The sequence below is a fragment of the Micromonospora sp. NPDC047134 genome (assembly GCF_040643455.1).
Lineage (GTDB): Bacteria > Actinomycetota > Actinomycetes > Mycobacteriales > Micromonosporaceae > Micromonospora.
Window position 1 is genome coordinate 197976 of sequence record NZ_JBEYUI010000005.1, and the last position, 56415, is coordinate 254390.

General features: G+C 71.3%; 55 protein-coding genes (2 of these 55 running past the window's edge). 23 read left to right on the plus strand and 32 right to left on the minus strand.

Annotation, left to right across the window (positions count from 1 at the left end; genetic code table 11):
• Together ABZ795_RS09800 and ABZ795_RS09805 are read right to left on the minus strand one after the other, a co-directional pair.
• Positions 1-178, minus strand: the beginning of a protein-coding gene (locus tag ABZ795_RS09800; protein WP_327024252.1) for a 1-acyl-sn-glycerol-3-phosphate acyltransferase. The gene continues 839 nt to the left of window position 1, outside the view; 178 of the gene's 1017 nt are visible here — the first part of the coding sequence; its start codon is at positions 176-178; the stop codon falls past the left edge of the window.
• Complete coding sequence (locus tag ABZ795_RS09805) at positions 178-1008, minus strand: patatin-like phospholipase family protein (protein WP_357529980.1); 831 nt, start codon at positions 1006-1008, stop codon at positions 178-180. The genes ABZ795_RS09800 and ABZ795_RS09805 overlap by 1 nt, the downstream gene beginning before the upstream one ends.
• Before the next feature lie 135 nt (positions 1009-1143).
• Between ABZ795_RS09805 and ABZ795_RS09810 the strand changes: the two genes are divergently transcribed.
• Positions 1144-2724 carry a serine/threonine-protein kinase gene (locus tag ABZ795_RS09810; RefSeq protein ID WP_357529981.1) on the plus strand — a complete coding sequence of 527 codons (1581 nt, stop codon included), beginning with the start codon at positions 1144-1146 and terminating at the stop codon, positions 2722-2724.
• A gap of 16 nt (positions 2725-2740) precedes the next feature.
• Here ABZ795_RS09810 and ABZ795_RS09815 read toward each other — a convergent pair whose 3' ends face one another.
• The 4 genes from ABZ795_RS09815 to ABZ795_RS09830 form a co-directional block, all read right to left on the minus strand.
• The gene (locus ABZ795_RS09815; RefSeq protein ID WP_327027443.1) at positions 2741-3802 is read right to left on the minus strand and encodes a glycosyltransferase family 4 protein; all 1062 of its coding nucleotides are present in this window, start codon (positions 3800-3802) and stop codon (positions 2741-2743) included.
• A gap of 358 nt (positions 3803-4160) precedes the next feature.
• The gene (locus tag ABZ795_RS09820) at positions 4161-5825 is read right to left on the minus strand and encodes a trypsin-like peptidase domain-containing protein (protein ID WP_357529982.1); all 1665 of its coding nucleotides are present in this window, start codon (positions 5823-5825) and stop codon (positions 4161-4163) included.
• 62 nt (positions 5826-5887) lie between these two features.
• Positions 5888-7441 carry a HAMP domain-containing sensor histidine kinase gene (locus ABZ795_RS09825; protein ID WP_327024248.1) on the minus strand — a complete coding sequence of 518 codons (1554 nt, stop codon included), beginning with the start codon at positions 7439-7441 and terminating at the stop codon, positions 5888-5890.
• Positions 7438-8139 (minus strand): response regulator transcription factor, encoded by a 702-nt coding sequence (locus tag ABZ795_RS09830; protein ID WP_327024246.1) that lies wholly within the window; start codon positions 8137-8139, stop codon positions 7438-7440. The genes ABZ795_RS09825 and ABZ795_RS09830 overlap by 4 nt, the downstream gene beginning before the upstream one ends.
• A 165-nt stretch (positions 8140-8304) precedes the next feature.
• Here ABZ795_RS09830 and ABZ795_RS09835 point away from each other — a divergent pair, with 165 nt between their 5' ends.
• The 7 genes from ABZ795_RS09835 to ABZ795_RS09865 all read left to right on the plus strand — a co-directional run bounded on the left by ABZ795_RS09835 (position 8305) and on the right by ABZ795_RS09865 (position 18464).
• Positions 8305-8952, plus strand: a complete 648-nt coding sequence (locus tag ABZ795_RS09835) for a hypothetical protein (protein WP_327024245.1) — start codon at positions 8305-8307, stop codon at positions 8950-8952.
• A 146-nt stretch (positions 8953-9098) separates the two neighbouring features.
• Complete coding sequence (locus tag ABZ795_RS09840) at positions 9099-10031, plus strand: ATP-binding cassette domain-containing protein (RefSeq protein ID WP_357529983.1); 933 nt, start codon at positions 9099-9101, stop codon at positions 10029-10031.
• Entirely contained in the window at positions 10028-10843 is an 816-nt protein-coding gene (locus ABZ795_RS09845; protein WP_357529984.1) for an ABC transporter permease, read from the plus strand. Before ABZ795_RS09840 ends, ABZ795_RS09845 begins: the two co-directional genes overlap by 4 nt.
• A 273-nt stretch (positions 10844-11116) precedes the next feature.
• Positions 11117-14866: a multifunctional oxoglutarate decarboxylase/oxoglutarate dehydrogenase thiamine pyrophosphate-binding subunit/dihydrolipoyllysine-residue succinyltransferase subunit gene (locus ABZ795_RS09850; protein ID WP_357529985.1), complete on the plus strand. Its 3750-nt coding sequence runs from the start codon at positions 11117-11119 to the stop codon at positions 14864-14866.
• A gap of 93 nt (positions 14867-14959) precedes the next feature.
• A complete protein-coding gene (locus ABZ795_RS09855) occupies positions 14960-15139 on the plus strand; it encodes a DUF6104 family protein (RefSeq protein ID WP_131303737.1) in 180 nt (59 codons plus the stop codon).
• Between the two features lie 122 nt (positions 15140-15261).
• Entirely contained in the window at positions 15262-17352 is a 2091-nt protein-coding gene (gene pta / locus ABZ795_RS09860) for a phosphate acetyltransferase (RefSeq protein WP_357529986.1), read from the plus strand.
• Positions 17349-18464 carry an acetate kinase gene (locus ABZ795_RS09865; RefSeq protein WP_357529987.1) on the plus strand — a complete coding sequence of 372 codons (1116 nt, stop codon included), beginning with the start codon at positions 17349-17351 and terminating at the stop codon, positions 18462-18464. Before pta ends, ABZ795_RS09865 begins: the two co-directional genes overlap by 4 nt.
• 62 nt (positions 18465-18526) lie before the next feature.
• Here the strand turns inward: ABZ795_RS09865 and ABZ795_RS09870 are convergent, their stop codons facing one another.
• The gene (locus ABZ795_RS09870; protein ID WP_327024239.1) at positions 18527-18697 is read right to left on the minus strand and encodes a hypothetical protein; all 171 of its coding nucleotides are present in this window, start codon (positions 18695-18697) and stop codon (positions 18527-18529) included.
• A gap of 119 nt (positions 18698-18816) precedes the next feature.
• On the opposite strand from ABZ795_RS09870, the gene ABZ795_RS09875 reads away from it, so the two are divergent.
• Positions 18817-19725, plus strand: coding sequence for an alpha/beta hydrolase (locus ABZ795_RS09875; protein WP_357529988.1), 909 nt, complete (start codon positions 18817-18819; stop codon positions 19723-19725).
• Between the two features lie 213 nt (positions 19726-19938).
• Complete coding sequence (locus ABZ795_RS09880) at positions 19939-20829, plus strand: chlorophyllase (protein ID WP_357529989.1); 891 nt, start codon at positions 19939-19941, stop codon at positions 20827-20829.
• 62 nt (positions 20830-20891) lie between these two features.
• Here the strand turns inward: ABZ795_RS09880 and ABZ795_RS09885 are convergent, their stop codons facing one another.
• The 3 genes from ABZ795_RS09885 to ABZ795_RS09895 form a co-directional block, all read right to left on the minus strand.
• Positions 20892-21854: a zinc-binding dehydrogenase gene (locus ABZ795_RS09885; RefSeq protein ID WP_357529990.1), complete on the minus strand. Its 963-nt coding sequence runs from the start codon at positions 21852-21854 to the stop codon at positions 20892-20894.
• 76 nt (positions 21855-21930) lie between these two features.
• The gene (locus ABZ795_RS09890; RefSeq protein WP_357529991.1) at positions 21931-23109 is read right to left on the minus strand and encodes an NADP-dependent malic enzyme; all 1179 of its coding nucleotides are present in this window, start codon (positions 23107-23109) and stop codon (positions 21931-21933) included.
• A gap of 139 nt (positions 23110-23248) precedes the next feature.
• On the minus strand, positions 23249-23581 hold the full coding sequence (locus tag ABZ795_RS09895) for a S24/S26 family peptidase (RefSeq protein WP_357529992.1): 333 nt from the start codon (positions 23579-23581) through the stop codon (positions 23249-23251).
• A gap of 85 nt (positions 23582-23666) precedes the next feature.
• Between ABZ795_RS09895 and sodN the strand changes: the two genes are divergently transcribed.
• Both sodN and ABZ795_RS09905 read left to right on the plus strand, forming a co-directional pair.
• Positions 23667-24071 (plus strand): superoxide dismutase, Ni, encoded by a 405-nt coding sequence (gene sodN / locus ABZ795_RS09900; protein ID WP_357529993.1) that lies wholly within the window; start codon positions 23667-23669, stop codon positions 24069-24071.
• Between the two features lie 208 nt (positions 24072-24279).
• Positions 24280-24687 carry an anti-sigma regulatory factor gene (locus ABZ795_RS09905; RefSeq protein WP_327024232.1) on the plus strand — a complete coding sequence of 136 codons (408 nt, stop codon included), beginning with the start codon at positions 24280-24282 and terminating at the stop codon, positions 24685-24687.
• A gap of 7 nt (positions 24688-24694) precedes the next feature.
• Here the strand turns inward: ABZ795_RS09905 and ABZ795_RS09910 are convergent, their stop codons facing one another.
• Positions 24695-25084, minus strand: a complete 390-nt coding sequence (locus ABZ795_RS09910; RefSeq protein WP_327024231.1) for a hypothetical protein — start codon at positions 25082-25084, stop codon at positions 24695-24697.
• 42 nt (positions 25085-25126) lie between these two features.
• Between ABZ795_RS09910 and ABZ795_RS09915 the strand changes: the two genes are divergently transcribed.
• Both ABZ795_RS09915 and ABZ795_RS09920 read left to right on the plus strand, forming a co-directional pair.
• Positions 25127-26071, plus strand: a complete 945-nt coding sequence (locus ABZ795_RS09915) for a diacylglycerol kinase family protein (protein ID WP_327024230.1) — start codon at positions 25127-25129, stop codon at positions 26069-26071.
• A gap of 442 nt (positions 26072-26513) precedes the next feature.
• Entirely contained in the window at positions 26514-26771 is a 258-nt protein-coding gene (locus ABZ795_RS09920) for a WhiB family transcriptional regulator (protein ID WP_007072794.1), read from the plus strand.
• A 162-nt stretch (positions 26772-26933) separates the two neighbouring features.
• Here ABZ795_RS09920 and ABZ795_RS09925 read toward each other — a convergent pair whose 3' ends face one another.
• The 4 genes from ABZ795_RS09925 to ABZ795_RS09940 form a co-directional block, all read right to left on the minus strand.
• Complete coding sequence (locus ABZ795_RS09925; protein WP_327027442.1) at positions 26934-27659, minus strand: CbiX/SirB N-terminal domain-containing protein; 726 nt, start codon at positions 27657-27659, stop codon at positions 26934-26936.
• A 65-nt stretch (positions 27660-27724) separates the two neighbouring features.
• The gene (locus ABZ795_RS09930; RefSeq protein ID WP_327024229.1) at positions 27725-28486 is read right to left on the minus strand and encodes a phosphoadenylyl-sulfate reductase; all 762 of its coding nucleotides are present in this window, start codon (positions 28484-28486) and stop codon (positions 27725-27727) included.
• The gene (locus tag ABZ795_RS09935) at positions 28483-28644 is read right to left on the minus strand and encodes a hypothetical protein (RefSeq protein ID WP_327024228.1); all 162 of its coding nucleotides are present in this window, start codon (positions 28642-28644) and stop codon (positions 28483-28485) included. The genes ABZ795_RS09930 and ABZ795_RS09935 overlap by 4 nt, the downstream gene beginning before the upstream one ends.
• Positions 28645-28657: 13 nt before the next feature.
• Entirely contained in the window at positions 28658-30370 is a 1713-nt protein-coding gene (locus ABZ795_RS09940; RefSeq protein WP_327024227.1) for a nitrite/sulfite reductase, read from the minus strand.
• Between the two features lie 443 nt (positions 30371-30813).
• Here ABZ795_RS09940 and ABZ795_RS09945 point away from each other — a divergent pair, with 443 nt between their 5' ends.
• The gene (locus tag ABZ795_RS09945; RefSeq protein ID WP_357530023.1) at positions 30814-32301 is read left to right on the plus strand and encodes a glycosyltransferase family 39 protein; all 1488 of its coding nucleotides are present in this window, start codon (positions 30814-30816) and stop codon (positions 32299-32301) included.
• Here the strand turns inward: ABZ795_RS09945 and ABZ795_RS09950 are convergent.
• The 5 genes from ABZ795_RS09950 to ABZ795_RS09970 all read right to left on the minus strand — a co-directional run bounded on the left by ABZ795_RS09950 (position 32285) and on the right by ABZ795_RS09970 (position 39368).
• Entirely contained in the window at positions 32285-33841 is a 1557-nt protein-coding gene (locus ABZ795_RS09950; protein ID WP_327024226.1) for a glycosyltransferase family 39 protein, read from the minus strand. The two genes, ABZ795_RS09945 and ABZ795_RS09950, sit on opposite strands and share 17 nt — an antisense overlap.
• Positions 33842-33845: 4 nt before the next feature.
• Positions 33846-34865: a glycosyl hydrolase gene (locus tag ABZ795_RS09955; RefSeq protein WP_357529994.1), complete on the minus strand. Its 1020-nt coding sequence runs from the start codon at positions 34863-34865 to the stop codon at positions 33846-33848.
• Positions 34862-36523, minus strand: coding sequence for a glycosyltransferase family 2 protein (locus ABZ795_RS09960; RefSeq protein ID WP_357529995.1), 1662 nt, complete (start codon positions 36521-36523; stop codon positions 34862-34864). Before ABZ795_RS09960 ends, ABZ795_RS09955 begins: the two co-directional genes overlap by 4 nt.
• Positions 36524-36760: 237 nt before the next feature.
• Entirely contained in the window at positions 36761-38311 is a 1551-nt protein-coding gene (locus ABZ795_RS09965) for a histidine kinase N-terminal domain-containing protein (protein ID WP_357529996.1), read from the minus strand.
• A gap of 25 nt (positions 38312-38336) precedes the next feature.
• Entirely contained in the window at positions 38337-39368 is a 1032-nt protein-coding gene (locus ABZ795_RS09970; protein ID WP_327027440.1) for an SIS domain-containing protein, read from the minus strand.
• A gap of 193 nt (positions 39369-39561) precedes the next feature.
• Between ABZ795_RS09970 and ABZ795_RS09975 the strand changes: the two genes are divergently transcribed.
• A complete protein-coding gene (locus ABZ795_RS09975) occupies positions 39562-41223 on the plus strand; it encodes a tetratricopeptide repeat protein (RefSeq protein ID WP_357529997.1) in 1662 nt (553 codons plus the stop codon).
• Here the strand turns inward: ABZ795_RS09975 and ABZ795_RS09980 are convergent.
• The 7 genes from ABZ795_RS09980 to ABZ795_RS10010 form a co-directional block, all read right to left on the minus strand.
• A complete protein-coding gene (locus ABZ795_RS09980; RefSeq protein WP_357529998.1) occupies positions 41220-41732 on the minus strand; it encodes a GNAT family N-acetyltransferase in 513 nt (170 codons plus the stop codon). The two genes, ABZ795_RS09975 and ABZ795_RS09980, sit on opposite strands and share 4 nt — an antisense overlap.
• Positions 41729-41944 carry a biotin/lipoyl-binding carrier protein gene (locus tag ABZ795_RS09985; RefSeq protein WP_091447276.1) on the minus strand — a complete coding sequence of 72 codons (216 nt, stop codon included), beginning with the start codon at positions 41942-41944 and terminating at the stop codon, positions 41729-41731. The genes ABZ795_RS09980 and ABZ795_RS09985 overlap by 4 nt, the downstream gene beginning before the upstream one ends.
• 352 nt (positions 41945-42296) lie before the next feature.
• A complete protein-coding gene (gene rsrA, locus ABZ795_RS09990) occupies positions 42297-42584 on the minus strand; it encodes a mycothiol system anti-sigma-R factor (RefSeq protein ID WP_327024220.1) in 288 nt (95 codons plus the stop codon).
• Between the two features lies 1 nt (position 42585).
• Positions 42586-43401, minus strand: a complete 816-nt coding sequence (locus ABZ795_RS09995; RefSeq protein ID WP_327027439.1) for a sigma-70 family RNA polymerase sigma factor — start codon at positions 43399-43401, stop codon at positions 42586-42588.
• A 263-nt stretch (positions 43402-43664) separates the two neighbouring features.
• A complete protein-coding gene (locus ABZ795_RS10000) occupies positions 43665-44279 on the minus strand; it encodes an alpha/beta family hydrolase (protein ID WP_357529999.1) in 615 nt (204 codons plus the stop codon).
• A gap of 65 nt (positions 44280-44344) precedes the next feature.
• Positions 44345-44737 carry a WhiB family transcriptional regulator gene (locus ABZ795_RS10005; protein ID WP_327024218.1) on the minus strand — a complete coding sequence of 131 codons (393 nt, stop codon included), beginning with the start codon at positions 44735-44737 and terminating at the stop codon, positions 44345-44347.
• A gap of 199 nt (positions 44738-44936) precedes the next feature.
• Positions 44937-45647, minus strand: a complete 711-nt coding sequence (locus ABZ795_RS10010) for an SOS response-associated peptidase (RefSeq protein WP_357530000.1) — start codon at positions 45645-45647, stop codon at positions 44937-44939.
• Between the two features lie 103 nt (positions 45648-45750).
• On the opposite strand from ABZ795_RS10010, the gene aroA reads away from it, so the two are divergent.
• The 4 genes from aroA to ABZ795_RS10030 are packed head-to-tail and all read left to right on the plus strand — an operon-like array spanning position 45751 to position 50030.
• Positions 45751-47052 carry a 3-phosphoshikimate 1-carboxyvinyltransferase gene (gene aroA, locus ABZ795_RS10015; RefSeq protein ID WP_327024216.1) on the plus strand — a complete coding sequence of 434 codons (1302 nt, stop codon included), beginning with the start codon at positions 45751-45753 and terminating at the stop codon, positions 47050-47052.
• Positions 47022-48170, plus strand: a complete 1149-nt coding sequence (gene rsgA / locus ABZ795_RS10020) for a ribosome small subunit-dependent GTPase A (RefSeq protein WP_357530001.1) — start codon at positions 47022-47024, stop codon at positions 48168-48170. The genes aroA and rsgA overlap by 31 nt, the downstream gene beginning before the upstream one ends.
• Before the next feature lie 55 nt (positions 48171-48225).
• Positions 48226-49029 carry a histidinol-phosphatase gene (gene hisN / locus ABZ795_RS10025; RefSeq protein WP_357530002.1) on the plus strand — a complete coding sequence of 268 codons (804 nt, stop codon included), beginning with the start codon at positions 48226-48228 and terminating at the stop codon, positions 49027-49029.
• Between the two features lie 59 nt (positions 49030-49088).
• Entirely contained in the window at positions 49089-50030 is a 942-nt protein-coding gene (locus ABZ795_RS10030) for a hypothetical protein (protein WP_357530024.1), read from the plus strand.
• On the opposite strand, the gene ABZ795_RS10035 is transcribed toward ABZ795_RS10030, so the two are convergent.
• A complete protein-coding gene (locus ABZ795_RS10035; RefSeq protein ID WP_327024213.1) occupies positions 49985-51187 on the minus strand; it encodes a glycosyltransferase in 1203 nt (400 codons plus the stop codon). The genes ABZ795_RS10030 and ABZ795_RS10035 overlap by 46 nt on opposite strands.
• A 136-nt stretch (positions 51188-51323) precedes the next feature.
• Between ABZ795_RS10035 and ABZ795_RS10040 the strand changes: the two genes are divergently transcribed.
• The gene (locus ABZ795_RS10040) at positions 51324-52322 is read left to right on the plus strand and encodes an SDR family oxidoreductase (RefSeq protein ID WP_357530003.1); all 999 of its coding nucleotides are present in this window, start codon (positions 51324-51326) and stop codon (positions 52320-52322) included.
• A 74-nt stretch (positions 52323-52396) separates the two neighbouring features.
• Complete coding sequence (locus ABZ795_RS10045) at positions 52397-52966, plus strand: DUF5709 domain-containing protein (protein WP_357530004.1); 570 nt, start codon at positions 52397-52399, stop codon at positions 52964-52966.
• 85 nt (positions 52967-53051) lie between these two features.
• Here ABZ795_RS10045 and ABZ795_RS10050 read toward each other — a convergent pair whose 3' ends face one another.
• A complete protein-coding gene (locus ABZ795_RS10050; RefSeq protein WP_357530025.1) occupies positions 53052-53693 on the minus strand; it encodes a response regulator transcription factor in 642 nt (213 codons plus the stop codon).
• A gap of 14 nt (positions 53694-53707) precedes the next feature.
• Positions 53708-54835, minus strand: coding sequence for a DUF5931 domain-containing protein (locus ABZ795_RS10055; RefSeq protein WP_327024210.1), 1128 nt, complete (start codon positions 54833-54835; stop codon positions 53708-53710).
• Positions 54836-54940: 105 nt separating this feature from the next.
• On the opposite strand from ABZ795_RS10055, the gene ABZ795_RS10060 reads away from it, so the two are divergent.
• The gene (locus ABZ795_RS10060; RefSeq protein ID WP_327024209.1) at positions 54941-55411 is read left to right on the plus strand and encodes an ATP-binding protein; all 471 of its coding nucleotides are present in this window, start codon (positions 54941-54943) and stop codon (positions 55409-55411) included.
• 1 nt (position 55412) lies between these two features.
• On the opposite strand, the gene ABZ795_RS10065 is transcribed toward ABZ795_RS10060, so the two are convergent.
• Positions 55413-56246 carry a phosphoribosylaminoimidazolesuccinocarboxamide synthase gene (locus tag ABZ795_RS10065; RefSeq protein ID WP_357530005.1) on the minus strand — a complete coding sequence of 278 codons (834 nt, stop codon included), beginning with the start codon at positions 56244-56246 and terminating at the stop codon, positions 55413-55415.
• Positions 56247-56331: 85 nt separating this feature from the next.
• Positions 56332-56415 carry the end of a hypothetical protein gene (locus ABZ795_RS10070; RefSeq protein ID WP_327024207.1) on the minus strand. Its footprint extends 153 nt past the window's final position, so 84 of the gene's 237 nt are visible here — the last part of the coding sequence; the start codon falls outside the window, past its right edge; its stop codon occupies positions 56332-56334.

Sequence of the window (56415 nt, forward strand, 5' to 3'; positions counted from 1 at the left end):
GCAGGTAGAGCAGGCCCAGCCAGAGCAGTCGCAGCGGACGCAACCGTCCGGGTACGAACGGCGAGGCGACCAGGGCCAGCAGGGCCCAGAGGGGCACCGTGACCACCAGCAGCACGGCCAGCAGCACCAGGCCGGGCGCCAGCACCAACCGACGCAGCCACCTGGGCGGAAGCGGCATCAGCGGTCCAGGTTCGCCAGGTAGTGCCGGGAGGCCGCGTAGGCGCGACTGATCCGCCGACCCACCGCTGCCATGTCCCGGTAGGCCCAGGGGGTGTCGTCGCGCGGCTCCAGGCCGCCGGTCGGCAGCACGTGCACCTCCACCCCCTCGGGCAGGGCGGCCATCTCCCGGGCGAACCGGTGTCGGCGGGCGATCTCGAACGCCACCTGGGCGATCTCCCAGGGTCGCCGGGGCGGGGTCAGGGCCCGCTCGATCCGACCCACCTGGAGTACGAAGATGCGGGTGGCGCCCGCCGCTACCGCCTCCCCGATCGGGATCGAGTTGACGATTCCACCGTCGACATAGTGCTGGTCGCCGATGCGGGCCGGCGGCAGCAGCCCCGGCACGGAGGCCGAGGCGAGCACGGCCGGCACCACCAGACCGCTGACGAACCAGTGCTCGGCGGCCCGCTCGATGTTCGCCGCGCAGCAGCGGAAGGGGATCTTCAGGTCGGCGAAGGTGGTCTCCGCACCCAGCTCGCTCTCCAGCAGCTTGCGCAAGGGGCGGGGCGAGTGCAGGTGGGTACGGGCCGCGAAGCGACGCAGCTGTCGGGCCACCGAGTCGCCGTACACCTCGCTGGCCTCCGGTGAGGCCCAGAGCCGGACCAGCCGGTCGGTGACCGCCTCGGTGGGGTCGGCGGCCACCAGGGCGCCGTTGACCGCCCCGATCGAGGTGCCCAGCACCAGGTCCGGGCGGATCCGCGCCCGGAACAGCGCACGCAACATGCCCACCTCGACCGCGCCGAGCACTCCCCCGCCGCCGAGCACGAACGCCACCGGTCCCCGCCCCATGCCCTTCATCCTGGCACGCCCGCGCCGCTACCCATTCACCCTGGTACGCCAGGCGGTGCCGGTCCGCGCCCGTTGACAGGGCGGGAACATTCGCGCAACCTGATACCGCTCCCCGCTATGAGGCAGGTGCAAAACGTGAAGCCGGCACTGCAGCCCGGCCGGTTGCTGGCCACCCGGTACCGGCTGATCGATCAGATCGGTGCCGGCGGCATGTCGGTCATCTGGCGGGCCCACGACGAGGTCCTCGACCGGGTGGTGGCGCTGAAGGTCCTCGCCCCCTCCCTGGCCGCCGACGCCCGGTTCCGGGACATGGTGCGGGAGGAGGCCCGGGCCGCCGCGCAACTGGTCCATCCACATGTGACCTCGGTCCACGACTACGGCGAGACCGTGTCACCGGACGGCACCATCACCTCCTTCGTGGTGATGGAACTGCTCTCCGGCGAGGAACTGGAGTTCCGGCTCACCGAGGGTCCGCTGCCCTGGCCGGAGGCGGTCGAGATCGCCGCCCAGGTAGCCGACGCCCTGGCCGCCGCGCACCGACTGGGCATCGTGCACCGGGACGTCACCACGGCCAACGTGATGATGACCCAGGTCGGGGCCAAGGTGCTCGACTTCGGCATCGCCACCCGAATCGGGGCTCCGGACGACGACGAGGACGGCGCCACCTTCGGCACTCCGGCCTATGTCGCCCCGGAGCGACTGGACGGGGCCCCGGCCCAGCCGGCCACCGATGTCTACTCCCTGGGCGTACTGCTGCACGAGGCGTTGACCGGTCGGGTGCCGTACCCGGCGGAGACCTGGGAGGAACTCACCGTAGCCCTGGCCGAACGCCCGCCACCCACCCTCACCGAGGTGCCCGGGTTGCCGCCGGCGGTAGCCGACATCTGCCTGCGCTGCCTGTCCCGGGAGCCGACCGACCGGCCCACCGCCCGCCAGGTGGCCACTGTGCTGCGGGAACAGTTGCAGCCCGCCGACCCCCAGAGCCTGACGATGCGTGCCCCCACGGTCGCCCCGCCCGCGGTCGCGGTGCCGGTGACCGCCGGGGCCGGGTACGCCGGGACTCCCGCCAGCGCGCCGGGGGCCGGATCCTCCGCCGCTCAGGTGGCGGCCGTACCCCAGTCGCCCGCTGCCGGGGCCGCACCGGCCGGGCCCCCGGACGGGCCCGGCGGTCCGCCGACGGAGGCCGGCTACCGGCGCCGGTCGTGGCTGGTGCCGGTGCTCGCGGTGCTGGTGCTGCTCGTCGGGGCGGCCCTGGTGGTGCCGGCGCTGTGGCCGGACGACCCCGATCCCCCCACCGCCCTGCCGACCACCGAGCCGACCGGCTCGGCCGAACCGACCCCACCGGCCACGGAGACTCCCAGCCCGCGGCCGTCGGCTGTCCCGCCGTCAAGTCCCACCCCCGCGCCGACACCGACCGTGGCCCCCTCGGCCGCGCCGACGACCCGGGACACCCTGGTGGAGGCGGCGAACCGGCTGGAGGACATCATCGGGGCAGGGCTCGCCGACGGTGGCATCCGGGAGGACGTCGGCCTGGACCTGCGCAACGAACTGCGCAACCTCACCCGGGCGGTCAGCCTGGGCGAGGGAGAACTCGGCCCCGGCGTCGCGCGGCTACGCGAGAAAGTGTCCACCCGGCTGCGGGAGGAAGGGCTCAGCCCGGCGTACGCGCGGCAACTGGAGGAGGCGATCACGGCGCTGAGCGCCGCCCAGGTCTGACCCGGGACGTCGCCGGTCAGCCCGGGGTGATTCGGGCCGGCTCCGGTATCGCCGACCTAGGCGGGGCCGCCACCAGGAAGCGCTGGTACACCTCCTCGTACCCGGCGGCCATCCGCTCGACGGAGAAGGTCCGCGCGACATGGGCCACACACTCGGCCGGATCCAGGTGTGGGGCTTCACGAAGGGCCGCCGGCAACTCCTCGGGACGCCGGCAGATCAGCCCGGTCACACCGGGCCGGACCAGTTCCGGCACCGCCCCCCGGTGCAGGGCAACCACCGGGGTGCCGGTGGCCATCGCCTCCAGCATCACGATGCCGAACGGCTCCTCCCACTGGATCGGCATGATCAGGCACCGAGCCTGCACCAGCAGGTTCAGCACGGCCTCCCGGTCGGCACCGAGAACGACTGTGACATCCGGGCCCAGCAGCGGAGTGATGACCTCACGGTAGTAACGCTGCTCGACGGGTTCGCTGCACTTGCCGGCCAGCACCAGCGGCAGGCCCGCCGCCCGGCACGCCTCGATGGCCAACTCCGGTCCCTTGTCCGGGCTGAACCGGGCCAGCCACAGCACCGGCCCCTGACCGGGTTCCCGCTTGCGCGGGAAGTTGCCGACCTCCATCGCGTTGTGCACCGTGCCGACCCAGGGCAGGCGGGGGTTCAGCCGACGTTGGGCGTGCGAGATGGCCACCAGACCCACCCCCCGGTCGGTGTCGCTGAGCACGGTGCCGTACTCCCCCACCGGGTTGCCGTGCACGGTGGCCAGGGTGGGTACCTCGCGCCGACCGGCGACCAGGGGGCCGATGGTGCTGTGGTCGTGGACCAGGTCGAAGTCGGCCGGGCTGATCAGGTGGTTTACCCGGGCCAGGTGGGCCAACTCGGGCAGGGACTCGCCCAACCGGTCGTACTGCAACTCGTCCAGGGTGGCCAGGAAATCGCCGCTGGTGCCGTGTTCGTCACCGGCGCCCATCAACGTCACCGCGTGGCCCCGATCGACCAGGGCGTCCACCAGGCCGGCCACCACCTGCTCCAACCCGCCGTAGCCGGGCGGGGGCACCGACAGCCAGGGCGGCACCACCATCGCGATCCGCAGCTGGCGTACGCCCGCAGCGTGATTGTGGGCCACGAGTCCTCCCCGTCGGTCTGTGGGTCGGCCCGGTCCGCCCTGCTTCCGCGAGGCCGGGTCGCGGCGGTTTCCCGCATCGGGGCACCGGCAAACCGGACACCGCTGGTACGCCCCGGACCGCTGCCCACCGGCAGGTGACGGTGTGGGGTCATGGCACCCCCAGGTCTCGCGGTCCGCTCCGCCGAGGCTGCCCGGGGCCGGGGTGAGCCGGGCTCATCCGGTTCGGGTGAAGAGAGGAAAATGGGCGGCGGGTGCCGCGACCAACCCCCTTGGCCACGCCACCCGCCGCCCGGTAGGGAGGCAGGTCTTTGAACTATGACGCTTCAGCGAGCGTCACGGTTGCCGTCGACTCGGCACCATTTCGCTGGAAGGTCACCTCGACCTGATCACCGACCTTGCCGGCCTGTACCGCACCGACCAGATCGTTCGAGTCATTGATCACCTTGTCACCGAACCGGATGATCACGTCGCCGCGTTCCAGCCCGGCCCGCTCGGCCGCGCTGCCGGGCGCGACAGCGTTGATGAGCGCTCCGCCTTCGGTGGTGCCGGTCACGCTCACTCCGAGCGACGGATGACTGATCTTCTCACGTCGCTGAAGTTTGTCCGCGATGTCCTTGGCCTTGTTGCTCGGGATGGCGAAACCGACACCGATGTTGCCGGTGTTGCCCTGCCCGGCGGTGGCGATCGCGGTGTTGATGCCGATCACCTCACCCCGGGTGTTGACCAGGGCCCCACCGGAGTTACCGGGGTTGATCGGGGCATCGGTCTGGAGCAGCCCGGAGATCGAGCTGACCGCCTGACCGGGCAGCCGCTCACCGCTGCCGGCCTGGATGGTGCGGTCCCGGGCGCTGAGGATGCCGGCGGTCACCGAGCCCTGCAGACCCAGCGGACTACCCAGGGCCAGCACCTGGTCACCGACCTGCATGGCGTCACTGTCGCCGAAGGTGGCCGCCTTGAGGTCGGTCACCCCGTTGGCCTTCACCACCGCCAGGTCGGTCCTCGGGTCGGTGCCGATGATCTGCGCCTGGGCGTTGGTGCCATTGGCGAAGATCACCCGTACGGTGTCACCGCCCCCGGCGATCACATGGTTGTTGGTCAGCACGTAGCCGTCGGCGGTGAGGACCACCCCGGAGCCCTCGCCACTGCCGGTGCTGATCGACACCACGCTGTCCTGCACGGAGGCGGCGATGCGCGGCAGGTCGGCCCCGTCGATAACCGGGGCGGCGGAGAAGGTACGGGTGATCGAACCGCCGTCACTGAGCGCCAGGGCCAGGGTTCCACCGGCCACACCGCTGCCGAGCATCAGGGCGAACACCGCGACCCCGGCACCGACGAACTTGGCGATCCGGCCCGGACGCGGCCCGCCGGACTGCGGCGCCGCCCAGGGCGGCTGTTGGCCGGGGTAGCCGGGGACACCCGGCTGTCCGGACTGGTAGCCAGGGGTGCCCGGCTGTCCGGACTGGTATCCGGGGTACCCGCCGGAGGGGCTCTGCTGGGCCTGGGCGGCCCAGCCGGGCTGGCTCGGGTACCAGGGCCCGGCGGGATAACGCGCCCCGGGCTGGTACTGCTGCGGAGCGGCCGGACCCCAGTGCTGCTGGCCGGGCCCCTGCGGCTGCTGACCCGGGCCCTGCTGCTGACCCGGAGTCTGCGAGGGCTGGCCCGGAGACTGCGGCTGCTGGCCGGGGGCCTGCGGTGCCGGCGGGCCGGAGTAGGCGGGCGGGCCGGAGTGCGGAGGCGGGGGCGAGCCGGCGACCGGCAGGCCCACCATGGTCGGCTCGGCGTCCTGGCCATTGGGGTCCGAGGTTTCGACGGCCCGGACCGGGATGGTCGGTGCCTCGCCGCCGGAGTCGGCACCGGTGCCGGCCGGCGCAGCGAATAGGGAGTCGGACCGCGCGTATTCGGCGCGGGGCAGCTCGGGGTGCGACGGCTCGGCGTCGGTGTTGGCCGGCCGGCGCGGGTCGGACTCGTACTCGGTCATGTCCCCACCTTCTCCCATCGCTCTGCATCCCGCCTTAGGCTGGCCTGAGGGTTCGCTGAAAGTCACTCGGACTCCCCGTCGATGTCCTGAGCCAGCGGCAGCCGGACCCGGAAGGTAGCACCCCCGCCGGGGGTGTCGGTCACCTCCACGGTGCCCTGGTGCACCGTCACCAGCGCGGCGACGATGGCCAGGCCCAGGCCGGTGCCGGTCTGCCCGCCCACCCGGCGGGTCCGCGAGGCGTCCGCCCGGTAGAAGCGTTCGAAGACCCGCTCCGCCTGATCGGGGGTGAGTCCCGGGCCGGTGTCGGCCACCTCGATCACCGCAAGATTGCCCGGTTCGGCCCGTAGTCGCAACGTCACGGCGGCCTCCGGCGGGGTGTGCCGCAGCGCGTTGGTCATCAGGTTGCCGATCACCTGCCGCAGCCGCGCGTCGTCGCCGCGTACCACCAGTGGCCCTGAGCCGGGGGCGATCTCCAGCTCGATCCGCCGGTCCGGGGCCATCGCCCGGGCGGCGGCCACCGAGTCGGCGGCAAGCACGGGCAGCTCCACCGGGGCGAGGGAGAGCGGACGCTCCCGGTCCAGTCGGGCCAGCAGCAGCAGATCCTCCACCAGCAGGCCCATCCGGGCGGCCTCGTCCTCGATGCGGCGCAGCAGGTCAGCGGTCTGCTCGGGGGCCCGGGCGGCGCCCTGCCGGTACAACTCGGCGAACCCCCGGATGGTGGTCAACGGGGTACGCAGCTCGTGGGAGGCGTCCGCGACGAACTGCCGCATCCGTTCCTCCGAGCGGCGGGCCCGGGCCTCGGAAGCACGGGCCGCCTCGGCGGCGTCCCGGGCCGCGGCCTCGGCCGAGCGGGCGGCCCTCTCCGAGGCGGCACGGGCGGTGAAGGCCATCTCGATCTGACTGAGCATCGCGTTCAGTGCCCGGGAGAGCCGACCCAGCTCGGAGGTGGGGCAGGGTTGCCCGTGCTCCGGGTCGGGCACCCGGCGGCTGAGGTCACCACCGGCGATGGCGGCGGCGGTGCGCTCGATCTCCACCAGCGGTTTGAGGCTGGTCCGGACGATCGCCGCGCCGATCGAGGCGAGCAGGATGAGCACCGCGCCACCGACCAGGACGTCTGTCCAGACCAGCCGGGTAACTGCCCGGTCGACGTCGATGAGGTGCTGGGCGATGGCGATCCGTTGCCCGTTGGGAAGCTGGGTGTAGAGGACCCGCCAACGCACCTCGCTGCCCTGGGCCCGGGCGTTACGCGGCTCGCCGGCCAGGCGGTCGAATCCGGCCGCGTCGTCCGGGAAGCGGGGCAGGTCAGCGCTGCTGAAGCGCCGGTCGTCGAAGTGGATCCACTCGATCTGACCGGTCCTGATGTCGGTCACAGCCAGCAGGTAGTCGGTGGGAAATGGTGCGCTCGGCCGTTCCAGGGCCGCCACCTGCGCGATGGTGCGCGCCTGGGTCGTCAGCTCAGCGTCCACCTCGCCGACCAGGTAGCTACGCAGGAAGAAGGTGGTCAGCGAGCTGATCACCAGTAGCGCGGCGGCGACCAGGGCGAGGACGGCCGCGACCAGCTTGACCCGCAGCGGTACCGCACGCAGTCGGCTCTTGCCCTGCTGGAGCGCGTTCACGCCGCCGGCTTGCGGAGCACGTAGCCGACCCCCCGCAGGGTGTGGATCAGGCGAGGCTCGACGTTGTCGACCTTGCGCCGCAGGTACGAGATGTACGACTCGACGATGTTGTCGTCACCACGGAAGTCGTAGTTCCACACGTGGTCGAGAATCTGGGCCTTGGACAGCACCCGGTTGGCGTTGAGCATCAGGTAACGCAGCAGCTTGAACTCGGTCGGCGAGAGCTGGACCCGCTGACCGGCCCGGTAGACCTCGTGGGTCTCCTCGTCCAGCTCCAGATCGGCGAAGGTGAGCCGGGCCGGGGCCTGCTCACCGGTGCTGGTGCGGCGCAGCACCGCGCGGATCCGGGCGGTCAACTCCTCCAGGCTGAACGGCTTGGTGACGTAGTCGTCCCCGCCCAGGGTCAGGCCACGGATCTTGTCGTCGGTGGCGTCCCGGGCGGTGAGGAAGACCACCGGCGTACGGGTGCCGCCCTCGCGCATCATCCGGATCACCTCGAAGCCGTCCAGATCCGGCAACATCACGTCCAGCACCACCAGGTCGGGCCGGTGTTCGCGGGCCGCGTTGAGGGCAGCACTGCCGGTGGTGGCGGTGGCCACGTCGAAACCCGCGAAGCGCAGGCTCGCGGAGAGCAGTTCGAGGATGTTGGGGTCGTCCTCGACGACGAGCAGTCGGGCCTCGGTCTGGGTAGCCGCCATGTCGCCATCATCCGCGCCATCGCTGCGCCTGCGCTGGGCGGTACCTGAAAAAATCCTGTGGACCGTACGGGCACCTCGGTCGACCGGCGGTCACCCCCCGGGAGGGGGCCGTGCGAGGCTGCCGGGACGGCTGGCGAACGGCCGGTACGGCGGGAGGAAAAACTCATGATCATCGAGTCCCGGTTCAACGGACCGCCCGGCTCGGGCAACGGCGGTTGGAGTGCGGGGGTCTTCGCCTCGGCGTACGGCGGCGGAGGGCCGACCGAGGTGACCCTGCGTAGGCCACCACCCCTGGACACCCCGCTGACCCTGACCGGGGACCAGGTGCGCGATCCGGACGGCGAGGTGATCGCCGAACTCCGTACCGCAGAGGATCTGGAGGATCCGGTGCCACCGGTCGACCCGGCGACCGCCCGGGCCGCCGCGGCGGCGTACCCCGGCCTGACCGACCACCCCTTTCCCGGCTGCTACGTCTGCGGGCCGCAGCGGCCGGACGGGCTCCGGATCTTCCCCGGACGGTTGCCGGACGGACGCACGGCCGCCCCCTTCCAGGTGCCCGCGCAGGTGAGTGTCGCCACTGCCTGGGCCGCGCTGGACTGCCCGGGCGGCTGGGCGGTGATCGAGGCCGGTCGACCGTACCTGCTGGGTCGGATCGCGGCCCAGATCGCGGCCCTGCCCCGGCCCGGGGACGAGTGCGTGATCACCGGGGCGGTGGTGGAAACCGTGGGGCGTAAGGCGATCGTGCGGACCAGCCTGTACGGACCGGAGGGTGAACTGCTGGGCCGGGCCCGGGCCACCTGGATCGCCCGGTAGTCACGACCGTCGATCGTATCCTACCTGGGGAGGAGACGGCTCCTGCCTGGGGCGGACAACGATCTCCGGAGCGCGCCTGATTGATTTGGTTGACAGTTACCGCCACGCTGTGCAACGGCGCTTCCCGGCGCCACGGGAGGAGAATGATGTCCGACGGGCAGTCACGCCCCAATGACGCGCAGATCGTGGTTTCCGGCCTGACCAAGCAGTACCGCAACGTACTCGCGGTGAACAATCTGTCGTTCACGGTCCAGCCCGGCCGGGTCACCGGCTTCCTCGGCCCCAACGGCGCGGGCAAGACCACTACGCTGCGCATGCTGCTGAACCTGGTGACCCCGACCGCCGGCACGGCGACCATCGGCGGACGCCGGTACCCTGAGTTGACCGAGCCGCTGCGGCACGTCGGCGCGGTGCTGGAGGCGTCCAGCGCACACAAGGGCCGCACCGGGATCAACCACCTGCGGGTGATCTGCGCGGCGGCCGGGCTGCCGCCGCAGCGGGCCGACGAGGCCCTGGCCCTGGTCGGCCTGACTCCGGCGGCGAAGCGCAAGTTCAAGGGCTACTCACTCGGCATGAAGCAGCGCCTCGGCATCGCCGCCGCGATGCTCGGCGACCCGCGGGTGCTGATCCTCGACGAGCCGGCCAACGGGCTGGACCCGGAGGGCATCCGGTGGATGCGCGGGTTCCTCAAAGGGCTGGCCGCCGAGGGCCGTACCGTGCTGGTCTCCAGCCACCTGCTGTCGGAGATGCAGTTGCTGGCCGACGATGTGGTGATCATCGCAGCGGGGCAGCTGGTCCGGCAGGGTCCGGTCGAGCAGGTGATCGGTTCGATGGCGCAGGGCGTCCGGGTCCGGGTCCGCACCCCGCAGGCGGAGGCGCTGACCAGCGCCCTGGCCGAGGGGCCGGCCACGGTGCAGACCGACGAGCACGGCGCGCTGCTGATCGGCGGGGTGGACGCCCCGACGGTGGGCCGGGCGGCGCTGACCGCCGGTGTCGAACTGCACGAGCTGACCACCGAACGACCCGACCTGGAACGCGTGTTCCTGGAGCTGACGGCTGGAAAGGCGGGCATTCGATGAGCAACCTGGTCCGCTCCGAACTGTTGAAGATCCGTACGACCAGCACCTGGTGGTGGCTGGCCATCGGGGCGTTCCTGTCGATCGCGATGGCCTTCCCGCTCAACGCCTGGCTGTTCAACACGACGATCGACGGCGGCGGCGAGGAAATCGGAGTCGTCGGTGACGCCGCGTCCGCCCCGGCCCAGGCGGCCAACCTCTACACCTCCGGGCAGTACCTGGGCCTGATGTTCGTGATGCTGATCGGCATCCTGATGGTCACCAACGAGTTCTTCCACCAGACCGCGACCACGACCTTCCTGGCCACCCCGCGGCGCAGCGCGGTGATCGTCAGCAAGCTGATCGCGGCGAGCCTGCTCGGGTTCGCCTTCTGGCTGGTCACCACGGTGATCGACCTGGGTGCGGGAGCAGCCTTCCTGACCCTGAACGACCACGGCACCCTGCTCGGCGAGTGGGAGGTCCAGCGGGCCCTGCTGCTCAACCTGATGGCGTACGCCATCTGGACCGTGCTCGGCGTCGGCATCGGCACCCTGATCACCAACCAGCTGGGTGCGGTGATCACAGCCTCGGTGCTCTACCTGATCGGTACGCAGGTCGTCGGGGTGCTCTTCCTGCTGCTGTCGAGCTGGCTGGACAGCATGGCCGTGCTCAAGTGGCAGGTGATCTGGCCGGCGGCCGCCTCCCAGATCATGATCGCGCCGGGTGAGAGCGAGATGTACCCGCCCTGGTGGGTGGGCGCGCTCGTGCTGGTCGGGTACGCGCTGGCCAGCGGCATCGTCGGGCTGCTGCTCACCCGTCGGCGCGACATCTCCTGAATCGCGCCGGTGGCGTAGGTCATCCGCTGCACGATGGGCCCGGTGCCCGGCTGACGGCCGGACAACCGGGCCCATCGAGTTGCTACCAGTAGCAACTGGACACGCGGACGGTACTGAACTTCTAACATCATCTGTGAATCGGACCACGCTGCGGAGGCGGAAATGCCTTGGCGATCGGCACGGCGTAGCCTGGGATCCGTTCTCTGCGCCGGTCACGGCGCAGATGGACCCCGCGTGACACACAAACCCGCGTGAAAGAGGCGATTACCGGCCGTGTCGACCCAGCAGACTTCGCAGGAGAACCCACTGGCGGGTTTCGGCCCGAACGAGTGGGTCGTCGAGGAGATGTATCAGCGCTACCTCGCCGACCCCGGCAGCGTCGATCCGGCCTGGCACGACTTCTTCGCCGACTACCGCCCCGGGCCGGGCGCGACCGGCGGCGAGGGCGCCGACCGGTCGAAGGCCAGCACCCCCGAGCCGGCCAGCAAGGCATCCACCCCGGCCAAGACCGAGGCCGCTGACAAGTCGGCACCGCCCGCCGCAGCGGCTCCGGCGAAGGCCAGGACCGAGCCGGCCAAGGCGCCGGCCGCGAAGGCCCAGCCCGCCAAGACCGAGGCCGCGAAGGCCCCGGCCAGGGCCGCGTCGGCGAAGACCGCCCCGACCGCCTCCGGCCCGCAGAACACCCCGTTGCGCGGTGTCGCCGCCAAGATCGTCCAGAACATGGACGCCTCGCTGGCCGTACCCACCGCGACCAGCGTGCGCGCCGTCCCGGCGAAGCTGCTGGTGGACAACCGGATCGTGATCAACAACCACCTGGCCCGCGGCCGGGGTGGCAAGGTCAGCTTCACCCACCTGGTCGGGTACGCCCTGGTCCGGGCGCTGGTGGCGCACCCGGAGATGAACAACTCGTACGCCCAGGTCGACGGTAAGCCGACCATGGTCCGCCCGGAGCACGTCAACCTGGGCATCGCGATCGACCTGGCCAAGCCGGACGGCAGCCGCAACCTGGTGGTCCCCTCCATCAAGGGCTGCGAGCAGATGGACTTCCGGCAGTTCTGGCAGGCGTACGAGGACGTCGTCCGGCGCGCCCGCCGCAACGAGCTGACCATGGACGACTACTCCGGCACCACCATCTCGCTGACCAACCCGGGCGGCATCGGCACGGTGCACTCGATGCCCCGCCTGATGCAGGGGCAGAGCGCGATCATCGGGGTCGGCGCGATGGAGTACCCGGCGCCGTACCAGGGCATGAGCGAGGCCACCCTGGCCGAGCTGGCGGTCAGCAAGGTCATCACCCTGACCAGCACCTACGACCACCGGATCATCCAGGGCGCCCAGTCCGGCGAGTTCCTCAAGGTCATGCACGAGCTGCTGCTCGGCGAGCACGGCTTCTACGACCAGATCTTCACCTCGCTACGCATCCCGTACGAGCCGGTGCGCTGGGTGCGCGACGTCGCGGTCGACAGCGAAGGCCAGATCAACAAGACCGCCCGGGTGCACGAGCTGATCCACTCCTACCGGGTCCGCGGCCACCTGATGGCCGACACCGACCCGCTGGAGTTCAAGATCCGCAAGCACCCGGATCTGGACGTGCTCCAGCACGGGCTGACCCTGTGGGACCTGGACCGCACCTTCCCGGTCAACGGCTTCGCCGGCAAGCAGCGGATGAAGCTGCGGGAGATCCTGGGCGTGCTGCGCGACTCGTACTGCCGACGGGTCGGCATCGAGTACATGCACATCCAGGACCCGGCCGAGCGCCGCTGGATCCAGGAGCGGGTCGAGCGCAAGTACGAGAAGCCGTCGGCCGACGAGCAGAAGCACGTGCTCAACCGGCTCAACGCGGCCGAGGCCTTCGAGACCTTCCTGCAGACCAAGTACGTCGGTCAGAAGCGCTTCTCGCTGGAGGGCGGCGAGTCCCTGATCCCGCTGCTCGGCGAGATCCTGGAGTCCGCCGCCGAGAACGACCTGGACGAGGTCGTCATCGGCATGGCCCACCGGGGTCGACTCAACGTGCTGGCCAACATCGTCGGCAAGCCGTACGAGAAGATCTTCTCGGAGTTCGAGGGGCACCTGGACCCGCGTTCCACCCAGGGCTCCGGCGACGTGAAGTACCACCTCGGCCAGAACGGCAAGTTCACCACCCCGGACGGCGACCACTCGGTCAAGGTCTCCGTGGTGGCGAACCCGTCGCACCTGGAGGCGGTGGACCCGGTGCTGGAGGGCATCGTCCGGGCCAAGCAGGACCGGATAGACCTCAAGCTGGAGGGCTACACCGTGCTGCCGCTGGCGGTGCACGGCGACGCCGCCTTCGCCGGTCAGGGCGTGGTGGCCGAGACCCTCAACCTCTCCCAGCTGCGCGGCTACCGCACCGGTGGCACGGTGCACGTGGTGGTCAACAACCAGGTCGGCTTCACCACCGCCCCGGAGTACAGCCGCTCCAGCCTCTACAGCACCGACGTGGCCCGGATGATCCAGGCGCCGATCTTCCACGTCAACGGCGACGACCCCGAGGCCGTGGTCCGGGTGGCCCGGCTGGCCTTCGAGTACCGGCAGACCTTCAACAAAGATGTCGTGATCGACATGGTCTGCTATCGGCGGCGCGGGCACAACGAGGGCGACGACCCCTCGATGTCCAACCCCCAGATGTACAAGATCATCGACTCGAAGCGTTCCGTCCGCAAGCTCTACACCGAGGAGCTGATCGGCCGCGGTGACATCACCGTGGAGGACGCGGAGGAACTGCTGCGCGACTACCAGTCCCAGCTGGAGCGGGTCTTCAAGGCCACCCGTGACGCGGCCACCACCCCCCGCCAGCTCAGCCGGCCGCCCCGCCAGGACGAGCCGGAGCCGCAGGTGGACACGGCCACGGAGGCCTCGGTCGTCAAGGCCGTCGGCGAGGCGCACGTCAACCTGCCGGAGGGCTTCACCCCGCACAAGCGGATCCAGCAGCTGCTCGACCGGCGGGCCAAGATGGCCGTCGAGGGCGGCATCGACTGGGGCTTCGGCGAGATCATCGCCTTCGGTTCGCTGCTGCACGACGGGGTCACCGTCCGGCTGGCCGGGCAGGACTCGCGTCGCGGCACCTTCGTGCAGCGGCACGCGGCGGTCGTCGACGCCCAGACCGGCGACGACTACCTGCCGTTGCAGTCGCTCACCGGCGACGGGGAGCGGTCCCGGTTCTTCGTGCACGACTCGCTGCTGTCCGAGTACGCCGCGATGGGCTTCGAGTACGGCTACTCGGTGGAGAACCTCAACGCCCTGGTCTGCTGGGAGGCGCAGTTCGGCGACTTCGTCAACGGCGCCCAGTCGGTGATCGACGAGTTCATCTCCTCCGGTGAGGTGAAGTGGGGTCAGCGCTCCGCGGTGACCCTGCTGCTGCCGCACGGCCACGAGGGACAGGGCCCGGACCACACCTCCGGTCGCCCGGAGCGGTTCCTCCAGCTCTGCGCGGAGGACAACATGAGGGTGGCCATCCCGACCACCCCGGCGAACTACTTCCACCTGCTGCGGCGTCAGGCCTTGTCGCCCAAGCGCAAGCCGCTGGTGGTGTTCACCCCGAAGTCGCTGCTGCGGCACAAGCTCTGTGTCTCCTCGGTGGCGGACTTCACCACCGGCACCTTCGCCCCGGTGCTCGCCGACCAGGCGGCTCCGGCACCGGAGCAGGTCAAGCGGGTGCTGCTCTGCTCGGGCAAGGTCTACTACGACCTGTTCCAGGCCCGGCAGGAGCGCGAGGTCACCGACACCGCGATCATCCGCCTGGAGCAGCTCTACCCCATGCCGGTGGAGGAGATCCGGGCCGCCCTGGCCAAGTACCCCAACGCCGAGGACTTCGCCTGGGTGCAGGAGGAGCCGGCCAACCAGGGCGCCTGGTCGTTCGTGGCGCTCAACCTGCTGGAGCACCTCGACGGGGTGCGACTGCGCCGCATCTCCCGTCCGGCCGCGGCCGCCCCGGCCGTCGGTTCGGCGAAGATGCACGAGGTCGAGCAGGTCGCCCTCATCGAGGCGGCACTGCCCCGACCCTGACGACAGACCCATCCCGGTCCCGTCCCACCCTCGGGTGGGACGGGACCGGCCGGTTTTCGCCGGTACGACACCGGTGAGGAAGCGAGTAGGCGGATGTACTTCACCGACCGGGGCATCGAGGAACTGGTCGAACGACGGGGCGACGAGCAGGTGAGCCTGGAGTGGCTGGGTGAGCGGCTGCGGGACTTCGTCGACCTGAACCCGGAGTTCGAGACGCCGATCGAACGTTTCGCCACCTGGCTGGCCCGCCTCGACGACGAAGACGACGACTGATCACGGTGCGTACCTCCCCGCTGGCCTGGCCGGCGGGCAGATTGGCCGAGGATGCGGCAGCGGCGTAGTGCCCGGGTACTCGGGTAGCAGGACCCCGGCGCCAGGCACCTCGATCTTGTAGCGTGAGTTCCGTGGCCCGGAGCGTTTACCTGACAAGTGTCGGCTCGGGCGGGGGAAAGTCGACCATCGCCCTCGGCCTGGCCGAGTTGCTGTCCCGACAGGTCGGTCAGATCGGCGTGTTCCGCCCGCTGGTCAGACCGGACCGACCTGATCCGATCCTCGCCCTGCTCAGCGAGCGGTACCGGGTGGGACTGCCGGTGGCCGACCTCTACGGCACCAGCTACGCCGAGGCGACCGCCCTGGTCGCGGACGGTCGGCGGGAAGAGCTGATCACCCGGATCGTCGAACGCTACCGGGAGGTGGAGCGACGGTTCCCCGCCATGGTCGTGGTGGGTAGCGACTTCGCCGACGCCGGTGACGGTGCCGGACCCCGCGAACTGGCCTTCAACACCCGGCTGGCCACGGAGTTCGGCAGTGTCGTGGTGCCGGTGGTCGACGGGCTGGGGCAGCAACCGGCGGCGATCACCGCGGCCAGCCGGGGGGCGTACCACGACGTGGTCGACCTCGGCGGGACGGTGCTGGCCGTACTCGCCAACCGGGTTCCGGGGGACATGCAGCTGCCCCGCCTGCCGGTGCCCGCGTACGCGATTCCCGAGGTGCCCAGCGTCTCCGCGCCGACGGTGGCCGAGGTGGCCGCGGCGCTCGGCGCCACCCGGCTGGCCGGCGACGACACCGCCCTCGCCCGCGACGTGCTCGACTACGTGGTCGGAGCGGCACATGTGCCGACTGTGCTGGAACACCTGACCGAGGGCGCCCTGCTGATCATGCCGGGGGACCGGGACGACCTGCTGGTGGCCGCGAGCGCGGCGCACGTGGCCGGTCAGGTGTCCCTGGCCGGGCTGGTGCTCACCCTAGGGGTGGCGCCCGACCCCCGGGCGATGCAGCTGGTCGAGGCGCTCAACGCCCGCCTGGCGGTGCTCTCCGTGCCCACCGACAGCTTCCACACCGTGGCCGCCTCCAGCCGCATCGAGGGTCGACCGAGCGCCGCCAACCCGCGCAAGGTCGAGGCCGCCCTGGGCGCCTTCGAGGCGTACGTGGACACGACCGAGTTGGCCGGGCGGCTGCGGGTCAGCCGTTCCACCCGGGTCACCCCGTTGATGTTCGAGTACGACCTGATCGACCGGGCTCGCAGTCGCCGCCGGCAGGTGGTCCTGCCGGAGGGGACCGAGGAACGCATCCTGCGCGCCACGGAGATCCTGCTGCGCCGGGGGGTGGCCGACCTGACCCTGCTGGGCCGACCCGAGGAGGTCGCCCGCCGGGCCCGCGAGCTGGGCGTGGACATCGGCGCGGCCCGGGTGGTGGATCCGACCACCAGCCATTGGCGGGACGAGTTCGCCGAGGCGTACGCGAAGCTGCGGGCCCATCGGGGAATGACCACCGAGCTGGCGTACGACATCGTGGCCCAGCCGAACTACTTCGGCACCATGATGGTGTGGGCCGGGTACGCCGACGGCATGGTCTCCGGGGCCACCCACACCACGGCGGCGACCATCCGCCCGGCGTTCGAGATCGTGAAGACCATGCCGGAGGTCTCCGTCGCCTCCAGTGTCTTCTTCATGCTGCTGGCCGACCGGGTGCTGGTCTACGGCGACTGCGCGGTCAACCCCGATCCGGACGCCACCCAGCTCGCCGACATCGCGATCTCCTCGGCCGACACGGCGGCCCGGTTCGGCATCGAACCCCGGGTGGCCATGCTGTCGTACTCGACCGGCAGTTCCGGGGCGGGAGCGGACGTGGAGAAGGTGGCGGCAGCCACCGCGCTGGTCCGCGAGCGCCGACCCGACCTGGCCGTGGAGGGGCCGATCCAGTACGACGCCGCGATCGACCCGGCCGTGGCGGCGACGAAGCTGCCGGACAGCACGGTCGCCGGTCGGGCCACCGTGTTCATCTTTCCCGACCTGAACACCGGCAACAACACCTACAAGGCGGTGCAGCGCTCGGCCGGGGCGGTCGCCGTCGGGCCGGTCATGCAGGGTCTCCGCCGCCCGGTCAACGATCTCTCCCGAGGGGCTACCGTGCCGGACATCGTCAACACCGTGGCGATCACCGCCATCCAGGCCGCCGCGTTGGCCGGCGACGGGGCGGCGTCGTGAGCAAGGTCCTGGTGCTCAACTGCGGGTCGTCGTCGGTCAAATACCGGCTGTACAAGGGGGAACGGGTCCTCACCAAGGGCACGGTCGAACGGGTCGGTGAACCGGACGGTGGCCCACCCGACCATGCCGCGGCGGTCCGGCAGATCCTGGCCGAGCTGGACCTGAGCGGGCTCACCGTCATCGGGCACCGGGTGGTGCACGGCGGTCGACGGTTCAGCGCCCCGGCGCTGGTGGACGACGCGGTGCTGGCCGCCATCGCCGATCTGGTGCCGCTGGCCCCCCTGCACAACCCGGCGAACCTGGCCGGCATCGAGATGGCGCGCGAGGCCCTGCCCCAGGTGCCGCAGGTGGCCGTCTTCGACACGGCCTTCCACCACACCCTGCCCGACTCCGCCGCCACGTACGCGATCGACCTGGACACCGCCGAGCGGTACGGCGTACGCCGGTACGGCTTCCACGGCACCTCGCACGCGTACGTCTCCCGGCGCACCGCCGAACTGCTGGACCGCCCGTACTCCGAGATCAACACCATCAGCCTGCACCTGGGCAACGGGGCCAGCGCGTGCGCGGTCGCCGGTGGACGCAGCATCGCCACCTCGATGGGCATGTCCCCGCTGGAGGGCCTGGTGATGGGTACCCGCAGCGGCGACCTGGACCCGACCATCGTGTTCCACCTGCGCCGGGAGGGTGGGCTGGGGGTCGACGAGATCGACGACCTGCTCAACTACCGCAGCGGCCTGCTGGGCCTGGCCGGGGTCAACGACATGCGCGAGGTGCTGGCCCGGCGCTCGGCCGGAGACCCGGCGGCAGCCCTGGCCTTCGACGTCTACTGCCGCCGGATCACCGAATACGTCGGGGCCTACTACGCCCTGCTGGGCCGGGTGGACGCGATCACCTTCACCGCCGGGGTAGGTGAGCACGCCGCACCGGTACGGGCCGCCGCTCTGGCCGGGCTGACCCGGCTCGGCATCACGGTCGACCCCGAACGTAACGCCGGCAGCGGCGACCGGCTGATCTCACCGGAGGGCGCGGAGGTGGCGGTCTGTGTGATCGGCACCGACGAGGAACTGGAGATCGCCCGCGAGGCCAGAGAGGTGATCGGCGCCGCCTGACAGGTCGTGACCGCCTGATTCGGGGGTCGTGACCGCCGGGGTCAGGGGATCGTGACCGCCGGTCAGCCGAGGGCGATCCAGCCGGCCACGGCGATCAGCAGCACCGCGAGCAGGGCACCCCCGACGAACAGTCCGGTGCGGGAGGGCGACTCGGCCGGTGTCTCGGCGGTGTTGGCGGCGAAGGCCCGGAAGGCCTGGGTGTTGCCGCTGGGGTCGGTGTAGTTCTCAGCCATGCCGGAACCTTAGCGAAATCGGCCCGGTCGAATGGGCCCGCGCCGATCGGCCGAACGGCTCGGGTAGAGCACCGGGCAACGGGACCCGGCGGGGTGATCGCCGGATCTACCGTGATGCCGTGGGGATCAGGCGGCGGTTCGCCGCGTCGACGGTGGCTCTGCTGTTGGTGTGGCTGACCGGTTGCGCCGCATCCGGCGGCCCGCCCGCGCGGGGCACATCACCCGGGGCGGCACCCCAGGTGCAGTACGCCGTCGGGGTCCGGACCTTCGTGCTCGACCCCGGCTCGGCCCGCCCGCTGCCGGTGACCCTGTGGTACCCGACCGAGGGCTCCCGGGTAGCCGAGGGACGGTTCCCGGTGGTGCTCTACAGCCACGGCCTGGCCAGCCTGCCGGAGTTGCATGCCGGGCTGACCTCCAGGTGGGCGGCGGCCGGTTTCGTGGTGGCCGCCCCGGCGTACCCCCACACCCGACGGGGTGCCCCCGAGTTCTCCCGTGCCGACGTACGCCATCAGCCTGCCGACGGGTGGCGGGTGATCCGGCACCTGGTCCGGCTCGACCGCCGGGCCGCCGACCCCCTGGCCGGTCACCTCGACGTGCAGCGGATCGCCGCGGCGGGCCATTCGGCGGGCGGCTTCACCACCTCGGGCATGTTCACCAGTGGCCGCCCGGCCCGACTGCGGGCCGGCATCGTGATCGCCGGTGGTGGGATGGCGGGGAGTTTCGCCGGGCCACCCGCGCCGATGCTCTTCGTGCACGGCACCGCCGACCCGGTAGTGGCCCTGAGCGTCGGCCGGGCCGCCTACCGCCGTACGACCGGACCGGCCAGCTTCCTCAGCCTGCTCGGCCAGGGACACGGCGAGTACCTGACCCCCGGCCGCCCCGGCTTCACCCAGTTCCTCGGCACCACCACGGACTTCCTCCGCTGGACCCTCTACGGCGACCAACAAGCCGCCCGCCGCCTCCCCACCCACGCCCACCCCCCCACCCTCGCCACCCTAGAAACCCGCCCTCTATCAACGCCCCGTTGATCATGAGGTTAGCGGCAGTTGTCGATCTTCAGAGTGCCGCCAACCTCATGATCAACGGGGGTAGCAAGACCGGGGTGGGTGGGAGGGGCTGGGGGTGGGCGGGGGAGGGAGGATGGGGGCATGTTGCGGCGTGGGGTCTCGGTCTTGGTTGTTGGGGTGCTGGTTGGCAGTCTGGGGGTGGGGTGTTCCGGCGATACGGAGTCGGCAGCGGGGGTGAGCACGACCGTCACTCCGTCGGCTGCTCCGGCGCCGTCGGTCAGTGCCTCGGCGCCGGCGATTCCAGCCGGGACCGCGCCGTCCGGCAGCTTCGCGGTGGGCGTACGACAGTTGAAGCGCAACCGGGACGGCGAGCGACCCCTGCCGATCACCATCTGGTACCCGGCGACCGGCCGGGCGGGTGGAAAGCCGACGAACTCGGCCCGCGCGGCCGAGGGGCCCTTCCCCGTGATCATGTTCAGCCATGGCCTGGGCGGCCTGCCCAAGGACTATCAGGCGTTGCTGACCCGATGGGCGGCGGCCGGTTTCGTGGTGGCAGCACCGACCTTTCCGCACACCTCCGGTTCGGAGCGGCCCAACGTGCTCGACGTGCTCAACCAGCCGGCCGACGTGTCGTACGCGCTGACCGAGGTCCTGGCCCTGAGCAGCCGCGACGGCGATCCGCTGCGGGGCCGGCTGGCCACCGACCGGGTGGCCGCCGCCGGTCACTCCGCCGGCGGGGTGACCACGATCGGCCTGTTCACCACCGGCAGGGACGAGCGGCTGGCCGCCGGGATCGTCTTCGCCGGCACCGCGCTGGGGGTGGGTACCGCCTTCGCGGGTGCGGCGGCACCGCAACTGTTCGTGCACGGTGAGGCCGACGAGGTGGTGGAGTACGCGGCCGGCAAGGCGGTGTACGACAAGGTGCCCTGGCCGAAGGCGATGCTGAGTCTGCCCGACGGCGACCACGGCCGGTCCCTGCTGGGCGACGGCACCTCCCTGCGGGTGGTCGCCGACACCACCATCGAGTTCCTGCGCTGGACCCTCTACGGCGACACCGAGGCCAAGGAGCGCATCGCCACCGCCGCCGCCCGCGACGACATCGCCACCCTCGACGACCACCTGTGACCGAAGGGGCCCTGCCACGCCGGAAGCGTTGCAGGACCCAACACCCGGTCACCCGCCGTGCATCACCGGGTGTGGTCGATGACGACCTTGCCGAAGACCTCGCTGGAGTGCAGGCGGGCGAAGGCGTCGGCGACCCGGCTGAACGGCACCACGCTGTCGACCACCGGGCGAACGTTGCGTTCGGCGCAGAAGGTGAGCAGGTCGGCCAGGTCGGTCGGGGTACCCATCGAGGTGCCCAGGATCTCCAGCTGCATGGCGAAGACCCGCCGCAGGTTGACCTTCGGCTCGTGTCCGGCGGTAGCGCCGCAGACCACGATCCGGGCCCCGACGGCGGCGGACTTCAGGGAGTGGTCGAAGGTCGCCGCCCCTACGGTCTCGATCACCACGTCGACCCGCTCGGGCAGTCGTGCACCGGGCTCGACAGCGGTGGCGCCCAGGCCGGCGACCCGCTCCCGCTTGGCGGCGTCGCGGCTGGTCGCGTACACCCGTTTGCCCATGGCGGTGGCGAGCGCGATGGCCGCGGTGGCCACGCCACCCCCGGCGCCCTGGACCAGCACGGCCTCGGCCTCGTCGACGCGGCCCTTGGTGGTCAGCATCCGCCACGCGGTCAGCCAGGCCGTCGGCAGGCAGGCCACGTCGAGGGCCGTCAGCCCCGCCGGCAGCGGCAGCAAATTCGACCGGGGTACGGCCACCCGCTCGGCTAGGGTGCCCGGGAAGTGCTCGGAGAGGATGGAGACGCCACGCGGATCCCCCGGGGTGGCGACGACCGGGTAGACCACCATCTCGTTGCCGTCCGGGTCGATGCCCACCGCGTCGCAGCCGAGGATCATCGGCAGTTGTTCGGCGCGTAGCCCCACCCCGCGCAGCGACCACAGATCGTGGTGGTTGAGCGAGCTGGCGGTGACCTGCAGGGTCACCCAGCCCTCGTCGGGCAGGCTCGGCTCGGGCTGCTCACCGACGGTGAGGGCGGCCAGGGGGTCGGCGTCGTCGAAACGGGAGGCGAAGGCGGCACGCATGATCGGCACGGTAACAAGCCGCTGGCCTGTTAAGAAGGGGCCCTTCCGCTACCCCAGGCGTTAAGAAGGGCCCCTTCCTTGCACTTCAGGCGCGGGCGACGCCGTCGCGGCGGGCGGCTTCGGCGACCGCCTCGGCCACCGCGGGGGCGACCCGCGGGTCCAGCGGGGAGGGCACGATCGCCTCCGGGGTCAGCGACTCGGCCACCACCGAGGCGATGGCGTCCGCCGCGGCGACCTTCATCGCGTCGGTGACCCGGGTGGCCCGGGCCTCTAGTGCCCCCCGGAACACCCCCGGGAAGGCCAGCACGTTGTTGATCTGGTTCGGGAAGTCGCTGCGACCGGTGGCGACCACCGCCACATGGCGGGCGGCCATCTCCGGGTGCACCTCCGGGGTGGGGTTGGCCAGCGCGAAGACGATCCCGCCGGGTGCCATGGCGGCCACCGCGTGCTCGGGGATCTGCCCGCCGGAGACCCCGATCAGCACATCGGCGTCGCGCAGGGCCTCGGCGATGTCGCCCTGCCGCCCGTCGGCGTTGGTCAGCTCGGCCAGCTCCGCCTTGCTGCCGCTGAGCCCGGTGCGGTACGCGGAGATGATGCCCTGGGAGTCGCAGACCACCACCTGGTCGGGGTCCACTCCCCCGGCCACCAGCATCTTGGTCACCGCCACCCCGGCCGCGCCCGCCCCGCTGACCGCCACCCGCAGGTCGCCGAGCTTGCGGTCGAGCAGGGTGGCCGCGTTGCGCAGGGCGGCCAGCACGACGATCGCCGTACCGTGCTGGTCGTCGTGGAAGACCGGGATGTCCAGTGCCTCGTCGAGGCGGCGTTCCACCTCGAAGCAGCGGGGTGCGCTGATGTCCTCCAGGTTGATCCCGCCGAACGAGGGCGCCAGGGCCTTGACCACGGCGACGATCTCGTCGACATCCTGGGTGTCCAGGCAGACCGGTACCGCGTCGACCCCGCCGAACTGCTTGAACAGCACGGCCTTGCCCTCCATCACCGGCATCGCGGCGCGCGGGCCGATGTTGCCGAGGCCGAGTACGGCGGAGCCGTCGGTGACGACCGCCACGGTGTTCGACACCCAGGTGTAGTCGTGGGTGAGGGCGGGATCCGCAGCGATGGCCTCACAGACCCGGGCCACACCCGGGGTGTACGCGAGGGAGAGGTCGTCCCGGCTGGTCAGCGGGACGGTCGAGGCGATGGACATCTTGCCGCCCCGGTGCAGTTGGAAGACGGGATCAGCGGGGTCCACGGTGGGCGAAGGCATGGTGACTCCAGGGAATCTGGCGAGCAGAGGCCAGCCGGTCGTACACACGGTGAAGCGACGAGCGGCGGCGCGTGGTGCGGGGGGTCACCCGGGCGCTTCCGAGCATAGTGCGGATTACCGGCCCAGTATGTGGGCAGGGTCATAACGGTCGGGGTGGTATCCGTCCCGGGCGGGGCCAGTACCGGGCCACCACCCGACCGATCACGTCGGCCACCCCGTACGCCCGGGAGTCGTCCGTGACCAGGTCGTTGTCGCCGTACACCCACCAACCGCCGTCGGTCGGACGGACCGCGCGCTTGACCACCAGCAACTCCGGGCGGCTACGGAAGACCGCGATCACCACGTCGCCGGGGCGGATCTCCCGGCCGCTGCGGCGGACCAGCACCGCGTCGCCGTGCCGCAGGGTCGGCGACATGGAGGGACCGGTCACGAGTACGGGTGACAGCGGCCACCGCAGCTGCGGCACGGACACCCTGTTTCACCTCCACCGGTCTGGGGGACCCCGTCCAGGAGTAATGTCGTCTTGGATCATCGCAAACGTCCTATGGAGGATCCTGATGCGACTTGCACGCATCCTCGCGCCCCGCGTGACCGTCAGCGCGCACTGCGACCTGCCCTGTGGGGTCTACGACCCCGCCCAGGCTCGGATCGAGGCCGAGTCGGTGAAAATGATCTGTGAGAAGTACCAGGCCAACACCGACCCGGAGTTCCGGACCCGCGCCATCCTGATCAAGGAGCAGCGGGCCGACCTGGTCAAGCACCACCTCTGGGTGCTGTGGACCGACTACTTCAAGCCCCCGCACTTCGAGAAGTACCCGCACCTGCACCAGTTGTTCAACGAGGCCACCAAGCTGGCTGGTGCGGCCGGGGCCAAGGGTGCCACCGACCCGACCAAGGCCGACGAGCTGCTCCAGAAGATCGAGGAGATCTCGAAGATCTTCTGGGAGACCAAGCAGGCCTGAGTGCCCGACACGGCGGCCGACCCACCCCTGCCGGGGGCGGGTCGGCCGCCGTCGTTCTGACCAGGCGCCATTCCGCCGCCGGGGCTGCGGCCACCGCCCGTCGGATGTTGTGCGTGGCCGTCCGGGCCGTCCCGCAGCCGGCGATGGTGACGTGTTTCCACCGTCTCGCACGCTGAGCGGGTAGAGTCCCCGACCGGGGGGATGAGTGGTGACTCAACTGACCGGCCAGTCAACGACCGACGACGACATCGTGCACCTCACCGTGCCTGCCGACGGCGGGTACCTCGGCGTGCTGCGTACTGCCACCGCTGGCCTGGCGGCCCGTCTGCAGTTCGCTCTCGACGAGATCGAGGATCTCCGCATCGCCGTCGACGAGGCCTGCGCCATGCTGCTGGCCATCGCGCCCGGGGACGCCGAACTCGACTGCCGCTTCGCGGTCACCGAGGATGCGCTGACCGTGGAGGTGACCGTGCCCACCGTGCGCGGCGCCAAGCTACCGGCCGAGTCCTCGTTCGCCTGGAAGGTGCTCACCGCGCTGACCACCTCGGCCTCGGCGACCGCAGCCGACGGGCGGGCGACCATCTCCCTGCTGACCCGCCGCGCCTCCGGTTGGTGAGGGGCAGCTACTCGAACCCGAGGGCGCGGGTCGTGGGCGGGCTGACCAGCAGCCAGGTGACCCCCAGCCCGAGCCCGATCAGCGGCACCCCGAGCCAGCCCAGCCCTCCCTGGATCATGAACCAGCCGATCGGCAGCAGCATGAGCTGGAGCACGATGGCGGGAGCGCGGGCCCCGGCCCGGTGACGTGCCAGCGCACTGCCCAGGGCCCAGAGGGCCAGGGCGGCACCGATGGCGAAGGCCGTGACCAACAGCGCCGAGGTCAGGTCCGTGGTGCTGGCCGTGAGGTCGGCCACGACCAGCCAGACGGCGACCAGCCCGACCGCGACCGCCTCGACACGTAGCAGCCGGACCGCCCAACGGAGCGTGACGGGGGTCGGGTGGGAGTCGATGGTCACGCGGTCACGATACCCGGGCCGTCGCGCGGTACAGTGCCGCCCATGCGGGCCGTCCTGCTGGTCAATCCCAAGGCCACCACCACCAGCGAGCGCGCGCGGGACGTACTGGTCCGAGCGCTGCGCAGCGAAGTCGACCTCTCCGTGCGGTACACCCGTCAGCGTGGTCACGCCACCATGCTGGCCAGAGAGGCCGCCGTCGAGGGGGTCGACGTGGTGGTCACTCTCGGTGGTGACGGCACGGTCAACGAGGTGGTCAACGGGCTGATGTCGGCGACCGGTGTCGACGGGCAGCCGCCCACCGCCGAGCGGTTGCCCGCGCTGGCCACCGTGCCGGGTGGCTCCACCAACGTCTTCGCCCGGGCCCTGGGCCTGCCCCGGGAGTGGGCCGAGGCCGCCAGCATGATCATGGAAGGGCTGCGGCTGGGGCGGCGCCGGACGGTCGGTCTGGGCCGCGCCGACGACCGCTACTTCACCTTCTGCGCCGGTTTCGGGCTAGACGCCTCGGTCATCCACCGGGTCGAGGAGGCCCGCCGCCGGGGTCGGGTCTCCTCCCCGGGGCTCTACTTCCGCGCCTTCACCGCACAGTTCCTCTTCGGCACCGAGCGGCGCCACCCGGCGATCCGGCTGGAGCAGCCCGGCGAGGTGACGGAGGGTGATCTGGCGAGCATCATCGTGCAGAACACCGCCCCCTGGACGTACGTCGGGGACCGGGAGGCCAATCCGAACCCGGAGGCGTCGTTCGATCTGGGGCTGGACGTGCTGGCACTTCGTCAGCTTGGCGTTGCCAGTACGACACGGACAGTGACGCAGCTGCTGTCCGCCACGCCCAATCCACGTGGCCGCCAAGTTTTGCGTCGCCACGATGTAGCGGAGTTCACGCTGGTCGCGAGCCGTCCGCAGGCATTTCAGCTCGATGGCGACTATCTTGGTGAGCGGGAAAAAGTCAGATTCACCTCCGTTCCCGCCGCACTCAGAGTAATCTGTTAGGTCTCCGGCACCAGCGGGCGACGTTGGCCGGCGCGGACCAGGGCGTGACGACCGCGACACCCCGAACCGATGCCGGAAATGCCTGCATTGTCCGGCGGACTGTACTATATTGATTCTTGACTGTGGTAAGCCGGGTGACTGGAGTGATCCAGAACTCGGACAAAAGGGTTGTGGGCTTGCTCACCGCGCGGAGTTTTTCTGAGCGTCACCCTTGACATTGCGTAAGTTCGTGAAAGTATTCACAAGCGAACTTGAGTTACCGGGACATTGCCTGGAGGCGCTCGGCGAGCCTGAGCGTTCCAGCAGGTCCTGGGGCTAGCAGCCTGCTCACGCAATGCCGAATTGACGGTTGCAAACCGTCACCATTGGCATTGCGGATGCATATAGGAAAAGCACCAACAGCAACATCTGCCACCCATCCAGAATGAGGAGTGTTGCCGCCATGGACTGGCGTCACCATGCTGTCTGCCGCGACGAGGACCCGGAGCTGTTCTTCCCGATCGGGACGTCCGGTCCGGCTCTCCTGCAGGTCGAGCAGGCCAAGGCCGTCTGCCGGCGCTGCTCCGTGACCGACCAGTGCCTGCAGTGGGCGCTGGAGTCCGGTCAGGACGCTGGCGTCTGGGGCGGGATGAGCGAGGAGGAGCGTCGCGCCGTCAAGCGTCGCGGTGGTCTCCGGGTGCTGCGCGCTCACTCCGCCTGACCTACACACACAGAACGCCCCGGCCGGCCCACGCCCGCCGGGGCGTCCTGCACCCACCCCCTCGCGCTCCCGCCCATCTCCGCGTTGATCATGAGGTTGACGGCAGTCGTTGATCTCCGGACTGCCGCCAACCTCATGATCAACCGGGGCCTAGACGGGGCCTCAGCGCGGGCTTTGGGGTGGGTGGGTTAGGCGGTGGAGGATCAGGTTGACCAGGTCGGGGGTGTTGGTTAAGGGGGCGGAGGTGGCTACGGCGCCTGCGGCTTGGGCGGCGGTTGTCACTGCGTCGTGGAACAGGCCGGGGGCCAGGAAGTACGAAGCTACGGCTACCCGTCGGGCGCCGCGCGCTTGGAGTCGCCGTACCGCCGTGGTGACGGTCGGGGGTGCTGCGGAGGCGTACGAGACTCGGGTGGGGGTGCCTAGCGAGGCACCTAGGGCCTGGGCCACTCGGCCCACGGAGGCTCGGGCTGCTGGATCTCGGGTGCCTGCGGCCGCCAGCACCAGTGCGTCGAACCGGCCCGGATCGGCCTCCTCCAGTCGCCGTCGCAGCGCGGCCAGCAGCGCCTGATCCACCTGGTCACCCACTGGGCCGAGGACATCGGTGATGGCTACCCGGATCGGCGGCCCGGAGCGCTGGGCGGCCGCCACCGCGGCGGGGATGTCCACTCGCCGGTGGTAGGCGGCGGTGAGCAGCAGCGGTACCAGGATCGCCCGGGGGTGCCCGGCGGCGGCCAACCCACGTAACGCCTCGGTGGGATCGGGCTGGGTGTGGTCCAGCCAACTGGCCAGCACCGGCGCGCCGGGCCGGGCTACCGAGACCGCCCGGGCCAGCGCCCGGGTCGCCTCGGCAGCCCGGGGGTCACGACTACCGTGGGCGACCAGGAGCACCGGCTCTCCGCCCGACCGGTGCCCCTCGACAGGACCCGCCGGGTCGGCGGGCTCCGGCTTGCGGCTCAGAGGTGCAGCCCGCACTCGGTCTTCTCGAACATCGCCCAGCGGCCGGCTCGCGGATCCTCACCGGCCTTCGTCCGCCGGGTGCACGGCCAGCAGCCGATGGAGCCGTAGCCGCGCCGGAACAGCTCGTTGACCGGTACGTTCCATCGGGCGATGTACGCGTCGACGTCCGCCTGGCTCCAGGCCGCGATCGGGTTGACCTTGACCTTCCCCCGGCGGGCGTCGAAGGTCACCACCGGAGTGTTGGCCCGGGTCGGAGACTCGTCCCGCCGCAGCCCGGCGGCCCAGGCGTCGTAGCCGGCCAGGGCCCGCTCCAACGGCTCCACCTTGCGCAACCGGCAGCACTCGTCCGGCGACTTGTTGAACAGGCGTGGGCCGTACTCGCCGTCCTGCTGCCCCACGGTGAGCCGGGGACGGATGGAGCGGACGGTGACCGGCAGCCGGCGGGCCACCGCGTCCCGGACGGCCAGGGTCTCCGGGAAGTGCAGGCCGGTGTCGAGGAAGACCACGTCCACCCCGGGTGCCACCCGGGACACCAGGTGGGCCAGCACCGCGTCGGCCATCGAACTGGTCACGCAGAACCGGTCCCCGAAGGTTTCCGCAGCCCAGCGGGCGATCTCCAGGGCGGGCGCGCCCTCCAACTCTCGCCCGGCACGCTCGGCCAGGGTGCGCAGTTGGTCGGGAGTATGTCGCCCGCCACCGGTCGGGGTGGGCGCGGTGTTGACCAGTCCCAGGCCGGTGGCGGAGACCAGGGCGCTCATCGTTGCACCGCCTGGGAGAGCAGGCCGGTGAACCGGACCGTGAACACCCGGGCGCAGGCGTGGCACTCCCAGGCGCCGTGCCCGGTCTCGCTGGGCCGCAGGTCCTCCTCCCCGCAGTACGGGCAGTACAACGGTGCGGCACGGGTCTCGCTGCTCATCGCGTCACCTCGCTCATCGCAGTTGTTCCTCGTCGACCCTGATCACCCAGTTGGCGAAGGTTTCGCCCTCGATACGGCTGGCCAGATAGCGCCGGGCCAGTCGCTCGACGTACTCGGGAAGTTCGTCCGCGGTGGTCTTCAGGCCGCGCAGCTTGCGTCCGAAGCCGGCGGTCTGCCCCTCGGCCATGCCCAGCCCACCGCCCAGGTGCACTTGGAAGCCCTCCACCTGGCGGCCGTCCGGCCCGGTGACCAACTGCCCCTTGAGGCCGATGTCGGCTACCTGGGTGCGGGCGCAGGCGTTCGGGCAGCCGTTGATGTGGATGGAGATGTCCGCGTCGAAGTCGCGCAGTCGCTGTTCCAGGCGGGCCACCAGTTCCTCGCCCCGCGCCTTGGTCTCGACGATGGCGAGCTTGCAGTATTCGATGCCGGTGCAGGCCATGGTGCCGCGCCGCCAGGCCGAGGGTCGGGCCTCCAGGCCGATCTCCCGCAGGCCCGCGACCAGTGACTCCGTCCGCTCCGGCGGCACGTCGAGCACCAGCAGCTTCTGGTACGGCGTCAGCCGGACCCGGTCGCTGCCGTGGGCCTGCACCACGTCCGCCAGTTGGGCCAACTGGGTGCCGGAGACCCGTCCGACCACCGGGGCGGCACCGACGTAGTGTCGGCCGTCCCGCTGGGGGTGTACGCCGATGTGGTCGATCGGCCTGTCCGGCAGCACCGGGGCGGGCCCGTCCAGCAGGGTCCGGCCCAGGTACTCCTTCTCCAGCACCTCGCGGAACTTAGCCACCCCCCAGTCGGCGACGAGGAACTTCAACCGGGCCCGGTGGCGCAGTCGGCGATAGCCGTAGTCGCGGAAGATGCCGACCACTCCGGCCCAGACGTCCGGCACCTCGCCGAGCGGCACCCACACCCCGAGTCGTTGGGCCAGCATCGGGTTGGTGGACAGTCCTCCGCCGACCCACACGTCGAAGCCGGGGCCGTGCTCGGGGTGGTCGACCCCGAGGAAGGCGATGTCGTTGGCCTCGTACGGGGTGTCCACCAGCCAGGAGATCGAGGACTTGAACTTGCGCGGCAGGTTGGAGTACTGCTTGTCCCCCACGTACCGCCGGACGATCTCGTCGATAGCGGGGGTGGGGTCGACCAGCTCCGCCTCGGCCACTCCGGCGACCGGGCTGCCGAGCACGATGCGGGGGCAGTCCCCGCAGGCCTCCGTGGTCTGCAGGCCCACGGCCTCCAGCCGCCGCCAGATCTCCGGCATGTCCTCGACCCGGATCCAGTGGTACTGGATGTTCTGCCGGTCGGTGATGTCGGCGGTGTCCCGGGCGAATTCCCGGGAGATCTCGGCGATGGTCCGCAGCTGGGCCAGGTCGAGTTGACCACCGTCGACACGCACCCTGAGCATGAAGTATTCGTCTTCCAGCTCGTGCGGTTCCAAGACAGCGGTACGACCTCCGTCGATTCCTGCCTTACGCTGGGTGTAGAGACCCCACCAGCGGAACCGGCCACGAAGGTCCTGCGGATCGATGGAGGCGAAACCACGATGGGCGTAGATGTTCTCGATCCGGTCCCGCACGTTCAGCGGGTCGTCGTCCTTTTTGATCCGCTCGTTGGGGTTGAGCGGCTCGCGGTGTCCGAGTGCCCACTGGCCCTCACCGCGGGCACGGCGCGGTGCCCGGGGCGGACGCGCCGATAGGTTCCCCGTGCGGGCCGGAATGTCGCTGACCGCCATCGCGGCGTCCTCCGTTGTTTGCGGTGCCTCGATCGGGTACGCAAACGGAACGCCCGGCTCTCATCAGGGCCGTGGACAACGGTGTCTTGGGCGGCCGGCTCGCTGCGTACCCGAGGCAGAATGGTCGGGCGTCGTCAGTGGGCCGGACAGATGGCGCTGCGCACGCGGCCGTAATCGACGTGGCGGCGAGCCACGAAGCGGCGTACCACGGCGGCAGTCATGAGTGTCATGCTGCCACACCTGCGACAGGCCGGCCAATGAGCTCGCGCGGGTTCCCACATCACGGGCGTTCGCTGCCGCCACCGACAGACACCAAGGTGTGGCAGGCTCACATCATGGGGGATTTGTCCGATAGGTCGATCCCGGCCACCAGGGCGGGCGTAGGACTCACCGGGTGGTATCCGCGCTCCCTGCCGGTCTGGCTGCTACCGGCGGCCCTCACCATGATCGTCACCCTGGCCGGGCTGGACGCCGCCCAGCTGTGGCGGGACGAGTTGGCCACCTGGAGTGCCGCCACCCGGTCGGTGCCCGGTCTGCTCCGGCTGGCCGCCAGCATCGACGCCGCCACCGTTCCGTACTACCTGCTCATGCACTTCTGGCTGCTGGTCGCCGGGGACACCGTGGCCGCCCTGCGGCTGCCGTCCGCGTTGGCGATGACGGCAGCCGCGGGACTGACCGCCGTACTCGGTCAACGGCTGTGGAACACCCGGGTCGGCCTCCTGGCCGGCCTGCTGTTCGCGGTGCTGCCGGCCACCGCCCGGTACGGCCAGGAGGCCCGGCCGTACGCCCTGGCCACCTTCCTGGCCGTCTGGAGCACCCTGCTGCTGGTCGACGCCCTGCGCCGGCCCAGCCGGGGTCGATGGGTGGGGTACGCCCTGGTGACGGCCGCACTCGGGCTGACCCACCTGATCGCCGTGACCCTCATCGCCGCGCACGCCGTCGTGGTGCTCACCTACCGGACGCGAACCGCCACCCCGGCCCGGACCGAACCCGCCCCGGCCGGGGCCGAGCACCCCCCGAGCCAGGCCGAGCACCCTCCGGGCCGGGCCGAACCCGCCCGCCAAGGCAGGAGTCGGGCAGGTTGGTTCGCGCAGCTCCGGCCCTTCCCGGTGGCCCTGGTGCCGACCGTCCTGCTGGTCGCCCCGCTGGCCCTGCGCGCCCGGGAACAGCGGGAGCGTCAACTGAACTGGGTGGACACCGCCCGACTCGGGGACCTGGCCGCCTTGCCCGGCGGGCTGGCGCAGACCGCAGCGGTGGGCGGCCTGCTGGTGGCCCTGGCGGCCCTCGGCGCCGGACGACTGGGCCGACGGGCCTCGATCCCGATGACCTGCCTGCTGTTGCCGGTGCTGCTGCTGTTCACCGCCGGGTTGATGGTCCCGCTGTGGGTGCCCCGCTACCTGATCTTCGTGGTGCCCTTCGGTTGTCTGCTGGCCGGCGCCGCGTTGGCCTCGGCGCGTTTTCGGGTCGCCCTCGTCGTGGTGGGCCTGGCCGGGCTGCTGGGGCTGCCGGACCATGTGGCCCTGCGGCGTACCCACGAGTGGCCCCGCACCGCCACGGTCGACTACCAGGGGGCGGCCCAGATCATCGCCGCCGGTCGACAGGACGGTGACGCCGTGGTCTACCACCCCCGCGACGGCTGGCTCTTCCTCGACCTGGGCATGCGCTACCACCTGCGCGGGCAGGCGCCCCGCGACGCGCTGCTGGCGCAGGGACAGCAGGACCGGGGGGACCTGTGGGCCACCGAGTGCGACCACCCGGCCGCCTGCCTGGCCGAGGCGGACCGGGTCTGGCTGGTGGTCGCCGGGCACAGCGACCACCCGCTGGCCACCGTCACCGGCGCCAAGGGGGAGGCGCTGCGCACCGCCTATACGGTCCAGCGGCTCTGGTCCCGCTCCGGCCTCACGGTCGCCCTACTCAGTCCTTCCGACTGAGCAGGACAAGGCGTACGCCCTCGAACTGATCGTCCTGGATCACCTCGAACCTGCGCAGCAGTCCGGCGCGCTGCGGCGGAAGTCCTTCCAACGGATCCGACGAGTAGGTCGTGCTGATCAGCCAGATCCGGTCCGTGTCGCGCAGGCAGGCGGCCGAATCCTTGTCCTCACACTCCGAGGCGGAGTACGACCCCCGGTCGACGGAGGTGACGGCGAGGAAGACATCCCGGGGCTTCACATCGTTACGCATCTCGTAGTCGACCGCCTCCCGGGCGAGGTCGGAGAGCTTGCCGAAGACATCGTTGTAGGCCAGTCCGTCACCCGGCTGCATGCCCCGCCGCATCGCATCGATGGCGCCCTGGTAGTCCGGCTGGCCGACGACCGGACTCGCCCGCACCACCCGATGGTCGGGTAGGACCAGGTAGGCCAGGCCCGGCAGCACCAGCATCGCGGGCAGCAGCCAACTCCAGGCGCTGGTGGACCGGGGCAACAACCGCGCCACGGAACAGACGCCGATCGCGGCCAGGATCGCCCAGGCCGGCAGGGTGAACAGCACGTACCGGGGCAGGAAGAGGTGCAGCACGTCGAAGGTCACATAAGCGAAGATCGGCGGCAGCAACGCCCAGGTGAGCAGTGCGGGAAGCATGCGGTTGCCGGTACGCCAGGCCACCAGCGCGCCGATCGCGCCGAGCCCGACCACCGCCGCCATGCCCCGGGTGGACAGGAACAGGTCGCCCGGAAAGCGCAGCACCGCGTCGAGATCGGCCTTGATCCACGAGATCGAGGCGGACTGACCGGAGGCGACCGTCAGCAACGGCAGGACCAGGAGGCCGGCACCGCCGACATAACCGAACCACTGGTACCGGCGATTGTCGTCGCGGTCGACAGTGCCGCGCAGCATCATCAGCAGATGGGCGGCGAGCACCAGGAACGACACGAAGTGCAGCCAGCCCATCAGAGCGACGGCCAACAGGTAGAGCACCCAGCGACCGCGTACCGGCTTCTCCAGCGCCCGCAACAGCAGCAGGGTCGCGACGGTGGCCGCCATGGTCACCAGCGCGTACGACCTGGCCTCCTGCGCGTACCGGCTCACCGAGGGGATGAGGACGAAGATCAGACCGGCCACCAGCCCCGGACCGGTGCCCGCCAACCGGCGACCGATAAGTGTGGTGGCCGCGGCAGCGATCGCCATCGCCGCCAACGAGGGCAGCCGCATCGCCAGCGGCTCGTCGCCGACCAGTTGGATCCAGCCCCGCACGATCATGAGGTAGCTGACGTGCACCAGGTCGGTGTTGGAGAGCAGGTGCCGCAGGTCCGCGGTACCCAGCACGGCGGCGTGCCAGGTGGCGTACTCGTTGTTCCACATCTGCCGATCGGCGGCACCTTGATAGCCGACGGTAAGCGCAGCGAGCGCCGGCAGCAGCGCCAGCCATCCGGTGTGGCGGCCCGGGGAGACCTTTTCCGCACGCGCCTGCGCCGGGCTGTCGGCGGCAGCGTCCCTGGTCGGTCTGCCGGAGAGGAGAATCTGGTTCGACATCATCCGCTCACCTGACCGGGAAGCCGTAGGTGGCATTCTTCGCCTGCTGCCGGAACGCCCGGATCGCCGCCTCGTCACGGTCGATGTTCCACTTGGCCGAGCCGTCGTTGTTGAAGAAGACGAACCCGATGACTTCAGGGTCCTTGGCCACCCCGGTGAACAGGTCGGCGAGCCAACTGGGTCGTAGGTTGCCCGGCTCGGCCGCGGTCTCCACGATCAGGAAGGGCTTGTCGGTGAAACCTCGGACCTGCTTCATCGTCGGCCCGAACAGTGCCGCATAGGTGTTCGCCCCGTGGTGGGTGTAGTAACCGTCGATGCCGATCCAGTCGACGTACCGGTCGCCCGGGTAGAGCGGCTTGAGCTTGACCTCCGGCATGGGATTGATGACATTCGGCGTCCAGGCCCAGATGACGTTTGTCGCGTCGGCCTCGGCGAACAGCCCGTGGATATGCTTCCACGCGGCCACGAAGTGGGCGGCCTTGTTTCCCGCGCGGCGCATGCCCCACGAGTACCAGTTGCCGTTCATCTCGTGCGCGAAGGTGAGCATGATCGGCAGGTTCACCTTCCGGACGCCCGCCGCGAACTCCTTGATGTAGTCGTCGTACCTGCCGGCGGCGATGTCCGACAGCTTCGCGTCGAACGGCTCCCAGCGCACCGCCGGCAGCGCGCCGTACTCGTAGATCTGCCTGACCTCGTCGGCCGCGAATCCATCGTCGAAACTCAGGTAGAGCGTCACCACGTTGGGCTTTTTGCCGGTCTTCTTGGCGAACGTCTCGATCAGTTTCATCTTCGGGGGCGCCCCGTCGATGGCCACACCCAGGTATTTGCCGCCCTCGGGGCGGAGCAGGTGCGTGGGGTCGTACACCGGCAGTACGGAGGGTCCGGCGCTGGTCGCCGCCTGGGCCTGCTGTCGAACAGCGGCATCGCCCGCGAGCATGCGGGTGACGTTCAGGTTCGCCACCACGGCGTACTCGATCGCGGCCAGCGCGATCAGCACAGCTCCAATGATCAGGTGGCGGGTCTTCACCTGATCACCTCAACGTCCTTCTCCGGCTCCACCATGAGCGCCTGCGCCACAACCAGCAGGAAGAAGACACCGCTGAGGAAGGCCGGCAGGAAGATCAGCGGGTCCGCTCCGGAGACGAGCCGCCACCCGGCGAGCCCGACCCAGATCAGGCCGCTGCCGGCGGTCCAGACCTTCATCCCGGTCCAGAGCCGCTTGGTCTTGCTCTTCTTGGCGGTACCCCCGGTGGGCTGCCAGCCCATCCGTCGACCCCGGATGATGTCGATGATGGCGTAGGCGTGCGCCCAGCCGTAGATCATCTTCACGGTCCAGCTTTCCAGTCGGTACGAGGCCCGATGCCACAGCGGGAAGATGACGAGGTTGTAGATCACGCTGGGCAGGATCAACAGGTAGTTCGCCAGGGCGATCTGCTCGGCGAAGACGGTCAGCATGAGGATCGGGATGATCGGCGCGACGAAGGTGAACAGCCCGGTGTGCAGGTAGTAGCAGAAGCCCGAGATGTAGCTGAGCCGGGCCCGCCAGCGCAGCTTGGTGCGCCAGAACTTGCGCGACCCCATCAGGCTCATCGAGCCGGCGCACCAGCGGTACTGCTGGGTGAAGAAGGAGTCCACATCCGACGGGCAGAGCCCGGCCGCCAGCACCACCGGGATGTAGCGCAGGTTCCAGCCCTGCATCCGCAGGTCGAAACCGGTGTGTACGTCCTCGGAGTGCTCGATCAGGGTGGAGCCGCCGATCGAGTTGAGGGCCGCCCGACGGTAGATGGCGCAGCTACCCACACAGATCGCCGAGTCGTGTGCCTGCCGGGAGACCTGGACGGAGCGGTAGAAGAGTTCCTGGACCGCCCCGGCCCCCCGTTCCACCCAGCTCTGCCCCTTGTGCACCCGGAAGTACTGCGGGGACTGCACGATGCCGGCGCGCGGTTCGGCGTCGAACCAGGGCAGCATCTGGTTGAGCATGTCCTTGCGCGGGACGAAGTCGGCGTCCAGGACCAGGATGAAGTCGCCCAGGGTGCGCTCGAAGGCGTACCGCATGTTGCCGGCCTTCTTGAACCAGCCCCGGTTGGGCCGCCGCTGGTAGACGAAGCCGAAGGCCAGGGACATCCGCTCCATGGCCTCGGTGGGCGAGTCGTCCAGCACGTACACGACCACATTGCCCTGGTAGTGCCGCTGCATGGCGCGTACGTGCTCCCAGGTGTTGCGCAGCACGTGCGGCGGTTCACCGCAGACCGGCAGGAAGACGTCCACGGTCGGATAGCGCTGGGGCCGCCACTCGCGTACCAGCCGCTTGTGCCGCTCCATGTCGAAGCCGGGGGTGAAGGCGTTCACCCACAGCGAGATGACGTAGTAGACGACCGTGAAGAACAGCAGCGGGGCCAGCAGCCACAGCCACGGGGTCAGCCGGACGAACAGCAGCTGGCTGGTGATCAGACAGGCGAAGCTGATCAGCGACGGCAGCATCAGGCTGGCCAGCCGACGCCTGCGGTAGGAGTAGAGCTCCTCGTCCGTCGGCGGCAACGGCACCGGCGCGTACGCCGGCCGCTGCTGGCGAAGTTCGTCGTTCGAGCGCGGGGTCCACCTGCTGGTCAGCTGCCGTGGTACCCGCAACTCGGCGGTCGGATCAGCCACGGCCGGTGGCCGGTCCGCAACCGGCGGTGAACTCATCCCCGTATCCCCGTTCTCCAGACAGCCACGATCTTGCCGAAAGGTGGTGGGCGATCGGTGCACCGGTGTCAAGGAAGTCGGGCACGGCGGACGACCGTGCCCGTCGATGGTCGCCCGAAACGTTTTCAAGAAAGCCCGGCGGGTGTCAACACGGCCCGGTATCAATGCCACCGATCGTGATAGAGCAGACACCGATCCACCCCATCCCGGCCAGAACCGGACGATGATCCGGGCGGGTCAGCCTCCCGGACGCTCCGCGCCGCCGCGGGCCAGGGGCACGGTGAGGACGGCCTCGGTGCCGCCCGCGGCGCCGGGGCGCAACTCGATGCTGCCCCGCAGTTCCCCGGTGACCAGCGCGCGGACGATCTGAAGCCCCAGCTTGGCCCCGCCTTCGGAGTCGAACCCGGACGGTAGTCCTCGACCGTTGTCCGCGACCGTGACATGCAGGGTCTTGCGCGACCGGTGCACGGTGACCGCCACCTGCGGCACCGGCTCCTGCGGCTGCGGCTGCCGCTCGTCGGCCTCCTCGGCGGGCGGGAAGCCGTGCTCGACGGCGTTGAGCAGCAGTTCGTTGAGGACCATCACCAAGGAGGTGGCGATCTCCGCAGGCAGCACCCCGAAACTGCCCTCGCGGCGCATCCCGACGGTCACCTCGGTCGCGGCCACCTCGGTCGCCGCGCTGGCCACCCGGTCCACGATCCCGTCGAACTCCACCGCCTCGTCGCTGGACATGGAGAGGGTCTCGTGCACCAGCGCGATCGAGGCCACCCGGCGTACGGACTCCTCCAGCGCCACCCGCGCCTCCGGCATGGCCACCCGGCGGGCCTGCAGGCGCAGCAGGGCCGCGACGGTCTGGAGGTTGTTCTTCACCCGGTGATGGATCTCCCGGATGGTGGCGTCCTTGGTGATCAGGGCGCGGTCGCGACGGCGTACCTCGGTGATGTCGCGGACCAGGACCAGCGCGCCGATCGGCACTCCGGCGGGCATCAGGGGCAGGGCCCGGGTGAGCATGGTCGCGCCCCGGGCGTCGATCTCCCGCCGGGGTGGTGCCTCACCCCGCAGGGCGGCGAGGATGCCGTTGGCTGCCTCGGTGCCCTCCAGGGGGTCGTTGGCCAGTCGGCGGTGCAGCGCCGCCAGATCCTCGCCCACCAGGTGGGAGGCATAGCCCAGCCGCCGGTACGCGGACTGGGCGTTCGGGCTGGCGTAGGTGACCTTGCCACCGGCGTCCAGCCGGACCAGGCCGTCGCCGACCCGGGGCGCCGAGGTGGTCTCCCCCGGGTGCCGGGGCGGCGGGAAGGTCCCGTCGGCGATCATCTGAGCCAGGTCGTCCGCCGTGGTCAGGTAGTTCAGCTCCAACTGGCTGGGGGTACGCGCGGTGGACAGGTTGGTGTCCCGGCCCACCACGGCGATCACCTCGCCGGATTCCCCGTCGGCGGCCCGCAGCCGGACCGGGATCGCCTCGTGCCGGGCGGGCACGTCGCCGTACCAGACCGGGTCGCCCTCCCGCCAGATCCGCCCCTGCCCGTAGGCGACCTCCAGGTGCGCCACCTCCGGCCCGCCGACGATCCGCCCCACCTGGTCGTCCTGGTAGGCGGTGGGGGCGGTCGTCGGCCGGACCTGGGCCACGCAGAGGAAGCTGCCCTCCCCGTCCACTGGCACCCACAGCAGCAGGTCGGCGAAGGAGAGGTCGGACAGCAGTTGCCAGTCACCGGCGATGCGGTGCAGGTGGTCGATGTCGGCCGGGCGCAGACGGGTGTGCTCCTCGGCCAGATCGCGCAGCGTGGACACGCCGACCAGCGTGCCATGCGGGGGGTCACATCGTCGCGGTGACCTTCTTCAACCCCCGTGGCGCGTCCGGGTCCTCACCCCGGGCCAGGGCCAGGGCCAGGGCCAACCGTTGCAGGGGCAGGATGTCCAGCAGGGGGGCGTACCGCTCGTCGACCTCCGGTACCGCCACCCGGGTGGCCCCGGCGACCTCGGCGGAACCGACCACGACCACGTCGGCCCGCCGCTCGCCCAGCCGGGGCAGCACCTCACCCATCGCCCGACCGCCGGGGCCGGAGCCGACCACGGCCAGCACGGGCACGTCCGGGTCGGTCATGGCCAGCGGGCCGTGCAGCAGGTCGGCGCCGGAGAAGGCCAGGGCCGGCAGGTAGGAGGTCTCCATCAGCTTCAGGGCCGCCTCCCGGGCGGTCGGGTAGGCGTACCCCCGGCCGGTGGTGACCAACTGCCCGGCGAACCGGTAGCGCGGCGCCAACTGGGTGGCGGTGGGGTCGGCCAGGGTACGGGCGGCCAGCTCGGGCAGGTCGGCCAGGGCGCGGCGTTCCTCCTCGGGCAGCACCCCGTCACCGGCCCGGATGCCCTCCACCAGCATCAGCAGGGCGAGCAGTTCGGCCGTGTAGGTCTTGGTGGCCGCCACCGCCCGCTCGTGCCCGGCCGCGATGTCCACCCCCAGGTCGGCGATGCCGGCCAGCGGGGAGTCCGGGGCGTTGGTGACCGCCAGGGTCAGGGCACCGGCCTCGCGGGCCACCCGCAGCACCTCGGCCAGGTCGGGGGAACCCCCACTCTGGCTGACCCCGACGACCAGGGCGTCGGACAGGTCCGGCCGGGCCCCGAAGAGGGTGATCGCGCTCGGGGAGGCCAGACCGGCCGGCAGGCCCAGCCGGATCTCGGCCAGGTAGGCGCCGTACAGGGCGGCGTGGTCGGAGGTACCTCGGGCGGTGAAGACCACGTGCCGCGGGCGGCGTTCGGCGATGGCTGCCGCGACCCGGGCGATGGGGGTGGCGTACTCGGCGCTCAGCAGTCGTTCGTAACCCGCCGGCTGCTCGTCGATGTCGGCCGCCATGCCGCTTCCTGGACGTGTCACGAAAACTCCTCCCGTGCGCGATCCCCGCGCGATTCCTGTTCAGTCTTGCACCTTTGGACGCTCGCAGGCAATTTAGTGAGCAGGTTTGCGCAGTGGATCACCAAAAGTCGATGCCGTCGCCTACGCTGACCCGGCCGCACCGCCAACCGGTACCGACCAGCGAGAGGACGACGTGGCCGAGGGAACCGACGATCGGGCGTTGCCGGCGACGGAGGAACTGGCTCTGGCCCGGGAAGCCCTGGCCGCCGGCGACCTGACGCACGCCGCCGACCATGTCGCGGGTGCCCTGGCCCGGGCACCCACCCTGCCGGAGGTGCACGAGACCCTGGCCCGACTGGCCGCGGCCAGCGGTTCCGGCGGACTGGACCTCTTCCCGCTGCACCATCACACCTTCGTCGGGGCGGTGGTCGCCCGGGCGCACCTGTTGGCTGCGGCCGGCCGCCCGGCCGAGGGTCTGGACCTGCTGGTCGCCGCCGCCGCGCACGCCCCCCGCACAGACTGGGCGGGGGTGCCCTGGGTCACCTCACCCGAGTTGGTCGAACAGCTGGGGCCGGACCGGGTGGCTCGGGTGCTGATGCAGGTCTGCGCCGCCGCCCCCGATCCGGTGCCCCGACCCGACCGGGCCGCCCTGGCGCCGTACCTGACCCTGGCCCGCAACGCCATCACCGTCCACCCCGAGCACGCGCTGCTGCTGGGCACGGCGTCCGCGCTGGCCCGGCGGGCCGGTGAGGTGCCGCTGGCGGTCCGCTGGGCCAGCCGGGGGGTACGCGCCGCCCCCTCCAAGATGGGCGAGGTGTGGCTGGGGTACGCCCTGCGCAGCGCCGGCCGGACCCGGGAGGGCCTGGCCGCGCTCCGACGGGCGGTCGACCACGACCCGGAGGACCTGGCGGTGTACGCCGACATCGCCGGCACCCTGGCCGACCACGGACGGCTGGACGAGGCGCTGAGCTGGATCGAGCAGGCCCTGGTGCGCAACCCCTCCTTCGACTGCGCGGTGCACACCGCCCACCGGCTGCGGTTCCAGCGCGACGGCGACGTACGCCACCTGGTGGCGCTGGCCGACTACATCCGCGACAACCCGGACGACTCGCACGAGCACTCCGATCTGGCCGAGTGCTGTCGGGGCCGTCCCTGGCTGGGGCAGTTGACCCCACCGACGACCAGCCTGACGGTACGCCCTGCGCCGTTGCCGCTGACCGGGCCCGAGTCGACCCCGCCCCCCTCGACGGAGGCGGCCCGACGGCTGCGCCAGGTTGCCCACCTGGCCTGGCCCCACCCGCCCGCGGCCTACGACACCGCGGTGGCCCTGGCCACCCTCGACCTGACCGATCTGCTCGGCCTGCTGGCCCATCCTCCCCAGACCCCGGACAACGCGCTGGGACGGGTGCTCTCAAGCCAGGACCCCGCGCTGTGGGTCCGGTGCGTGCAGGTGTGGACCTGCCTGGGTCTGCTGCACCACCGCACCGACGAACCCTGGGCCACCTCCACCCGACGCCAGGTGCTGGTCGAGTTGGCGCAGGCGGCCGAGGTCACCGAGGCGGCCCTGTTCGCGCTGATGACGGCTGCCTGGGTGGACCCCTCGGTCCGGCCGGATGTGGCACGACTGGTCACCCAGCGGCTGGCGGCGGCGACCGGTGACCAGAGGGCTCCGTTACCGGTGACCGTCTCCCTGGCCCATCTGGCGCTGGCCACCCCGGACCTCGACCCGGAGTGCGCCGCCCTGGCCCGGATGTTGGCCGGCGTCCCCGCCCAGCCCGGTCGGGGCCCGCTGCGCGGGCTGCTGGCGCGGCTGCTGCGCCCCTTCCGCCCTCGCCTGCCCTCTCCGCCCGCCTAGGCGGGTGGGGTCAGGGACAGGCGCAGGGCCAGCAGGTGGACCCCGGGCAGGGGGGACCAGTCCAGCTCGGGGGTGCGGATGAAGCCCCGGCGGCGGTAGAGCTGCTGGGCGGATTCGGCGTAGCCCTCGCGTACGCAGATGGCCAGGGCGGTGCAGCCCCGCCCGGTGGCCCGGTCGACGCAGGCCTGGACCAGTGCGGCACCCACCCGGCGGCCCTGCGCCGCCGGGTCCACCGCCAGCATCCGGAACTCGGCCTCCCCCGGGCCGGACACCTCGGCGTACGGGCTGCCGGGCAGGACGAAGGTGACCGAGCCGAGCAGCTGACCGGTGGCCGGGTCCACGGCGACCAGGACCTCACCGTGGGCGGCCCGGCCGGCCACATCGGCCAGCACCTCGGCGTACCCGGTCTCGCCCTTGAGCTGACCGTCCGCCTCGTACGCCGCCACGGTGAGCCGGGCCACGGCCGGGAACTCCGCCGGCTCGGCCGTACGGATCAGAGTGCCGGTCAACCGATCACCGCGATCAGGTCACCGTCCTGCACCACGTCGCCCTCGTTCACCGCGAGTTGCTGCACCACACCGTCGGACTCGGCGACCACCGGAATCTCCATCTTCATCGACTCCAGGATCACCAGGGTGTCGCCCTCGGAGACGGTGTCCCCGGTAGACGCGACCACCTTCCAGACGTTCGCCACCATCTCGGCGCGGATCTCCTCGGCCATGTTCGGGCCCCTTCCTCGCGGCTACCTGTGACGTATCCAATCATGTGCCCGGTTTCCCCGGGCCGCAGCAGCCCCGCCCACCTCCCTCGGAGACGGGCTCTAACATCAACGGGTCGGACCCGGACGCCGGCGCGGACCGGTGCGTGCATCGGCGCCGAAGTCGTACGCAGGCGATCCGACCATCACTAGGAGGTCAGCATGGCGAAGAAGGCCCGTAAGAAGAAGGCCCGTAAGAAGAGCGCCGCCAACCACGGCAAGCGCCCCAACTCCTGAGCTGGTCCGCACGCGGACCGGACACACGAACGCCGGTGGCCCAGTCGGGCCACCGGCGTCGGTGTGTCAGGCGCGAACCTCAGTCGGCCAGTTCGCGCGATTCCGTGGTCTCGAAGATGACCAGCTCGCTCAGTCGGATCCGCAGCCGCTCGCGCAGTTCGTCCGGCGCGGACTCGTTGCCGCAGCAACGGGCCACCAGCGCCTTGACCTCCTGCTCGATGCCGTACTCCCGCAGGCAGGGGCCGCACTCGTCCAGGTGGTGCCGGATCAGCGCCCGGCGTTCCTGCGCGCACTCCAGATCGAGGTAGAGGTAGACCTCGGCGAGCACCTCACGGCAATCCGTCTCGTGCGGATCTCCACAGCTCACGTCACACCTCCCGGCCACTGGCAGCGGCCGAACTCCGGGCCGACGGCGCGGCGGAGAAGCCGCGCTCCGCGGCGTAGCCCTCAAGCAGCTTGCGCAGATTACGACGACCGCGGTGCAACCGTGACATCACGGTACCGATCGGGGTGCCCATGATGTCGGCGACCTCCTTGTAGGAGAACCCCTCGACATCGGTGAGGTAGACCGCCAGCCGGAACTCCTCCGGCAACTGCTGGAGGGCCTCCTTGACGTCGGTGTCCGGCAACCGGTCCAGCGCCTCGGTCTCCGCGGACCGCAGACCACTGGAGGTGTGCGACTCCGCCTCGGCCAGCTGCCAGTCGGTGATCTCGTCGGTCGGCGCCTGCACCGGCTGCCGCTGCCGCTTGCGGTAGGTGTTGATGTAGGTGTTGGTCAGGATCCGGTACAGCCAGGCCTTCAGGTTCGTGCCCTGCTCGAACTGGTGGAAAGCCGCGTACGCCTTCAGGTAGGTCTCCTGGACCAGATCCTCGGCATCCGCCGGGTTGCGGGTCATCCGCAGGCCCGCCGCGTACAACTGGTCGACGAATGGCATCGCGTCCCGTTCGAACCGGGCCCTGCGCTCGTCCGTCTTCTCGGTGGTCAACCGCACATCCCCTCGGGTCGGATGCTTCCCCGCCGAGAATACGCGCCCAGACCTACCGGGAGTTTGGGTTCCGACGGGTGTGCCCGTCGCCACCTCAGCCGGCGGCATCGCCGCGGGCCACTGCGGACCGGCCAACAGCTGCCTGAGCTGCTTGGCCTCCCGCTCGTCACGCTCCCGGTCCCGGCACTGGATCGGCACCACTCACCCCCTCCGCACGGTGTTCGTCCGTGGGGTGCAACATCCGTCGCAGGTCCGGGCATTCCGCCTCGACTCCTCCCGATCCTGGTCCCGACCGTGGCTGCAGGCACCACGGCCGGGACCAGGAAGGGCCTGGGAGCCCGGCACCGCCCGTGATCCAGGCGACACCATCGGGTGCAACGACCCGGCGCGGCAGCCGGAAACGGCGGGCCAGACCTCCCGACCGGCGTCGCCCCGCCGACCCGAATCGGCTCCGGGCCCGGTCAGCCCTGGGCCCAGCCCTGGCCGCGCAGCCAGTCGAGCACCACCGCGGCCGTTCCGGCGGGATCGACCCGCAGGTCGTGCCGCTGCCCTGGCCGCACCACCACCTGCACCCCCGGACCGGGTTCGGGCACCCCGAAGGGGTCCCGGTCGCCGTTGACCACCAGGGTGGGCAGGCCGGTCACCAACTCCCCCGCCCGGCTGCGCTCCGGCCGTCCGGGCGGATGCAGCGGGAAGGCGAGGGCCACCACCCCCACGGCCCCGACCTCACCGGCCGTACGACAGGCCACCCGGGCTCCGCTGGACCGGCCACCCACCAGCAGGGGTACCCCCGGCCAACGGTCCCGCAGCGCGGCCAGCACCACCCGCCAGGCCTCGTCGAGGTGCCCGGCCGGTGCGGGCGCACGCCGACCGGCCACCCGGTACGGCTGGGTCACCCGAGCGACGATCACCCCGGCGGTCACCAGGGCCTCGCGCAGCCCCAGCAGATCCGGGGCGTCCACTCCGCCGCCGGCACCGTGGCCCAGGGCCAGCAGCGCCCGGGGCGCCCTCTCGGGGATGTCGATGTCCACCCGGGCCGGGCCTCGTGGTGTCTGGATGATGTCTTCCTGCGGCACGGCCTCATTCTGCGGGCCGCCGCCGTCAAGCGGAGCAGACTCCTGCGCCGCCGGCCACGGTCACCTCAGCGGGAGGTGACGAGTGTGAGTAGTCGATCGCGGACGGGAGGCCCCGCCTCGCTGGCGACATCGGGATCCGGCTGCACCTCGTCGCGCCAGGCCACCAGCATCGCCCGCCGCTCCCGCGGGGTGGTGCCACCCCACACCCCGTGGCAGTCGCCGACCTCCAGGGCCCAGGCCAGGCAGGAGCCCTGCACGTCGCAGGAGCGGCACAGGGCCACCGCGGCGTCCGCCGGCTCGTTCGGCGCCGGGAAGAACGTTTCCGGATCAACACTCTGACAGGTGCCCCTGGTGCGCCAGGCTTCATCCTGTCGACGCTCGCGCAGGGCCCGCAACAGTCGCGGGTCACGCCGCGCAGCGGCTACCTCATGTGGACGGGGCATACGCGCCCTGGTCATCCACCCACCTCCCCCGTGGGACCAGCAACATCGATGAATACCACTCACCTGGACGGGAGCGATAGCCATCACCGGCGCTGTGTTGTATCGCATTTGTGGACATCGAGACAAGAGTTCGCCGGAAAGTTGCCTAAACGATCGGCTGACCTTTCACCCGTAATCGCGGCAAATCACACCCGACAATGCGCGGGGGCTCCGCTCAGAACAACCTGACCTCGGCGGTGTCATCGACCCTTGCCACCGGCACCCGGGCGATCAGCTCCGGGCCGTCGTTTCGCACATTGCCCACGGCCGTCCCCACCGGTCGGATCTCGATGCCGGCGAGCCAGTCCAGCGGCGGTGGGGCCAGCAGGCTGGTCGGCTCCTCGGAGGAGCCCAGCCAGGTGGCCCACCGCTGCGGCGGCAGCAACAGGGGCATCCGGTCGTGCACCTCGGCCAGCTCGCCCAGGGCGGCCGTGGTGAGCACGCTGAAGGTCAGCAGGGGACCACTCGGGGCCTCCCAGGTCGACCAGATGCCGGCGAAGGCCAGCACGGGCTCCTGGACCGAGGTCATGTAGTAGGGCTGCTTGGCTCCACCCGGCCGGCGGACCCACTCGTACCAGCCGTCGGCCGGGACCAGACACCGGCGGCGGGCGAAGGCCGGGGCGTACGCCCGGCTGGTGGCCACCGTCTCGGCCCTGGCGTTGATCATGCGAGCGGCGTTGGCGGGCGACCGGGACCAGGCGGGCAGAAACCCCCAGCGCCCCGCCGAGAGCGCCCGATGCCCCTGCGGGTCTAGCCGGACCAGGGGCACCCGGTCGGTCGGCGCGACGTTGTAGTCGGCCACCAGGTCACCTGCGGTCTCGTCGACGGCCTCGAAGATTCCGCTCAGGTCACCGGAGCTCCGGGTCGTGGCGTACCTCCCGCACATGCCGCACACGCTAGCGCGTCGGCGGCGGTTACGACGTCCCGTCCACCGGGAGCGACCGCGACGGCCTACGGACCCCCCGCCCGAGACACGGCAGAATGTAACCGTGGGGAACCCGACCGCGACCCGGCCGCTACAGCCGTGGACCGCCCCGACCGCCACCGATCCGGTCACGGCCTCGCTACGGCTGCCCGGATCCAAATCCATGACCAACCGCGCCCTGGTGCTCAGCGCGCTGGCCACCGGCCCCTCGACCCTGGCCAAGCCGCTGCGGGCCAGGGACACCGAGTTGATGGCCGGTGGGCTGCGGGCCCTGGGCGCCCATGTGTCGATCACCGACGACGAGCGCTGGCTGGTCCGGCCGCACCGGCTGGTCGGCCCGGCGCATGTCGATGTCGGGCTGGCCGGCACGATCATGCGTTTCGTGCCCCCGGTGGCCGGGCTGGCCGTGGGGCGGGTCACCTTCGACGGCGACCCGGCCGCCCGTACCCGCCCGCTCGGGCCCCTCATCGAGGCGCTGCGCTCGCTGGGGGTACGGGTGGACACCCCGCCGACCGGCAGCCTGCCTCTGGCCGTGCAGGGCACCGGCCAGGTCACCGGCGGGGAGGTCGTGATCGACGCCTCCGCCTCCAGCCAACTGGTCTCCGGGCTGCTGCTGGCCGCCCCCCGGTTCGACCGTGGGCTGGTGGTCCGGCATGTCGGCCCGCCCGTGCCCTCGGCACCCCACCTGCGGATGACCGTACGGATGCTGCGGGCCGCCGGAGCGGCCGTCGACGACAGCACCCCGGACGTCTGGGTGGTCGAGCCCGGTCCGCTGACCGGCCGGGGCTGGGAGATCGAGCCCGACCTGTCCGGGGCGGTGCCCTTCTTCGCCGCCGCCCTGGTCACCGGCGGCGAGGTGACCCTCCAGGGCTGGCCACGCAGCAGCGCCCAGCCGGTCGAGCGGCTGCGCTCCCTGTTGACCCAGATGGGTGCGGAGGTGGCCCTGACCACGGAGGGACTCACCGTCCGGGGCACCGGGACGGTACGCGGACTGCACGCCGACCTGTCCGACGTCAGCGAGTTGACCCCCGCCTTCACCGGGCTGGCCATGCTGGCGGACTCCCCCTCGGTGTTCACCGGGGTGGGCCACATCCGGGGCCACGAAACCGACCGGCTGGCCGCCCTGGCCCGGGAGTTCGCCGCCCTGGGCGCGGACATCACCGAGTCGGCCGAGGGGCTGGAGATCCGACCCCGGCCGCTGCGGGGTGGGGTGTTCCGCACCTACGATGACCATCGGATGGCACACGCCGCCGCGGTGGCCGGCCTGGCCGTGCCCGGCATCGTGCTGGACGATGTGGCGTGCACCTCCAAGACCATGCCGGAGTTCCCGGCCCTGTGGTCGGCGATGGTGACCGGCAAGAGCTGAGCGGACAGACAGGAGCGGTCCTGGCGACCAAGCGACGCGAGTACGACGAGGACGACGTACGGGTCCGGCCCGGCAAGTCCTCCCGTCCGCGTACCCGCACCCGACCCCAGCACACGGACGCGCTGAACGGGTTCGTGATCGCGGTGGACCGGGGGCGGTACACCTGTGTGCTGGCCGCAGCCGCCCCGGAGGCCCCCACGGTCACCGCGATGCGGGCCCGTGAACTGGGTCGCAAGTCGGTCGTCGTCGGTGACCGGGTGGGCCTGGTCGGCGACACCTCCGGGGCCCCGGGGGCGCTGGCCCGCATCGTCCGGATCGAGCCACGCCGGTCGGTGCTGCGCCGGACCGCCGAGGACGACGCCAGCACCGCGGAGGGGCGGCTGGAACGGGTGGTGGTGGCCAACGCCGACCAACTCGTGATCGTCAGCGCGTTGGCCGATCCGCCACCGCGTACCGGCTTCATCGACCGGTGCCTGGTGGCCGCGTACGACGCCGACATCGAGCCGCTGCTCTGCCTGACCAAGGCCGACCTGGCCGGCCCGGAGACCGTGCTCGACTACTACACCGAGCTGGAACTGCCGTACGTGCTGGTCCGGCCGGACTCCACACTTGACGCGCTGCGCAGCCTGCTGGCCGGTAGGGTCTCCGTCCTGGTCGGGCACTCCGGGGTCGGCAAGTCGACCCTGGTGAACCGCCTCGTACCGGAGGCGGCCCGGGCGGTCGGCACGGTCAGCGCGATCGGCCGGGGCCGACACACCTCGACCAGTGCGGTGGCGCTGCGGCTACCCCATGTGCCCGGGGCACCGGAGGACCCGGGGTGGATCGTGGACACCCCGGGGGTACGCAGCTTCGGGTTGGCCCATGTGTCCGCCGAGAGCCTGCTGCACGGCTTCTCGGATCTGGTGGAGGCCACGGTCGACTGCCCGGTGAACTGCACCCACACCGCCGAGGAGGCCGACTGCGCCCTGGCCGCCTGGGTGGCCGAGGGCCGGGCCGACCCGCGCCGGCTGGCCTCGTACCACCGGTTGCTGGCCTCCCGGGCCGGTGAGACCGACCCGCGCGGGGCCACCAATCCCCGCGACGAGGTCGAGCACGATCCGCGTGGACGCCCGGAATGAGCCCAGGTCGGCCCCGCTCCGGCAGGCCACCGGGAGCCTCGCTACGGTGCAACCCATGACCGGGTACGCCGAGGACCTAGCTCTGGCCCACCGTCTCGCCGACGCCGCCGACGCCATCTCCATGGCCCGGTTCCGCGCCCTGGACCTGCGGGTGGAGTCCAAGCCGGACCTGACCCCGGTCTCCGACGCGGACACCGCGGTGGAACGCGAGATCCGCGCCCTGCTGGCGCAGCAGCGACCCGAGGACGGCCTGCTCGGCGAGGAGTACGGCGTCACCCCCGCCGTCGGGGCCCGACAGTGGGTGGTGGACCCGATCGACGGCACCAAGAACTTCGTTCGAGGGGTACCCATCTGGGCCACCCTGATCGCGCTGCTGGAGGACGGCCGCCCGGTCGTCGGGGTGGTCTCCGCTCCGGCGCTGGGTCGCCGCTGGTGGGCGGCGCAGGGTGCCGGGGCGTACGCCGGCCCGGACGTCGACAGTGGCGAGCCCATCCGGGTCTCCCAGGTACGCGACCTGGCCGACGCCAGCCTCTGCTACTCCTCGCTGAGTGGTTGGGAAGAGTCCGGTCAACTGGAGCCGGTGCTCCAGTTGATGCGGGACACCTGGCGCAGCCGGGCCTACGGCGACTTCTACGGATACATGCTGTTGGCCGAGGGTGCACTCGACGTCATGATCGAGCCCGAGTTGTCGCTGTGGGACGTGGCCGCATTGGTGCCCATCGTCACCGAGGCCGGGGGGATCATGACCGATCTGGAGGGTGCTGCGGCCCCCGCCGGGACCGAGACCAGCGCCGTGGCCAGCAACAACATGCTGCACTCGAACATCCTGCGGAGGCTGGGTCGGCCGACCGCGCGCTGACGCCGGGATGCCTCTATCCTCGCCAGGTGGCTACCGCTAGTTGGTGTTTTCTGGCGGCGATGATCGTCGCGTACGGCATCGCCAACCTGTTGCAATCGGTCGCCGCCGCTCGCACCACCGTGCAGCACACCTTCGATCCCGGGCTGCTGTGGCGCCTGGCCGGACACCGCACCTACCTGATCGGTCTGGGCTGTCAGGTAGCCGGATTCGTGCTGGCCTTCCTGGCCCGCCGGGACCTGCCCCTGTTCCTGGTGCAGGCCAGTGTGGCCGCCGGGCTGGGGGTCACCGCCGTACTCGGGGTGATCCTGTTGAAGTGGCGGCTGCCGGTGGCCGAGGTGGTCCTGCTGTTCCTGCTGGTCGGCGGGATCACCGCGCTGGTGCTCTCCGCGCAGCCGGCCCCCTCCAAGCCCCTGGGCATGGCGGGGGTGATCGCCCTGCTGGGGGCGCTGGGGGCGATCGCGGTGCTGGGCGTTCCCGCAGCCCGGTTGCAGGGCGTACCCGGCTCGGTGGCCCTGGGTGCCCTGGCCGGCCTGGGCTTCTCCGCCGCCGCGGTGGCCGCCCGGCCGCTCGCCTCCGCCTCTACCTGGAGCGCCTTCCTCGCCGACCCCCTGCTCTACCTGCTGATCGGCCACTCCATCGTCGGCCAACTGCTGCTGGGGCTGGCGATGCAGCGGGGCTCCACCACGGCCGCGGTGGCCGCGATGGACGCCGCCGGCGCGGTGCCCGCCGCGATCATCGGGCTGGTGCTGCTCAACGACAAGATCTGGCCGGGCCGGGAATGGCTGGCCGGTCTGGGTTTCCTGGTCACCCTGGCGGCTGTCATCGGGCTGACCCGGTACGCCGAGCCGCAACATCATCACGCGGTGGCCCAGGAGACCGCGCGGGCCGTACGGGATCCGGCCCCCCGGCAGACCCCCAGGCTGTCGCCCAGGGTGGCGGAGGGTCCACTGTCGACTCAGGCCGCCTCGACCGGTCTACGTCGCCCGATCACCCGCTCGTAGAGCCGTTCCAGGGCGGTGGCGGTCCGTTCCCAGGTGTAGCTGCACCGGACCCGGTCCACGGCGGCGTGCCCGTACGCGAACCGGCCCGCGTTGTCGGTGAGCAGCCGGCGCAGGGTCATGCCCAGGGTGCGGACGTCCCCCGGCGGCACCAGCTTGCCGGTGACCTCGTCGACCACGGCGTCGGCGATGCCCCCCATGGCGTACCCGACCACCGGGACACCGCAGGCCATCGCCTCCAGGGACACCCGGCCGGCGGAGGAGTAGTGCGGGGTACAGGCCACCACGTCGGCCGAGCGGTACCAGGTGGGCATCTGCTCGTGCGGCACCGCACCCACCAGGTGCACCTGGTCCCCCACCCCCACCCGCTCGGCCATCTCACGCAGCCGACGGGCCTCGGCGTGCCCGGCCAACTGACTGGCCGGCGGGCCACCGGCGATCACCAGTTCCGCCTCCCCGACCAGCCGCATGGCCCGGATCAGGTCCTCCTGACCGTGACCGGGGGCCAGTCCGCCCACGGAGAGGATCCGGGGACGCTGGTCGCGGGGGGCGGCCTCCCCGTCGGGGTGGAACCGGCCGGTGTCCACTCCGGTCGGCACCATCGCCACGGACATGCGTTGCAGACCCATCCGGGTCAGTTCCTCCACCTCGTCGTTGCACTGGGCCACCGCGATGTCCACCGCCCGGGTCAGCGCCCGCTCCAGGGGGATGCGGGTGCCCGGGCCGTCGTACTGCGGGCCCAGGTGACGCAGTTGCTCCATGCCGAGCGAGTGGAAGGTCTGCACCACCGGGATGTCGGTCTCCCGGACCGCGTGCGCGGCGGCCAGCCCACCGATCCAGTAGTGACCGTGCACCACCTCCGGGGCCCAGTCGGCCGCCCACCGGTCGGCCAGCCACCTGCCGAACTCCGACACGTACGGCACCAGTTCGGCGGTGGGAATCGGGGTCACCGGTCCGATGGGGGCCCGTTCGATGCGGTAACCGTCCACGCTGTCGCTGTCGGCCAGGTCCGGATCGTCCCGGCGGGTGTAGACCCGCACGTCGTGCCCTCGACCGGCAAGTTCAGCGGCCACCCGTGCGATGTGCTGGTAGGTGCCGACGACGGTTCCGTCGCCGGAGGTCGGCGCAGCGGCGTGGGCACAGACAAGGCCGACGCGCATGGGTCACCTCCATGCGGATTAGGCGGTGGTCCTCCGGTCAGAGCGTCCCATTAACCGGCCTTCTACGAGCCGAAACCTGGCAGATCGGGATGTGAGCGGCGGCATGACCGGTCCCCGGGTGGGGTATCGGTGTCAAATGCCTCTGGCCCGACCGCTCCGCGACAGCACGGTGGTGATCACCGGCGCCTCCAGCGGCATCGGCACGGCAACCGCGTACGCCCTGGCGCGCAGCGGGTGCCGGGTGGTGCTGGCCGCCCGCACCGAGCCGGCGTTGCAGCGGGTGGCCCAGGGCTGCGCCGAGCTGGGCGCGCAGGCCCTGGTCGTACCGACGGACATCACCGACCCGGCGGCGGTCGAGCGGTTGGCCGCCAGCGCGGTGGACCGGTTCGGCCGCATCGACGCCTGGGTCAACAACGCGGCGGTAGGGGTGGTCGGGCTCTTCGACGAGATCCCGGTGACGGAGTTCCGCCGGGTGCTGGAGGTGGATCTGCTCGGCACCGCCTACGGTATGCGGGCCGCCCTGCCGCACCTGGCCGCGGCCGGCGGGGGTGTGGTGGTCAACAACGCCTCTGTGCTGGCCGAGGTGGCCATGCCGTACCAGTCCGCCTACAACGCCGCCAAACACGGCATCCGGGGCCTGGCCGACACGGTACGCCAGGAACTGCGGCTGACCGGTCGGGGTGCCATCTCGATCTGCACGGTGCTACCGGCCGCCATCGACACCCCCTTCTTCCGGCACGCCGCCAACCACACCGGCCGGATCCTGGCCCCGCCGCCACCGGTCTACCCTCCGGAGCTGGTCGCGGAGACGATCGTGCGGCTGCTGCGCCGTCCGCGCCGGGAGGCGTACGCCGGGGGCGCGGCCCGGTTGATCGGCCTCCAGTGGCGGCTGGCCCCGGCGTTGGCCGAACGCGCCCTAGCCTGGTACGCCGGGCGCACCCAGTTGGGCCTGGCCGTCCGCCCACCCAGCGCGGGCAATGTCTTCCGCCCGGCCGGGGAGGGCATCCCGGTCGGTGGTTGGCAGGGCCGCCGCCGTCAGCTGATCCGGATGACCGCCGCCCTGGGCCTGGCCGCCGCCCGCAGCGCGGTCGACACCGTGGCGGCGTTCGCCCGCCAGCGTCGTGAGGTGCGCTGAGGGCCTGGACCATCCGCCGATCGGCACCGGCCCGGCCGGTTACGGCACCGCCGGCAGCGGGTAGTGGAGCAGGTATGCGCGAAGACGAGTACCCCGCCCCGCTGTCCGACCCCGAGGCCGACGGTCTGCCCGACACCGCCGATGACGACTCGACGGCCGGGGACGACGTCTTGACCGGACGGGAAGCGGACGGCCCGGCGCCCGCCCAGTTGCCCGGTGACCGCGTACCGGTGGCCGTCGACGAGTTCGGGGTCACCGCCGACGAGCAGCTCGACGGTGAGTCGCTGGACTACAAGCTGAGCCGGGAGCAGTTCGAGCTGCCGGTGGACGACCCCCTGGCCGCCCCGGTGGACCCGGACATCGCGGCCGAGGCGGACAGTCGGGAGCAGGCCGCGCAGGCGCAGCTCGACGCCGACGTGCTGGAGCCCGGTCCGACCTCCGACCCGAACTCCCCGGTCTCCCTCTACGACCACGGGCAACTGGGCACCACGGAGGACGACGTGGGCCGCTTGGTCCAGCCGGACGAGGGCACCCACACCGATCAGGAAGCCGACTCGATCGCGTACGACGCGGGAGCCGCCGGCGGCGGCGCCAGCGCCGAGGAGTTGGCCGTCAACGAGACCCGGCCGCCCCGGGCGGTCTGACTCCGTCCGGTGGCTGGCGCCGCTTCGCCGAAGTGGCGATATCCCGTCGAGCCGGACCCCGCCGTTTCGGCGAAACGGCGCACGCCTAGTCGTCCAGGCCCCGCTCGATCGCGTAGCGGGTCAGCTCCACCCGGTTGTGCAGTTGCAACTTGCCCAGGGTGTTCTGCACGTGGTTCTGGACCGTGCGGTGGGACAGGCCCAGCCGGCCGGCGATCTGCTTGTAGGACATCCCCTTGGCCACCAGCCGGAGCACCTCGGTCTCCCGTTCGGTGAGCCGGGGGGTGCCGTCGTCCTGCTGCGACTGAGGCCCACCGGCAGCCGCCAACCGGCGGTACTCGCCGAGCACCAGCCCGGCCAGACCGGGGGTGAAGACCGGCTCCCCCGCGGCGGTGCGCCGTACCGCGTCCAGGAACTCGGCGTGCCCGGCGGACTTCAGCAGATAGCCGGTGGCCCCGGCCTTCACCGCGTCCAGCACCCCCTGCTGCTCGCCGCTGGCGGAGAGCATCAGCACCCGGGCCGCCGGCCAGGCCGCACGGACCCCACGGATCACCTCCACCCCGGAGATGTCCGGCAGTTGCAGATCCAGCACCACCACGTCGGGGCGGGCGGCGGCCACCACCCGGACCGCCTGGCGTCCCTCGCCGCAACTGGCCACCACCTCGTGGCCTGCCTCGGCCAGATCCCGGGCCACCCCTTCGCGCCACATCGGGTGGTCGTCGACCACCATCACCCGTACTCCGCTCACGGTCTCCTCCTCGACACGGTGAGTTCGACCTCGGTACCACTGCCCGGCACGGAACTGATCGTGGCGGTCCCACCCAGGTCGGCCAGTCGACCCCGGATGGCCTGAGCCACCCCCAGCCGGCCCTGGGCGGCGGCCTCGGTGAGCCGCTGCGGAGGGAAACCCGGCCCCTCGTCCCGGATCGACACGGTCACGGTCGCACCCTCATCCTCGACCAGCACCCAGGCCCGTCCCCCGCCGTGCCGGGCCACATTGTCCAGAGCGGCCCCGGTGGCGGCGGCCAGTTCCCGCGCCACCGGCGGGGCAAGCAGCACCGGGGTGGCCGGGGTGGACAGCGAAACGCTGGCCGAGGCGTACCGGCCGAGCAGTTCCCGCAGGTCCATCGGCCCGTCGGTGACGCGCGGACCCGCATCGGAGATCAACGCCCGCAGGGCCGCCTCCTGCTCGCCGGCCAACCGGGCCAGCTCACCGGCCTCCCCGTCGAGTCGCTCCCCTCGGCGGGACACCAGGGCCAGCACCTGGAGCACGGAGTCGTGGATGTCGCGGGCCAGTCGCTCCCGTTCCCGGGTGGCCGCCTCCAGTTCCACGGCCTGTTGCAACCGCTGCTCGGCCCGGACCGCCAGCCGGGCGACATACCCGACCACCACCCCGGCCAGCAGCATCAGGATGGCGCCGTTGATCGCGGTAGGGGTGACCATGCCCCGGGTCAGCAGGTCGGTGCCGCCGATGACCAGGGCGGCGGTCACCCCACGACGCCGTCCACCGGAGACCGCCCAGGCCAACACCGGCCCGCTCAGCCAGGCGACCGCCAGGGTCGGCAGCCCGGCCTCAATCGCCTCCCGGCCCATCACCCAGGGGGTGACCAGCAGAATGGCCACGATGACGCCCAGGTCGGCGAGGAGCAACGGCCAGCCGCGCCGGCTGGGCGCCGCGTAGCCGATCGCGGTGGCGAGGGTCCAGGCCGCCATCGCCAGCACCAGCGCACCGGCGGCGAACGGGTGGGCGTACCGGTCCGCGTCGCGGGCAACGATCACACAGACGTACGCCAGCGATGCCACCCGGAAGACCGCGACGGCACGCCAGAGTGGGATCTCGAAACCACCGGGCGTGGGCACGTGGGTCACCATGCCACAGGTGATCGGTTCCCACTTCGGCCGCTGCGACCCAATGAACCCTGACGTACGGTGGTAAATGCCGCGTAAAGCTCCGCGATCTTCTGTCGGGACAGGGCCATGACAAACGCAGAACCGCCTACACCGCGTACGGTGGTGCCCATCGAACATGCCCTCCTGATCGCCGATGCCTTCGACCAGGCGCAGGTGACCGAGCTTCGACACTCGGTCGCCTCCTGTGCGCACGCCGCCGGCCTGCGCGAGGAGCGCCTGGACGACTTCGTGCTCGCCGTCAACGAGCTGATCACCAACGCCGTGCGGCACGGCGGAGGCCAGGGCTGGCTGCGGATGTGGGCGGAGCCCGGGCTGATCCTCTGCGAGGTCTCCGACCACGGCCAGGGCATCAGCGTTCAGCGGCTGGACAACCGCAACCGGCCGGCCCCGGACACCGCCGGGGGCTGGGGCCTGTGGCTGGCCCGCGAGCTGACCGACGCCATGGAGGTCGCTACCGGCCCGGCCGGCACCACGGTACGCATCATCACCGCCACCGCGGTCACCGAGCAGCACACCGGACGACACCGGCTGGAGTGAGCTACTCCCAGCGCTTGCCGGTGAGGGTCTCGTAGACGTCCACATAGCGGGCACGGGTGGCCTCGACCACCTCGGGCGGCACCTCCGGCGCCGGGGCCTGCTTGTTCCAACCGCTACCGGCGGCCCAGTCCCGGACGTACTGCTTGTCGTAGGAGAACTGGGTCCGGCCGGGCTGGTACGACTCGGCCGGCCAGAACCGCGAGGAATCCGGGGTGAGCACCTCGTCGCCGAGGACCAGGGTGCCGTCCGCCGCCCAACCCAGCTCGATCTTGGTGTCGGCGACCAGGATGCCCCGCTCCGCGGCCAGTTCGGTGCCTCGGCAGTAGACGTCGATGGTCAGCTGACGCAACCGTTCGGCGGTCTGGGCCCCTACCTTGTCGACCACCTCGGCGAAGGTCATCGGCTGGTCGTGCTCGCCCACCGGCGCCTTCGTCGAAGGGGTGAAGATCGGCTCGGGCAGAGCGGAGGCCTCCACCAGCCCGCGCGGCAACTCGACACCGGAGACCGCCCCGGTGCGCTCGTACTCCTTCAGACCCCCACCGGTCAGGAAGCCTCGGGCCACGCACTCGATGGGCACCATCTCCAGCCGACGACACCGGATCGCCCGGCCGGCGAACTCCGCCGGTACCTCGGTGGCCGAGATGACGTGGTTGGGCACCAGGTCGGCCAGTTGCTCGAACCACCACAGCGACAGCGCGGTGAGCAGCTTGCCCTTGTCCGGGATGGGGGTCGGCAGCACCACGTCATAGACGGAGATGCGGTCCGAGGCGACCAGAATCAGGTCGTCGCCGTCGGCGTAGACGTCCCTCACCTTGCCCGAATGCAGAAGTTCCACGGCGACAAGTAGACCATGTGCCGGGCACGCCGCCGACAGGCAAGGGCCCCGAGGAGGGTCGGGCCGGGGTGCGGGCGGGGCCGGGTCAGCGCCGTCGGCGGGTCATCCGGAGCACCAGCAGCACGATCACGACCACCACGACCAGGCAGCAGAGCAGACCCAGGAAGCC

Coding starts and splice junctions, on each gene's coding strand:
- ABZ795_RS09940 (WP_327024227.1), bottom strand. CDS start 30,370: ATGGCGGTCAGCGACATTCCGGCCCGCACGGGGAACCTATCGGCGCGT.
- ABZ795_RS10060 (WP_327024209.1), top strand. CDS start 54,941: ATGACAAACGCAGAACCGCCTACACCGCGTACGGTGGTGCCCATCGAA.
- sodN (WP_357529993.1), top strand. CDS start 23,667: ATGCGACTTGCACGCATCCTCGCGCCCCGCGTGACCGTCAGCGCGCAC.
- ABZ795_RS10035 (WP_327024213.1), bottom strand. CDS start 51,187: ATGCGCGTCGGCCTTGTCTGTGCCCACGCCGCTGCGCCGACCTCCGGC.
- ABZ795_RS09915 (WP_327024230.1), top strand. CDS start 25,127: ATGCGGGCCGTCCTGCTGGTCAATCCCAAGGCCACCACCACCAGCGAG.
- ABZ795_RS10045 (WP_357530004.1), top strand. CDS start 52,397: ATGCGCGAAGACGAGTACCCCGCCCCGCTGTCCGACCCCGAGGCCGAC.
- ABZ795_RS09835 (WP_327024245.1), top strand. CDS start 8,305: ATGATCATCGAGTCCCGGTTCAACGGACCGCCCGGCTCGGGCAACGGC.
- ABZ795_RS09920 (WP_007072794.1), top strand. CDS start 26,514: ATGGACTGGCGTCACCATGCTGTCTGCCGCGACGAGGACCCGGAGCTG.
- ABZ795_RS09960 (WP_357529995.1), bottom strand. CDS start 36,523: ATGAGTTCACCGCCGGTTGCGGACCGGCCACCGGCCGTGGCTGATCCG.
- ABZ795_RS10010 (WP_357530000.1), bottom strand. CDS start 45,647: ATGTGCGGGAGGTACGCCACGACCCGGAGCTCCGGTGACCTGAGCGGA.
- ABZ795_RS09935 (WP_327024228.1), bottom strand. CDS start 28,644: ATGAGCAGCGAGACCCGTGCCGCACCGTTGTACTGCCCGTACTGCGGG.
- ABZ795_RS09820 (WP_357529982.1), bottom strand. CDS start 5,825: ATGACCGAGTACGAGTCCGACCCGCGCCGGCCGGCCAACACCGACGCC.
- ABZ795_RS10005 (WP_327024218.1), bottom strand. CDS start 44,737: ATGACCAGGGCGCGTATGCCCCGTCCACATGAGGTAGCCGCTGCGCGG.
- ABZ795_RS09950 (WP_327024226.1), bottom strand. CDS start 33,841: ATGATGTCGAACCAGATTCTCCTCTCCGGCAGACCGACCAGGGACGCT.
- ABZ795_RS09970 (WP_327027440.1), bottom strand. CDS start 39,368: ATGGCGGCCGACATCGACGAGCAGCCGGCGGGTTACGAACGACTGCTG.
- ABZ795_RS09840 (WP_357529983.1), top strand. CDS start 9,099: ATGTCCGACGGGCAGTCACGCCCCAATGACGCGCAGATCGTGGTTTCC.
- ABZ795_RS09870 (WP_327024239.1), bottom strand. CDS start 18,697: ATGGCTGAGAACTACACCGACCCCAGCGGCAACACCCAGGCCTTCCGG.
- ABZ795_RS09890 (WP_357529991.1), bottom strand. CDS start 23,109: ATGCCTTCGCCCACCGTGGACCCCGCTGATCCCGTCTTCCAACTGCAC.
- hisN (WP_357530002.1), top strand. CDS start 48,226: ATGACCGGGTACGCCGAGGACCTAGCTCTGGCCCACCGTCTCGCCGAC.
- ABZ795_RS09945 (WP_357530023.1), top strand. CDS start 30,814: ATGATCGTCACCCTGGCCGGGCTGGACGCCGCCCAGCTGTGGCGGGAC.
- ABZ795_RS09985 (WP_091447276.1), bottom strand. CDS start 41,944: ATGGCCGAGGAGATCCGCGCCGAGATGGTGGCGAACGTCTGGAAGGTG.
- ABZ795_RS09930 (WP_327024229.1), bottom strand. CDS start 28,486: ATGAGCGCCCTGGTCTCCGCCACCGGCCTGGGACTGGTCAACACCGCG.
- ABZ795_RS10030 (WP_357530024.1), top strand. CDS start 49,089: ATGATCGTCGCGTACGGCATCGCCAACCTGTTGCAATCGGTCGCCGCC.
- ABZ795_RS09855 (WP_131303737.1), top strand. CDS start 14,960: ATGTACTTCACCGACCGGGGCATCGAGGAACTGGTCGAACGACGGGGC.
- ABZ795_RS10040 (WP_357530003.1), top strand. CDS start 51,324: ATGCCTCTGGCCCGACCGCTCCGCGACAGCACGGTGGTGATCACCGGC.
- ABZ795_RS09805 (WP_357529980.1), bottom strand. CDS start 1,008: ATGGGGCGGGGACCGGTGGCGTTCGTGCTCGGCGGCGGGGGAGTGCTC.
- ABZ795_RS09845 (WP_357529984.1), top strand. CDS start 10,028: ATGAGCAACCTGGTCCGCTCCGAACTGTTGAAGATCCGTACGACCAGC.
- ABZ795_RS10055 (WP_327024210.1), bottom strand. CDS start 54,835: ATGGTGACCCACGTGCCCACGCCCGGTGGTTTCGAGATCCCACTCTGG.
- ABZ795_RS09815 (WP_327027443.1), bottom strand. CDS start 3,802: ATGGTGGTGCCGCCCTGGCTGTCGGTGCCCCCGCCCGGCTACGGCGGG.
- ABZ795_RS09830 (WP_327024246.1), bottom strand. CDS start 8,139: ATGGCGGCTACCCAGACCGAGGCCCGACTGCTCGTCGTCGAGGACGAC.
- ABZ795_RS10050 (WP_357530025.1), bottom strand. CDS start 53,693: ATGGTGGTCGACGACCACCCGATGTGGCGCGAAGGGGTGGCCCGGGAT.